General features: G+C 69.6%; 38 protein-coding genes (1 of these 38 only partly in view). 22 read left to right on the forward strand and 16 right to left on the reverse strand.

Translation table 11 applies throughout. The features are described 5' to 3' along the window. The 3 genes from ABZ833_RS33240 to ABZ833_RS33250 form a co-directional block, all read left to right on the forward strand. Positions 1 to 803, forward strand: the 3' portion of a protein-coding gene (locus tag ABZ833_RS33240) for an XdhC/CoxI family protein (RefSeq protein WP_361054514.1). It extends 355 nt beyond the left edge of the window; 803 of the gene's 1158 nt are visible here — the last part of the coding sequence; the start codon falls outside the window, past its left edge; the stop codon is at positions 801 to 803. A 108-nt stretch (positions 804 to 911) separates the two neighbouring features. Continuing rightward, entirely contained in the window at positions 912 to 2126 is a 1215-nt protein-coding gene (locus ABZ833_RS33245) for an FAD-dependent monooxygenase (protein ID WP_361054641.1), read from the forward strand. 100 nt (positions 2127 to 2226) lie between these two features. Then, entirely contained in the window at positions 2227 to 3456 is a 1230-nt protein-coding gene (locus tag ABZ833_RS33250; protein ID WP_361054517.1) for a cytochrome P450, read from the forward strand. Between the two features lie 52 nt (positions 3457 to 3508). Here ABZ833_RS33250 and ABZ833_RS33255 read toward each other — a convergent pair whose 3' ends face one another. The 3 genes from ABZ833_RS33255 to kdgD are packed head-to-tail and all read right to left on the reverse strand — an operon-like array spanning position 3509 to position 7288. Next, the gene (locus tag ABZ833_RS33255; RefSeq protein WP_361054520.1) at positions 3509 to 4690 is read right to left on the reverse strand and encodes a mandelate racemase/muconate lactonizing enzyme family protein; all 1182 of its coding nucleotides are present in this window, start codon (positions 4688 to 4690) and stop codon (positions 3509 to 3511) included. A gap of 53 nt (positions 4691 to 4743) precedes the next feature. Then, positions 4744 to 6372, reverse strand: a complete 1629-nt coding sequence (locus ABZ833_RS33260) for an aldehyde dehydrogenase (NADP(+)) (RefSeq protein ID WP_361054523.1) — start codon at positions 6370 to 6372, stop codon at positions 4744 to 4746. Between the two features lies 1 nt (position 6373). Beyond that, the gene (gene kdgD / locus ABZ833_RS33265) at positions 6374 to 7288 is read right to left on the reverse strand and encodes a 5-dehydro-4-deoxyglucarate dehydratase (RefSeq protein WP_361054526.1); all 915 of its coding nucleotides are present in this window, start codon (positions 7286 to 7288) and stop codon (positions 6374 to 6376) included. 160 nt (positions 7289 to 7448) lie between these two features. Between kdgD and ABZ833_RS33270 the strand changes: the two genes are divergently transcribed. Both ABZ833_RS33270 and ABZ833_RS33275 read left to right on the forward strand, forming a co-directional pair. Further along, positions 7449 to 8324, forward strand: coding sequence for a LysR substrate-binding domain-containing protein (locus ABZ833_RS33270; RefSeq protein WP_361054529.1), 876 nt, complete (start codon positions 7449 to 7451; stop codon positions 8322 to 8324). A gap of 199 nt (positions 8325 to 8523) precedes the next feature. Then, positions 8524 to 9942: an MFS transporter gene (locus ABZ833_RS33275; RefSeq protein WP_361054532.1), complete on the forward strand. Its 1419-nt coding sequence runs from the start codon at positions 8524 to 8526 to the stop codon at positions 9940 to 9942. A 39-nt stretch (positions 9943 to 9981) separates the two neighbouring features. On the opposite strand, the gene ABZ833_RS33280 is transcribed toward ABZ833_RS33275, so the two are convergent. The 3 genes from ABZ833_RS33280 to ABZ833_RS33290 all read right to left on the reverse strand — a co-directional run bounded on the left by ABZ833_RS33280 (position 9982) and on the right by ABZ833_RS33290 (position 12879). Continuing rightward, positions 9982 to 10437: an SRPBCC family protein gene (locus ABZ833_RS33280; protein WP_361054535.1), complete on the reverse strand. Its 456-nt coding sequence runs from the start codon at positions 10435 to 10437 to the stop codon at positions 9982 to 9984. A 43-nt stretch (positions 10438 to 10480) separates the two neighbouring features. Further along, positions 10481 to 11263: a polysaccharide deacetylase family protein gene (locus ABZ833_RS33285; RefSeq protein WP_361054644.1), complete on the reverse strand. Its 783-nt coding sequence runs from the start codon at positions 11261 to 11263 to the stop codon at positions 10481 to 10483. A 131-nt stretch (positions 11264 to 11394) separates the two neighbouring features. Further along, positions 11395 to 12879, reverse strand: a complete 1485-nt coding sequence (locus ABZ833_RS33290; RefSeq protein WP_361054538.1) for an aminopeptidase P family protein — start codon at positions 12877 to 12879, stop codon at positions 11395 to 11397. 111 nt (positions 12880 to 12990) lie between these two features. Between ABZ833_RS33290 and ABZ833_RS33295 the strand changes: the two genes are divergently transcribed. The 6 genes from ABZ833_RS33295 to ABZ833_RS33320 all read left to right on the forward strand — a co-directional run bounded on the left by ABZ833_RS33295 (position 12991) and on the right by ABZ833_RS33320 (position 18793). Continuing rightward, entirely contained in the window at positions 12991 to 14169 is a 1179-nt protein-coding gene (locus tag ABZ833_RS33295; protein WP_361054541.1) for an FAD-binding oxidoreductase, read from the forward strand. After that, complete coding sequence (locus tag ABZ833_RS33300) at positions 14166 to 14513, forward strand: (2Fe-2S)-binding protein (RefSeq protein ID WP_361054545.1); 348 nt, start codon at positions 14166 to 14168, stop codon at positions 14511 to 14513. Before ABZ833_RS33295 ends, ABZ833_RS33300 begins: the two co-directional genes overlap by 4 nt. Then, a complete protein-coding gene (locus ABZ833_RS33305; RefSeq protein WP_361054548.1) occupies positions 14510 to 16024 on the forward strand; it encodes an FAD-dependent oxidoreductase in 1515 nt (504 codons plus the stop codon). The genes ABZ833_RS33300 and ABZ833_RS33305 overlap by 4 nt, the downstream gene beginning before the upstream one ends. Positions 16025 to 16085: 61 nt before the next feature. Beyond that, complete coding sequence (locus tag ABZ833_RS33310; RefSeq protein WP_361054551.1) at positions 16086 to 16988, forward strand: dihydrodipicolinate synthase family protein; 903 nt, start codon at positions 16086 to 16088, stop codon at positions 16986 to 16988. 38 nt (positions 16989 to 17026) lie between these two features. Next, the gene (locus tag ABZ833_RS33315; protein ID WP_361054554.1) at positions 17027 to 18028 is read left to right on the forward strand and encodes a proline racemase family protein; all 1002 of its coding nucleotides are present in this window, start codon (positions 17027 to 17029) and stop codon (positions 18026 to 18028) included. A gap of 72 nt (positions 18029 to 18100) precedes the next feature. Then, positions 18101 to 18793 (forward strand): GntR family transcriptional regulator, encoded by a 693-nt coding sequence (locus tag ABZ833_RS33320; protein WP_361054557.1) that lies wholly within the window; start codon positions 18101 to 18103, stop codon positions 18791 to 18793. A 1-nt stretch (position 18794) separates the two neighbouring features. On the opposite strand, the gene ABZ833_RS33325 is transcribed toward ABZ833_RS33320, so the two are convergent. The 9 genes from ABZ833_RS33325 to ABZ833_RS33365 form a co-directional block, all read right to left on the reverse strand. Beyond that, complete coding sequence (locus ABZ833_RS33325; RefSeq protein WP_361054560.1) at positions 18795 to 19712, reverse strand: hypothetical protein; 918 nt, start codon at positions 19710 to 19712, stop codon at positions 18795 to 18797. Then, on the reverse strand, positions 19709 to 21451 hold the full coding sequence (locus ABZ833_RS33330; protein WP_361054563.1) for a CotH kinase family protein: 1743 nt from the start codon (positions 21449 to 21451) through the stop codon (positions 19709 to 19711). The genes ABZ833_RS33325 and ABZ833_RS33330 overlap by 4 nt, the downstream gene beginning before the upstream one ends. A gap of 105 nt (positions 21452 to 21556) precedes the next feature. Continuing rightward, on the reverse strand, positions 21557 to 22123 hold the full coding sequence (locus ABZ833_RS33335) for a hypothetical protein (RefSeq protein ID WP_249586962.1): 567 nt from the start codon (positions 22121 to 22123) through the stop codon (positions 21557 to 21559). A 34-nt stretch (positions 22124 to 22157) separates the two neighbouring features. Beyond that, the gene (locus tag ABZ833_RS33340) at positions 22158 to 22586 is read right to left on the reverse strand and encodes a hypothetical protein (RefSeq protein WP_361054566.1); all 429 of its coding nucleotides are present in this window, start codon (positions 22584 to 22586) and stop codon (positions 22158 to 22160) included. Positions 22587 to 22619: 33 nt separating this feature from the next. Beyond that, a complete protein-coding gene (locus tag ABZ833_RS33345) occupies positions 22620 to 23435 on the reverse strand; it encodes a hypothetical protein (RefSeq protein ID WP_361054569.1) in 816 nt (271 codons plus the stop codon). Positions 23436 to 23492: 57 nt separating this feature from the next. After that, the gene (locus tag ABZ833_RS33350; RefSeq protein WP_361054572.1) at positions 23493 to 24080 is read right to left on the reverse strand and encodes a hypothetical protein; all 588 of its coding nucleotides are present in this window, start codon (positions 24078 to 24080) and stop codon (positions 23493 to 23495) included. 31 nt (positions 24081 to 24111) lie between these two features. After that, a complete protein-coding gene (locus ABZ833_RS33355; protein WP_361054575.1) occupies positions 24112 to 25488 on the reverse strand; it encodes a hypothetical protein in 1377 nt (458 codons plus the stop codon). Positions 25489 to 25698: 210 nt separating this feature from the next. Then, entirely contained in the window at positions 25699 to 27225 is a 1527-nt protein-coding gene (locus tag ABZ833_RS33360) for a pyridoxal-dependent decarboxylase (protein WP_361054578.1), read from the reverse strand. 780 nt (positions 27226 to 28005) lie between these two features. Then, on the reverse strand, positions 28006 to 29325 hold the full coding sequence (locus tag ABZ833_RS33365; protein ID WP_361054647.1) for a phytase: 1320 nt from the start codon (positions 29323 to 29325) through the stop codon (positions 28006 to 28008). Between the two features lie 219 nt (positions 29326 to 29544). Here ABZ833_RS33365 and ABZ833_RS33370 point away from each other — a divergent pair, with 219 nt between their 5' ends. The 11 genes from ABZ833_RS33370 (at position 29545) to ABZ833_RS33420 (ending at position 43342) form a co-directional block, all read left to right on the forward strand. After that, positions 29545 to 30645, forward strand: coding sequence for a substrate-binding domain-containing protein (locus ABZ833_RS33370; protein WP_361054581.1), 1101 nt, complete (start codon positions 29545 to 29547; stop codon positions 30643 to 30645). Between the two features lie 121 nt (positions 30646 to 30766). After that, complete coding sequence (locus tag ABZ833_RS33375) at positions 30767 to 32074, forward strand: extracellular solute-binding protein (RefSeq protein ID WP_361054585.1); 1308 nt, start codon at positions 30767 to 30769, stop codon at positions 32072 to 32074. A 45-nt stretch (positions 32075 to 32119) separates the two neighbouring features. After that, a complete protein-coding gene (locus ABZ833_RS33380) occupies positions 32120 to 33016 on the forward strand; it encodes a sugar ABC transporter permease (RefSeq protein ID WP_361054589.1) in 897 nt (298 codons plus the stop codon). Between the two features lie 44 nt (positions 33017 to 33060). Further along, positions 33061 to 33870, forward strand: coding sequence for a carbohydrate ABC transporter permease (locus ABZ833_RS33385; protein WP_361054650.1), 810 nt, complete (start codon positions 33061 to 33063; stop codon positions 33868 to 33870). Positions 33871 to 33947: 77 nt separating this feature from the next. Beyond that, positions 33948 to 34919 carry a hydroxyacid dehydrogenase gene (locus ABZ833_RS33390; protein WP_361054653.1) on the forward strand — a complete coding sequence of 324 codons (972 nt, stop codon included), beginning with the start codon at positions 33948 to 33950 and terminating at the stop codon, positions 34917 to 34919. 125 nt (positions 34920 to 35044) lie between these two features. After that, positions 35045 to 37066, forward strand: coding sequence for a PQQ-binding-like beta-propeller repeat protein (locus tag ABZ833_RS33395; RefSeq protein WP_361054592.1), 2022 nt, complete (start codon positions 35045 to 35047; stop codon positions 37064 to 37066). A gap of 2 nt (positions 37067 to 37068) precedes the next feature. Beyond that, a complete protein-coding gene (locus ABZ833_RS33400) occupies positions 37069 to 37947 on the forward strand; it encodes a heparin lyase I family protein (protein WP_361054595.1) in 879 nt (292 codons plus the stop codon). 202 nt (positions 37948 to 38149) lie between these two features. Continuing rightward, positions 38150 to 39187 (forward strand): mechanosensitive ion channel family protein, encoded by a 1038-nt coding sequence (locus tag ABZ833_RS33405; protein ID WP_361054598.1) that lies wholly within the window; start codon positions 38150 to 38152, stop codon positions 39185 to 39187. Between the two features lie 467 nt (positions 39188 to 39654). Further along, entirely contained in the window at positions 39655 to 39981 is a 327-nt protein-coding gene (locus ABZ833_RS33410) for a hypothetical protein (protein ID WP_361054601.1), read from the forward strand. Continuing rightward, a complete protein-coding gene (locus ABZ833_RS33415; RefSeq protein WP_361054604.1) occupies positions 39978 to 42143 on the forward strand; it encodes a bifunctional polysaccharide deacetylase/glycosyltransferase family 2 protein in 2166 nt (721 codons plus the stop codon). Before ABZ833_RS33410 ends, ABZ833_RS33415 begins: the two co-directional genes overlap by 4 nt. Next, entirely contained in the window at positions 42140 to 43342 is a 1203-nt protein-coding gene (locus ABZ833_RS33420) for an LCP family protein (RefSeq protein WP_361054607.1), read from the forward strand. Before ABZ833_RS33415 ends, ABZ833_RS33420 begins: the two co-directional genes overlap by 4 nt. Before the next feature lie 22 nt (positions 43343 to 43364). Here ABZ833_RS33420 and ABZ833_RS33425 read toward each other — a convergent pair whose 3' ends face one another. Then, positions 43365 to 43940, reverse strand: a complete 576-nt coding sequence (locus ABZ833_RS33425) for a CGNR zinc finger domain-containing protein (RefSeq protein WP_361054609.1) — start codon at positions 43938 to 43940, stop codon at positions 43365 to 43367. Positions 43941 to 44110: the final 170 nt, after the last annotated feature.

Below are 44110 nucleotides of genomic sequence, written 5' to 3' on the forward strand. Positions count from 1 at the left end.
CCGCTTCGGGCGAGGCCGCGGCCGTCGCCCGCATCACCGCCGGACCCGCGGAACTCGTGGGCCGTGCTCTTCTCGTACGTTCCGACGCCGACGCCGCTCATGAGGGCGGGCTCGGCGGACATCCCGAGCTCGACCGCACCGTGGCGGGCGAGGCGCGCGCCATGCTGGACGCGGGCCGCACGGGCATGGTGGAGATCGGCGAGGACGGCTCGCGCTGCGGGCAGCCGCTCACGATCCTCGTCGAGTCGAGCGTCCCGCCGCCCCGCATGATCGTGTTCGGCGCGATCGACTTCGCGTCGGCGCTCGTCAAGGTCGGCACGTTCCTCGGCTACCGCGTGACCGTCTGCGACGCGCGGCCCGTGTTCGCGACGGCGGCGCGCTTCCCCGACGCCGACGAGATCGTCGTCGAGTGGCCGCACAAGTATCTGGAGCGGACGGAGGTCGACGGGCGCACCGTGCTCTGCGTGCTCACCCACGACGCCAAGTTCGACGTGCCGCTGCTCGAACTGGCCCTGCGTCTGCCGGTCGCCTACGTGGGTGCGATGGGATCGCGCCGCACGCATCTGGAGCGCAACGAACGGCTCCGTGAAGTCGGCGTCAGCGAGCTGGAGTTGACCCGCCTCCGGTCGCCCATCGGCCTGGACCTGGGTGCGCGCACTCCGGAGGAGACGGCCCTCTCGATCGCCGCGGAGATCGTCGCGAACCGCCGGGGCGGCAGCGGCGTATCGCTGACCGGCGCGCACACGCCGATCCACCACGACGGCTCGCGGCGCCCGGCGGGGCGTATCGGGTCCGTGGCCTGATGTCCCTCCGCGTCTCCGGGGTCCGCCGCCCGAGGTCCACGGGCTCGCCCCTCATTCCTGCTACGTTGCGTCACAAAATGACCACTTTTTGACGCAATGGGAGCACGTGTGAAGGTCGCCTGCGTCGGTGGCGGTCCCGCCGCCCTGTATCTCTCGATCCTGCTCAAGCGGCAGGACCCGTCCCACGACATCACCGTCCACGAGCGGAACCCGGCCGGGTCGACGTACGGCTGGGGGGTCACCTACTGGGGCGGCCTGCTGGACAAGCTCCGCGCCGGCGACCCCGAGTCCGCGCGCGTCATCAGCGAGCACTCGGTCCGCTGGAGCGACGGCGTCGCGTACGTCGGTGACCGCACGACGGTCAACCACGGAGACGAGGGCCACGGCATCGGGCGCCACCGGCTGCTCGACATCCTCGCCACGCGGGCCCGTTCCCTGGGCGTACGCGTCGAGTTCGAGAGCGAGATCACGGACGCGGCCCAGCTGCCCGACGCCGATCTGATCGTCGCGGGCGACGGTGTCAGGAGCGTGCTGCGCGAGCGCCACGCGGACCACTACGGCGCGGAGGTGGCGCTCGGCCGGAACAAGTACATCTGGCTCGGCACCACCAAGGTCTTCGACTCCTTCACCTTCGCCTTCGTGGAGAGTGCGCACGGCTGGATCTGGTGCTACGGCTACCGCTTCAGCGACGAGCAGAGCACCTGCGTCTTCGAGTGCTCGCCGGAGACCTGGACGGGCCTCGGCCTGCACGAGGCGAGCGAGGCCGACGGCCTCGCCCTCCTGGAGCGGCTCTTCGCGGGACCGCTCGACGGGCACCGCCTGATCGGCCGCGCGCAGTCCGACGGCAGCGCGCAGTGGCTCAACTTCCGGACGCTGACCAACCGGACCTGGCACCGGGGCAACGTCGTCCTGCTCGGCGACGCCGCGCACACCACGCACTACTCCATCGGCGCGGGCACGACGCTCGCCCTGGAGGACGCGATGGCCCTGGCGGGCGCGCTGCGGGGCAACCCGGAGCTGGCCCCCGCCCTCGCGAGCTACGAGCGGGAGCGGCGGTCCGCCCTCCTGTCCGTCCAGAGCGCGGCCCGCTACAGCGCCCAGTGGTACGAGAACCTGCCGCGCTACATCGGCCTCGACCCGGCCCAGATGTTCGCGCTCCTCGGCCAGCGCCACTCGCCGCTGCTTCCGCACATCCCGCCGCAGCTGTACTACCGAATCGACCGCGCGGCCGAGCAGTTGGAGCCGCTGCGGAGGATGAAGCGGTGGCTGGGGCCGCGGGTCGCGCGGACGCTGCACGGGCGGGCGCAGGCTTCGCGGGACTGAGCCGCAGGCTCCGTGGCGGGCTGGGACGGGGAGGGGCCGGCCCCTAGGATGATCTTGATCTACGACGTCCGTCCCCTCCCCCCATGGCAGGTGCCCCACCATGTCGCAGTCATCCGTGCCGCAGCAGGCCATAGCCATCGACCCCGCAGGCCGCGATCTCCACGGGGAGGCGGACCGGCTGCGGCAGCACGGCTGCGCCGCCCTGGTCGAACTCCCCGACGGCATAAGGGCCTGGGCCCCGACGCAGTACGACGTACTGAAGCAACTCCTCGCCGACGAGCGGGTGTCGAAGGACCCGAACCAGCACTGGCCCGCCTGGATCGACGGCCGGTTCCGCGAGACCTGGGTCAACTCCTGGGTGGGCGTGACGAACATGTTCACCGCGTACGGCTCGAACCACCGGCGGCTGCGGAAACTCGTGTCGCCCGCGTTCACCAAACGTCGTACGGACGCGCTGCGTCCGCGTATCGAGGAGCTGACGGCGGGGCTGCTCGACACGATGGAGAAATCCGCGGACGGAGTGGTGGACCTGCGGGCCGCCTACGCCCATCCGCTGCCGATGCAGGTCATCTGTGAGCTGTTCGGCCTTCCGGAGGACCGGCAGGCGGACACGGCGCGCCTCGTCGAGTCGATCATGGACACCACCGCAACTCCCGAGCAGGCAGCGGCCACTTGGCAGGAAGTGCATCTGCTGCTCGCCGGTCTGGTGGCCCACAAGCGGGCCGAGCCCGGGGACGACATGACGAGCGTCCTGATCGCGACCCGGGACGAGGAGGGCTCGGCGCTCACCGAGACCGAGCTGATCGACACACTGCTCCTGGTCATCGGGGCGGGGCACGAGACGACGGTCAACCTCATCGGCAACGCGGTGCACGCGCTCCTGAGCCACCCCGAGCAGCTGGCGCGGGTGCGCGGCGGTGAGGTGCCGTGGAGCGATGTCATCGAGGAGACGCTGCGCTACGCGCCGTCGATCGCCAACCTGCCGCTGCGGTACGCCGTTTCGGACATCGAGCTGCCCGACGGGACCGTCATCGCGCAGGGTGACGCGATCCTCGCGGCGTACGGGGCCGCGGGCCGCGACCCGCTGCGGCACGGCGCCACCGCGGGGCAGTTCGACATCGGCCGCGTCGACAAGGAGCACCTCGCCTTCGGCCACGGGGTGCACTACTGCGTGGGGGCGCCGCTGGCCCGCCTGGAGGCGGGGGTGGCGCTGCCCGCGTTGTTCGAGCGGTTCCCGGAGCTGCGCCTGGACGCCGAGTCGGGGAGCGCGTCGCCGGTGGGCTCGTTCATCGGAGACGGCTTCGCCTCGATTCCCGTGCGCCTGAGGTGAGTTGGCCGCGGCTCCACCCTGCCGGGTGGGCGGGGCGGAGCCGCATCGAGTGTCAGCGGGGGGCGCCGACCTCGTAGGTCTCCGTGGTCCAGGCGCGGGCCTGTTCGGTGAGGGAGATGCCGAGGCCGGGGCGCGACGAGACGTGCATGCGGCCGCCGCTCGTGTCCAGGCGCTCGTTGAAGAGGGGCTCGAGCCAGTCGAAGTGCTCCACCCACGGCTCAAGGGGGTAGGCCGCGGCGAGGTGGAGGTGGATCTCCATCGCGAAGTGCGGCGCGAGCTGGAGGTGGTGGTGCTCGGCGAGCGCGGCCAGCTTCAGGAACTGGGTGATGCCGCCGATGCGCGGGGCGTCGGGCTGGATGACGTCGGCCGCCTTGTGCCGGATGAGTTCGTAGTGCTCGGCGACGCTGGCGAGCATCTCGCCCGTGGCGATCGGCGTGTCCAGGGACGCGGCGAGCGTGGCGTGGCCCTCGGCGTCGTAGGCATCGAGGGGCTCCTCGATCCAGACGAGGTCGAACTCCTCGAAGGCGCGCCCCATGCGCTGGGCGGTGGGGCGGTCCCACTGCTGGTTGGCGTCGACCATGAGGGGGACGTCGTCGCCCAGGTGCTCGCGCACCGCGGTGAGGCGGCGCAGGTCCTCGCGGCGGTCGGGGCTGCCCACCTTGATCTTGATGCCGCCGATGCCGCTGGCCAGGGTGGCCGTCGCGTTGTCCAGGACCTGCTCGGTGGGCGTGTGGAGGAAGCCGCCGGACGTGTTGTAGCAACGCACCGAGTCGCGGTGGGCGCCCAGGAGCTTGGCCAGCGGCAGTGAGGCGCGCTTGGCCTTGAGGTCCCACAGGGCGATGTCGAAGGCGGCGATGGCCTGCGTGGCGAGCCCGGAGCGCCCGACGGAGGCGCCGGCCCAGCACAGCTTCGTCCAGAGCTTGCCGATGTCGCTGGGGTCCTCGCCGATCAGGACGGGGGCTATCTCCTTGGCGTGGGCGAACTGGCCGGGTCCGCCGGCGCGCTTGGAGTAGCTGAACCCGATGCCGGTGTGCCCGTCCTCGGTGCCGATCTCGGCGAAGAGGAAGGCGACTTCGGTCATCGGACGCTGGCGGCCCGTGAGGACCTTCGCGTCGCTGACCGGGGTGGCGAGCGGGAGGCGTACGGAGGAGAGCTTGATCCAGGAGATCTTGTCGAGGGTTGCCTCGCCGACCTGGAACGCGGCGCGCGCCGCTGCGTGTGTGGTTGTCGTCATCGTGGTCACCACTCTGGCCTGACTGTGAGATGGACGGATACGGCGGGTGGGCTTCAGCCCCGGGTGGGGGTGCCGTCGACGCGGCGCCACAGGTGGAGCGGGTTGTCGTCGCCCAGCTCGGGCGGAAGCAGCTCGGCGGGCACGTTCTGGTAGCTGACCGGGCGCAGGAAGCGGGCGATGGCGCCGGTGCCGACCGAGGTGGTGGCGGGCGCGGTCGTCGAGGGGTAAGGGCCGCCGTGGATCACGGCGTGGCCCACTTCGACGCCGGTGGGCCAGCCGTTGAAGAGCACCCGGCCCGCCTTGAGTTCCAGGATGTCCAGGAGATTGGCGGCCTGTTCCCGGTCGGCGTCGACCGCGTGGACGGTGGCCGTGAGCTGGCCGTCCAGAGCGCGGGCGACGGTCTCCAGACCGGGACCGGCGGGGACGCGCACGACGAGGGCGGCCGGTCCGAAGACCTCGTCCCGGAGCTCGGGGTGGTCGAGGAACGTGGCGGCGTCGGTGACCAGGACGGCGGCCCGGCCCGCGGTGGTCACCGCCGGGTCGTCCGTGCCGCGCCCGCGGACGACGACACCGTCGACCGCCTCGGCCCGTGCAAGGCCCCGCTCGTAGCCGTCCCGGATGCCCGTGGAGAGCATCGGCGCGGCGGTGTGCCCCGAGACGGCCGCGCTCGCCGCCTCGACGAACGCCTCCAGGTCCGCACCCTCGGCGGCGAAGACGAGGCCGGGGCTCGTGCACAGCTGGCCGGTCGCGTTGGTCATGGAGGCGATGAAGGCCCGGCCCAACTCCCCGGCGTCCTGCCGCAGGGCGTGCGGCAGGAGGAAGACGGGGTTGGTGCTCGACATCTCGGCGAAGACCGGGATCGGCTCGGGGCGGGCAGCGGCGGCCGCGGCCAGGGCGAGGCCGCCCCCGCGGGACCCGGTGAAGCCGACGGCCTTGATGCGGGGGTCGGTGACCAGGGCGCGGCCGAGTTCCTCGGACGGGCCGTGCAGGAGGGAGAACACACCCTCCGGCAGACCGTGCTCGCGCGCGGCGGCCTGGACCGCGCGGCCCACCAGTTCACTGGTGCCCGGGTGGGAGGGGTGCGCCTTGACGACGACCGGGGCGCCCGCGGCCAGGGCGGACGCGGTGTCGCCGCCGGCGACGGAGAACGCCAGGGGGAAGTTGCTCGCGGCGAACACGGCGACCGGGCCGAGGGGGATCTGGCGGCGGCGCAGATCGGGGCGGGGCAGCGGGGTGCGGTCGGGCCGCGGGGTGTCGATGTGCACGTCGCGCCAGCCGCCCTCGCGGACGTGGTCGGCGAAGAGGCGCAACTGGCCGGTGGTGCGGGCGGTCTCGCTCTCCACGCGGGGCGCGGGCAGCCCGCTCTCGGCGATCACCCGCTCCCGCAGCTGGGGGCCCAGGCCTTCGATGCGGGCGGCGATGCTGTCCAGGAACGCCGCCCGTACCTCCGGAGTGGTGTGCCGGTAGGTGTCGAAGGCCTGGGCGGCGAGGGAGGCCGCACGCTCGACCTGCGCCGACGACGCGGCGGTGAACGGCGGTTCCAGGGGCAGGCCGGTGCGCGGGTCGACGGCGTGGAAGGAGGCGTCGTCGCCGGGGGTGCTTTCGCCGCCGATGAGCTGATGGCCGATGAGCTGATGGCCGGTGAGCTGGTGGCCGGTGAGACGCGAGACGGGCGCGGTCATCTCACACCACCTTCTTGATCAGGTCGGCGAGCTCGGCAAGCTCGGGTTCGGTGAGGTCGGTCAAGGGGGTGCGCACGGGTCCTGCCGGGCGGCCGATGACCTTCATGCCCGCCTTGACGATGCTGACCGCGTAGCCGGCCGTGCGGCGCCGGATCGCGCAGTAGGGCAGGACGAAGTCGTTGAGGCGCCGGAAGACCTGCTCGCTGTCGTGGGCGCGTACGGCGTCGTAGAAGTCGAGGGCGAAGCGCGGGGCGAAGTTGAAGATCGCGGAGGAGTAGGTGCTGACGCCCATCTCCAGGTACGGCAGGGCGAACATCTCCGCGGTGGGCAGGCCCCCGATGTAGAGGAGCCGGTCGCCGAGGCGGGCGTAGATGCGCGTCATCAGCTCCAGGTCGCCGACGCCGTCCTTGAAGCCGATCAAGTTCGGGCAGGCCTCGGCGAGTTCCGCGACGGTCGTCGCGTCGTAGACCGCGTTCGCCCGGCTGTAGATGATCACGCCGAGGGTGGTGGCCCGGCACACCGCCTTGACGTGGGCGGCCAGACCTTCCTGCGAGGCCTCGGTGAGGTAGGGCGGGAGCAGCAGGACCGCGTCGGCGCCCGCCTGCTCGGCCCGCTGCGCCAGGGCGATGGCGTCGAACGTGCCGCCGCCCGCCGGGGCGATCACGGGAAGCCCCTCGGGAGCCTCCTGCACCGTCGCCGTGACGACCCGGCCGATCTCCTCGTGGGTGAGGGAGAAGAACTCACCGGTGCCGCCTGCCGCGAACAGGCCCGCCGGGGAGAATTCACCGACCCAGCCGATGTTTTCCCGGTAGGCGGGCTCGTCGAATGAGAAGTCGTCGTGGAAATGCGTGACGGGGAAGGAGAGCAGCCCCGACCCCATCTTCCGTGCGACCTCTGCGGGTGAAAACTGCGGCATGATCCTCGGAACTCCTCGGCGTGATGACATCTGCGCGTGGAGACAGGGCCGTGTGACCTTCAGCTCTCCACCGCTTGGATGCGGCTACAGCGAGGTTAGGATCGCCGAACGATTCACGTCCAACACCAAAAACGCATCCATTGATACCTGGAGAGCATCGTTGTTCACTCTCGCGCAACTGTCCAACTTCGTGGCCGTTGCAGAGGAGCTCCACTTCGGTCGCGCGGCCGAGCGTCTCCGCATGACGCAGCCGCCGCTGAGCCGTCAAATCCAGCTCCTGGAAAGCGAATTGCGGGTCCAGCTGTTCGACCGCACCAACCGCTCGGTGCGCCTGACCCACGCGGGACGCACGTTCCTCAACGAAGCCCGCAGGGTCCTTCGTCAGTCCGAGCAGGCGACGCTTGCCGTGCGGCAGGTCTCCAGCGGCCTCGCGGGCAGCCTCGCGGTGGGCTTCACCGCGGCCAGCGCCTACACGATGCTCGACACGCTGCTCGCGCGGGCCCGCACCGTCATGCCGGGCGTGGAGATCGTCCTGCGGGAGATGGTCACGCGCGACCAGTTGGAGGCGCTCGCCGAGTCCAGCCTCGACCTGGGCCTGGTCAGGCCCCCTGTCACCACCCCTGACCTGGAGTCCCGCATCGTCGCCCGGGAGAAGATCTTCGCCGCGCTGCCCGCCGGGCACCCGCTGGCCGTCCGCGCCGGGGACCTCCACATCGCCGAGTTCGACGGCCTGGACGTCCTGATGTACTCGCCCATCGAGGCCCGTTACTTCCACGAACTGCTGATCTCGGTGTTCCGGGCCGCGGGCATCGCCCCGGTCTTCACCCAGTACCTCAGCCAGGTCCACAGCATCCTCGCCCTCGTCAACGGCGGGCGCGGCGTCGCGCTCGTCCCCGAGGCCGCGACCCAGCTGCGGTACGCCGGAGTCATCTTCAGGCCGGTCACCCTGGCGGCTCCCGCGGCCGTCGAACTCTCCCTGGCCTGGCGGGGAAACAATGACAATCCCGCGCTGCACCGCCTTCTCGAACACCTCTGAAAGGAGGCGGAGTTATGCCCGGAGTTATGCCCGATACCGACGCGGCGATCCAAGAAAGGTATCGGAACATACAACATTCGATATAGACGGGAATCAAACGGCGGCCCTACGGTCAGTTGCCAGCAACCCGCCTGTGTGGCCTGGGCCACAGGGGAAGAGGTGCGGACCCCTCCCTCAAAGTCGAGGAGACTGACGACCCATGACACTTATCGACCGGCGGGACGAGCCGGTTCGTACCCGTACCGGGCAGGGCCGCCTGCGGTACTGGATTCTGGCCATGCTTTTCGTGGTCACCACCGTCAACTACGCCGACAGGGCCACGCTTTCGATAGCCGGCGACTCCATGCAGAAGGATCTGGGGATCAGCTCCGGCGAGCTCGGAATTCTCTTCTCGGCCTTCTCCTGGTCCTACCTCATCGCCCAGATACCCGGCGGCTGGCTCCTTGACCGCTACGGCTCGAAGAAGGTCTACGGCGGCGCCATTTTCCTGTGGTCCGTCTTCACGATGGCGCAGGGCGCGATCGGCTTCTTCTCCGGGGCGGCCGTCGCCCTCCTCTTCCTCCTGCGCTTCCTGGTCGGCCTCGCCGAGGCGCCGTCCTTCCCCGGCAACTCGCGCATCGTCGCCGCCTGGTTCCCGACCAAGGAACGCGGCTTCGCCGCCGCCCTGTTCAACTCCGCCCAGTACTTCGCCACGGTGGCCTTCGCCCCGCTCATGGGCTGGCTCGTGGTGGCCCTGGGCTGGGAGCACGTCTTCACGATCATCGGCGGCATCGGGGTGATCCTCGCCCTGGTGTGGACCCGGGTCATCCACCCGCCCCGCAGTCATCCCCGTATGACCCAGGGCGAACTGGACCACATCGGCGCCGGAGGCGCGCTGATCGACATGGACCAGCACACCGTCAAGGACGAGACCGGGCACACGGCGGACTCCGGGCAGAGCACCGGCGCGCGGCAGAACCTCGTCTACCTGAAGAAGCTCCTGACCAACCGCACCATGCTGGGCGTCTTCGTCGGTCAGTACTTCATCAACACCATCACCTGGTTCTTCCTGACCTGGTTCCCGGTCTACCTCGTCCAGGAACGCGGCATGTCGATCCTCGAAGCAGGACTGGTCGCCTCGCTGCCCGCCCTGTGCGGATTCACCGGCGGTGTGCTCGGCGGCTTCCTCTCCGACCGGCTCGTCGCCCGCGGCATGTCCCTCACCGCCGCCCGCAAGGCGCCCATCGTGGTCGGGCTCCTGCTGTCCACGTCGATCCTGATCTGCAACTACGTCGACGCGTCCTGGCTCGTCGTCACGATCATGGCCGTCTCCTTCTTCGGCAAGGGACTGGGCGCCCTGGGGTGGGCCGTCATGGCCGACATCTCCCCGAAGCAGATCGCGGGCCTCGCCGGAGGAGTCTTCAACACCTTCGGGGCCGTCGCGGGCATCGTCACGCCGATCGTCATCGGCTACATCATCGACGTGACCGGCTCGTTCGACCTCGCCCTCGTCTTCGTCGGGGCCTCCGCGGCCATGGCCGTCGTCAGCTACCTCTTCATCGTCCGCGACATCAAGCGCCTCGAACTCGACGACCTCGAGGACACCGCGGGCGAGGCCGACCTGTCCCGCACCGTCTGACCGCGGGCCGGGGCGTGAGCCCCCGCTCGTCAGCCCCCGTCACGCGAAGGGGCGGGGCGGGGGAGAGGAGAGCAGCCCGTCCACCGCCCGCCCGAACATCCACCGGGCGGCAGCCACGAGCACCCCGTCGAAGACCCGCGGCAGCCACCGCACGCGCAGGTCCTCCCGCCAGGCGACCGTAGAACCGGCCTCCGCCCGGGGCGACACCTCGATCTCCGCCCACCCGGTGACGAACGACCCCCGCTTCTCGAGTCGGCACAGGCCCCCGCCGCCGGCGGCCGGGCGCCACGTCACGACCTCCATCACGTCGTCGAAGCCGACGGGGCCGAGCGCGCTGCGGGCGACGAACACCGTCCCCTCGCCGCTGGGCGGCGGCGTCCGGACGGTCACCCGCGTCAGCGGGACCACGTCGGCGTGCCGCTCCCACGCGGTGAGCCGGCGCCAGACCTCGCCGGCGGGCAGGGACGATTCCCGGTCGATACGGAAGAGAGCCACACGGCGATCCTGCCAGGCCCCGGCGTGGAAGCCCGCAGGCCGGCTACGGCCGGTAGATCTTCCCGGGCTCGGCCTTGCCCGGCGCGAGCAGCTGGGGCACCGTCACGAAGACGTAGCCGCGCTTCTTCAGCTCGTCGATGATGCCCGGCACCGCGGGCACCGTCCCCTTGTAGATGTCGTGCAGCAGGATGATGCCGTCCCGCTGGGTCTGATCGATGACGCGCTTTTTGATCAGGGCGGAATCGTTGGTCGTGTAGTCCTTGGCGGTCACGCTCCACAGGACCTCCGAGAGGCCCTCCTTCCGCGAGATCTCGTTCACGTCGGGGTTGGTGCGTCCCTGCGGCGGGCGCATCAGCGTCGGCTTGTGGCCGATCAGCTTCTCTATCGCCTCGTTGGGCTTGCGCAGTTCCTCGCGGGCCTCGTCCGGCGTGATGTCGGTGAGGATCTTGTGCGACCAGGTGTGGCTCGCCACCTCATGGCCCTCGGCCGCCATGCGCTTCACGAGCTCGGGGTGCTTGGCTATGTGGTTCTTGCCGAGCAGGAAGAAGGTGGCGGGCACCTTCTCCTCCTTGAGGATGTCGAGCAGCCGCGGCGAGTTCTCGCTCGGCCCCGCGTCGAACGTCAGAGCCACGCACTTCGCCTTGCGGCAGTCGACCGTGCCGAGCCGCGCCTGGCTCTTGAGGCTCACGGCCGCCGCGTCCTTGCGGGCGGAACTGGGCGACGTGGTGTCCACCTTGGTGCATCCCGTCAGAGCGACGGCCATGACCGCGGAGGTCATGACCGTCATCACAGAGGCGTGACGGAACCCTTGGGCGGATCGCTTCATCTTGCTTTTCACAGCGAGCATGTTGTTTTTCGCAGCAGGCATGCCCGCACTATACATAGCGTGTATACGCGGTGTGTATAGAGGGGTCTCCTGGACGCGCCCCGGGCCCGTGGCCAGCAGGTACGCGCCCTCTAGCGGTCGCCCGCCAGGTCGCCCGCCAGGCCGCTCATCCAGGCCTCGACCGCCGCGGCGCCGCGCGGCAGACCTGCCGAGAGGTTCTCGTTGCCGTCGGCCGTGACGAGGATGTCGTCCTCGATGCGGACCCCGATGCCCCGGTACTCCTCGGGCACGGTGAGGTCGTCCGGCTGGAAGTACAGGCCGGGCTCGACGGTGAGCACCATGCCCTCCTCGAGTACGCCGCCGACGTACTCCTCGGTGCGGGCCTGGGCGCAGTCGTGGACGTCGAGGCCGAGCATGTGGCCCGTGCCCGCCATGGTGAAGCGCCGCTGCAGGGCGAGCTCGAAGACCCGCTCCGGGTCGCCTTCGAGGAGGCCCCACTCGACGAGCTTGTGCGCGAGGTACCGCTGCGCGGCGTCGTGGAAGTCGCGGTACGCGGCGCCCGGCTTCACCGCGGCGATGCCCGCCTCCTGCGCCTCGAACACCGCGTCGTAGATCTTGCGCTGGAGCGGGGTGAAGGTGCCGTCGATGGGGAGGGTGCGGGTGACGTCGGCGGTGTAGAGGGTGTGGGTCTCCACGCCCGCGTCCAGGAGGAGGAGTTCGCCGGGGCGCACGGGCCCGTCGTTCTGCTCCCAGTGCATGATCGTGGCGTGCTCGCCCGCCGCGCAGATCGAGCCGTAGCCGATGTGGTTGCCCTCCAGGCGGGCGCGGCGGAAGAAGGTGCCCTCGATCCAGCGCTCCGACGTGGCGATGGCGGTGGCCAACTCCCTTACGACATCGGTGAATCCGCGGACCGTGGAGTCGACCGCCTTGCGCAGCTCGCCGATCTCCCAGTCGTCCTTGACCAGGCGCAGGCCCGAGAGCGCTTCCTCCAGTTCGGCGTCGCGCTCCTCGTCGGTCGACACCGCCGCTTCGAGCGCCGCGTCGTGGCCGCGCACGATGCGGGTCGGCACGTCGGGCGAGGCGGCGAGCTCGGCAGGCGCGTCGCGGACGTCACGGCAGGGCAGGCCGAGGAGCAGCTCGGACTCGGCGAGGCTGCGCCTGCGGCCCATCCACAGCTCGGCCGTCATGCCGATCCAGAACTCGTTGCTGTCCCGGCTGTCGCGGGGGAGTTGGTAGAGGTGCGCGTCGTGGCCGCCGGCCTCCCCGGTGCGCGGTTCGAGGACCAGGGCGCAGTCCCTCGCCTGGTCACCGGTCATGTGGACGTACGCGGAGTACGGGCGGAAGGGGTAATGGCTGTCGTTCGAGCGGGTCTTGAGCTTCCCCGAGGGGATCACCAGGCGCTCGCCCGGGAACAGTGCGGACAGGGCGGCGCGGCGGCGCGCCGCGTGCGGGGCCTGCTCGGCCGGGCGCAGGTCGCGCTGCTCGGTGTCGGCCCAGCCGGTCCTCATCAGGGCGGAGAGCTCGTCGGAGATCTCGGAGTAGAGGCCGTTCTTGCGCGGGTTGGGCCTGCTGGGCGTCTGCTTCTCGGATCCCTCGGGCTTCTCGGACTTGGTCATGGGGTTCACCCTTTCGTCCCCGTTCCGGGGCTCGTGGCGGAGTAACTCAATGGCGGTTCCGCCAGCGTAGAGACCCTTGGCCCGTAAGGGAACATGTGACATAGTACTGGCGTGACAAAGCGGCTGACCTGCGATGTTGTGGTAGTCGGCGCCGGGATGGTGGGCGCCGCCTGCGCCCTGTACGCGGCGCGGGCCGGGCTGTCCGTCGTCCTGGTGGACCGCGGTCCCGTGGCCGGCGGCACGACCGGATCCGGCGAGGGAAACATCCTCGTCTCCGACAAGGAACCGGGCCCCGAGCTCGAACTGGCGCTGCTCTCCGCCCGGTTGTGGACGGAGCTGGCCGCCGATGAAGACGTGGGCGCGAGCGTCGAGTTCGAGGCCAAGGGCGGCGTCGTCGTCGCGTCGTCCGGTGAAGGGCTCGCGGCGCTGGGGGAGTTCGCCTCCGGGCAGCGCGAAGCCGGGGTCGACGCGCGGGCCGTCGGGGCGGACGAACTGTACGAACTGGAGCCGCACCTCGCCCCCGGCACGGCGGGCGGCGTCCACTACCCGCAGGACTGCCAGGTGATGCCGTCCCTGGCCGCTGCCCAACTCGTGCGCATGGCAAGGTCATTGGGGGCAGGCCTCCGTACGCGCTGTACCGTCACGGCCGTGCTGCGGACCGCGGGCGGCGAGGTGCGCGGGGTCCGCACGGACCAGGGCGAGATCCACGCCCCGTACGTCGTGAACGCCGCGGGCACCTGGGGCGGCGACCTCGCCGCCCTCGCCGGAGCCGACCTGCCCGTGCTGCCGAGGCGCGGCTTCGTCCTCGTCACGGAACCGCTGCCGCGCATGGTCCGGCACAAGGTGTACGCCGCCGACTACGTGGCCGACGTGGCCAGCGGATCCGCCGCGCTCCAGACGTCGCCGGTGGTCGAGGGCACGGCCGCGGGGCCGATCCTGATCGGCGCGAGCCGCGAACGGGTCGGCTTCGACCGCTCCTTCTCGCTGCCGGTCATGCGGGCCCTCGCGGCGGGGGCGACCCGGCTCTTCCCGTTCCTGGAGGGCGTCCGCGCGATGCGCGCGTACGTGGGCTTCCGCCCCTACATGCCGGACCATCTCCCCGCCGTCGGCCCTGACGCCCGGGTGCCGGGGCTCATCCACGCCTGCGGGCACGAAGGGGCGGGGATCGGTCTTGCCGCGGGGACGGGCCACTTGATCGCCCAGGTGATGAGCGGTGCGACCCCGGACCTCGACCTCACCCCATTCCGCCCCGACCGCTTCGCTGACCGCCCGCCCGAGGAGGCGTCATGAGCAAACGCACCCCCCTGAACCTGGTCCGCGCCCACCCGCGTCCACCGCACACCGTCACGTTCGACGGCCGCGAGATCCCGGCCCTGCCGGGCCAGACGGTGGCCGCCGCGCTCTGGTCGTCGGGCATCACCGCCTGGCGCACCACGCGACGCGAGGGCGAGCCGAGGGGAGTCTTCTGCGGGATCGGGGTCTGCTTCGACTGCCTGGTGGAGGTCAACGGGCGGCCGAACCAACGGGCTTGCCTGCTCCCGGCCACGCCCGGCGACGAGATCCGGACGCAGCACGGAAGCGGTCACGGCAGTGGCGGCAGCGGTCACGGCGGGGAGGCGGGGGAGTGGCGATGAGTGCTTCTCCGGTGCTCGCCGTGATCGGCGCGGGCCCCGCGGGCCTCGCGGCGGCGCTTGCCGCGGCTCGGCGTGGTGTGCGGGTGACGGTGCTCGACTCGGCCGCGCAGGCGGGCGGCCAGTTCTACCGTCAGCCCGCCGGGGCGCTCGGGGCGCGGCGCCCGAAGGCGTTGCATCACCAGTGGCGGACGTGGGAACGGCTGCGGGACGGGCTGGCGGAAGAGATCGCGGCGGGCCGCATCACGTACTTGACGGAGCGTCATGTCTGGTTCGTGGAGCGCCGTACGTCCGAGGGGCAGTCGCCGGTAGCGGTGCCCGGTCAGGCCGGGGTCGCGGCCCCCGCCCCGGATGCGTACGCCGTGCCCGGCCCCGCTGGGCCTCGCTTCACCGTGCATGCCCTGCTCGGGCCCGGCCAGGAGCGGTCCGAGGCCGTGCGCGCCGATGCCGTGCTGCTCGCCACCGGGGGGTACGAGAAGGTTCTGCCCTTCCCCGGCTGGACCCTGCCCGGTGTGGTCACCGCCGGGGGTGCGCAGGCCATGCTCAAGGGAGGTCTCGTACTTCCGGGGCGCGTAGCCGTCGTGGCCGGGACCGGGCCGCTGCTCATGCCCGTCGCCACCGGGCTCGCGGCTGCCGGGGCCGAAGTGGCCGCCCTGGTCGAGTCCGCCGACCCGAAGGCCTTCGCGCGGCACGCGGCCACCCTCGCCGCCCACCCGGACAAGCTTGTGGAGGGGGCGCGGTATGCCGGTCAACTGCTGCGCCACCGTGTCCCGTTGGTCTCGCGGTACGCCGTCGTCGAAGCGCACGGCAAGGGCGCGCTCGAAGCGGTGACCATCGCCGCGCTCGACTCGGCGGGGCGCGTCAGGCCCGGCACCGAGCGGCACATCCCCTGCGACACCCTCGCCGTCGGGCACGGCATGCTGCCGCACACCGATCTCGCCGAGGGGCTCGGCTGCCGCGTCGAGGGCCTGAACGTCGCCGTCGACGCCGAACAGCGCACCGACGTCCCCGGCGTCTGGGCCGCGGGCGAGACCACCGGCATCGGCGGATCCGCACTCTCGCTCGCCGAGGGACACATCGCCGGACGCTCGGCCGCCGCCCGGCTCCGGGGCCGCACGCCCGACCCGCGCGCCTGGGCCGCCGCCGCCAAGTCCCGTACGAAGATGCGGGAGTTCGGGGCCGCGCTCGCCGCCGTGTACGTGCCGCCCGCGCACTGGGCCGAGCAGCTTCGCGACGACACCCTGGTCTGCCGCTGCGAGGAGGTCCCGGCGTCGGCGGTCCGCGAGGCCGTCGCCGAGCTCGGGGCCACGGACGCGCGGTCCGTGAAACTCCTGACCCGGGCCGGCATGGGCTGGTGCCAGGGCCGGATGTGCTCGGCCGCCGTCGCCGGGCTCTCCGGTTGCCAGGAGGGTTCCGCGCGGCGGCCCTTCGCCCGGCCGGTCCCCCTCGGCGTGCTCGCACGGACCACTGACGATGACGCCCAAGCCGACGCCGACGCCGAGGACCCCTCCTAGCCACACCTCCGTACCGCAACGTGCACCGCACCGCACCGCACCGCAACGAAGGGACCCGCCCATGACCACCCCCGCCGACCGCCCCCGCCCCTGGCACGGCGTCCTCGTCGCCACCGCGCTCCCGCTGAACGACGATCTCTCCGTCAACCACGGCAAGTTCGCCGAGCACTGCGCCTGGCTCGTCGAGAACGGCTGCGACGGCGTCGTGCCCAACGGATCACTCGGTGAGTATCAGGTGCTGACCCCCGAGGAGCGCGCCAAGGTCGTGGAGACCGCCGTCTCGGCCGTCGGCGGGCAGCGCGTCATGCCCGGCGTCGCCGCGTACGGCTCCGCCGAGGCCCGCCGCTGGGCCGAGCAGGCCAAGGACGCGGGCTGCGCCTCCGTCATGCTCCTTCCGCCGAACGCCTACCGCGCCGACGAGCGTTCCGTCCTCGCGCACTACGAGGAAGTGGCCAAGGCGGGCGTCCCCGTCGTGGCGTACAACAACCCCATCGACACCAAGGTCGACCTGGTGCCCGAACTCCTCGCCAAGCTGCACGCCGAGGGGTACGTGCACGCCGTCAAGGAGTTCTCCGGAGACGTGCGACGCGCCTACCGCATCGCCGAACTCGCCCCGGAACTCGACCTGTTGATCGGCGCCGACGACGTCCTGCTCGAACTCGCCGTCGCGGGCGCCAAGGGCTGGATCGCCGGCTACCCGAACATGCTGCCCGTCGCGTCCGTCGCGCTCTACCGCGCCGCCGTGGCAGGCGACCTGGGCACGGCGGGCCAGCTCTACCGCCAGCTCCACCCGCTGCTCCGCTGGGACTCCAAGCCCGAGTTCGTCCAGGCCATCAAGCTGTCGATGGACATCGCCGGGCGGCATGGCGGCCCCTGCCGTCCGCCCCGTGTGCCGCTGCTCCCCGAGCAGGAGAAGGCGGTGCGCACCGCCACCGAACGCGCCATCGCCGCCGGGCTCGCCTGAACCTCCCCCGCGTAGGACTCGTACGAAAGGCACCGCACATGCGCAGCAAGCTCGTCCTGCACGCGGTCGACTCGCACACCGAAGGCATGCCGACGCGCGTCGTCACCGGCGGCATCGGCACCGTCCCCGGCGCGACGATGAACGAGCGCAGGCTCCACTTCCGTGAGCACCGCGACGACATCAAGCAGCTCCTGATGAACGAACCGCGAGGCCACGCGGCGATGAGCGGCGCGATCCTCCAGCCGCCCACCCGGCCCGACTGCGACTACGGCGTGATCTACATCGAGGTCTCCGGCTATCTGCCGATGTGCGGGCACGGCACGATCGGCGTCGCCACCGTCCTCGTGGAGATCGGCATGGTCGAGGTCGTCGAGCCGGTCACCACGATCCGCCTCGACACCCCGGCAGGCCTCGTCGTCGCCGAGGTCGCCGTCGAGGACGGCGCGGCGAAGTCCGTCACGCTGAAGAACGTGCCGTCCTTCGCCGTCGCCCTGGACCGCAAGATCACCCTGCCCGACGGCCGTTCGGTGACCTACGACCTGGCCTACGGCGGCAACTTCTACGCGATCCTGCCCCTGGACGAGTTCGGCCTGCCCTTCGAGCGCGGGCGCAAGGACGACATCCTCGCGGCCGGTCTCTCGCTCATGGAGGCGATCAACGCCGAGGACGAGCCCGTGCACCCCGAGGACCCGTCCATCCGCGGCTGCCACCACGTCCACCTCTACGCGCCCGGCGCCACCGCCCGCTACTCCCGGCACGCGATGGCCATCCACCCCGGCTGGTTCGATCGCTCGCCGTGCGGCACCGGGACGAGTGCGCGCATGGCCCAGCTGCACGCGCGCGGCGAGCTGCCGCTGGACACCGAGTTCGTCAACGAGTCCTTCATCGGCACACAGTTCAGCGGGCGGCTCCTGGCCACCACCGAGGTCGCGGGCACCCCCGCCGTGCTGCCCAGTTTTACCGGGCGCGCCTGGGTGACCGGCACCGCGCAGTACCTCCTCGACCCGGACGACCCTTTCCCCGCGGGGTTCGTCCTGTAGGGGCCGCAGACAGCCCCCGCCGGGCTGGGATACTCATGGCACGTGACATTGCACCCAGGAGGAACCGCCCCCATGGCCGCCAAGGGCAACCGCGCTCCGTCCGCAGCCCCCGCCGCGCTGCCCAGCCTCGGCGGGACGCGCAGCAGCTACCGCGAGCGGGTCGCGGACGCGCTCCGTGCCGCGCTCATCGCGGGCGAGCTGCGCGCGGGCGAGGTCTACTCGGCGCCCACCCTCGCCGTGCGCTTCGGCGTCTCCGCCACCCCGGTGCGCGAGGCCATGCTCGACCTCGCCAAGGAAGGGCTCGTCGACACGGTCCCGAACAAGGGATTCCGGGTCACCGCGGTCTCCGAGAAGCAGCTCGACGAGTACAAGCACATCCGCGCGCTGATCGAGATCCCGACCACGGCGGAGCTCGCCACGTCGGCGGACCCCGCCGCACTCGAAGCGCTGCGGCCCGCCGCACAGGCGATCGTCACCGCGGCGGCGGACGGCGACCTCATCGCGTACGTGGAGGCCGACATCCGCTTCCACCTCGGTCTGCTCGCGCTCTGCGGCAACGACCACCTGGTCGAGGTGGTCGGCGACCTGCGCAAGCGCTCTCGGCTCTACGGGCTCCAGGCACTGGTCGACGCGGGCCGTCTGGAGGCGTCGGCCGAGGAGCACCTGGAGATCCTCGACGCACTGATCGCCCGCGACGAGGAGGCGGTACGCGCGGTGATGACCCGCCACCTCGGTCACGTGCGCGGCCTGTGGGCCGCCGAGTAGGTCAGTGGTTGTTGCCCGGGATCAGGAACAGGTGGATCGACTGGTCCTTCCCGCGGAACCGCTCGTTCTCCGCGCCCTTCTTCGCCCGGTCGGACACGATCACCACGTAGTCGGCCGAGACCCAGGACACGCCCTCGGGGTTGCCGTAGAGCGTGCGGCCCTTGTTGTCGGTGGGGAGGCGGTAGACCGTGCCCTCGTCGACCTCCCACTTCTTGGTGGAGATGCGGCCCACCCAGAGCGCGGACGAGGCCTGCGAAAGGACGGCGATCCGTCCGTCGCGCACGGAGACGCTCGCGTAGTCCTCGAAGGGCAGTGACTTGGGCAGCCGGATCGTGGCCGTGTTGATCCAGCGCTTGCCGCCGCGCCGGAAGACCTGGATGCGGCCGCCGCCCGGTGTCCTGCCCTTCTTGCCGCCCTCGCACCGGTTTCCCTCGCACAGGGCGAGGAGGTGGCCCGTGCCCGAGCGCTCGACCCACTCCAGGCCCTCCATGCCCTTGTTGGCGTCCGCCAGATCGAACTCCAGCTGCGCCGATCCGACCGGGCGCAGCTTCCCGTCGTACTCCTGGACGCGGGCGCGGAAGCCCTTGGACTTGACCGGCTCGGCCTCGCTCAGCGTGTAGTAGTGGTCGCGCCGCTCGTCGTGGGCGAGATCCTCGTACCCCTCGTTCGCCTTCGCGCCGCCGGTCTTCTTGCCCTTGGCACGGGTCAGGACGCCGTTCTCCGGAGCCTTGGGCGACAGCTCGCTGCTGACCCGGATGAGGGAGGGCAGGTTGTCGCAGACGATCAGGAAGGCGCCGTCGCGGTAGATGACGCCGCTCGCCTCGAGGCGGGTGCCCGCGCCGTCGCCGATCAGGTCCTGGATCTTCGCTTCCTTGACCAGGCGGAGCTCGCGCGCCGCCGACTTCTTCGTCGATGTCATGAGGGCAGTACCTCCATCGCGCCCGGGAACGTCGCCCCACTGGCTCCGTTCGGGTAGGTCTTGCGCAGCTCGGCGAGCTGCTGACGTGCGTGGTCGTAGCGCATGCGCGTGTAGTGGAAGATCCCGTACGTGAACTGCGAGCCCCGGCTCATCTCCCACTGCCGGTACGCGGCGCGGTACACCTCGTCGTTGGTGAACTGCCGTCCGGTGAACGGCTGTCCGTGCGGGCTCGTGGACTCGCCGTACGCGGCGGACGAGATGAGCTGCCACAGGCCGTCGGTCCGCCCCGAGCCCTCCGCGCCGAGCAGTGCGGCGACCCGCTCCGGGCCGAACTCCGTGTCCAGGAGGAACTCGAGGTGATCGAGGTAGTACTGGCAGAAGTCGTGGTGCCGCAGCAGGTTGGTGAACAGCGGCAGGCGTGACACCTCGTGCGGCGCGTGCGTGATCCGGCAGTAGTTGCGGCTCATCGCGGGCCAGTCGAGCAGGTCCGTGTACTGCCACTGCGTCGAGAAGAAGTCGATGCCCGAGCTGTTGTCGTAGTCCCACGGGATGAACGTGAAGTACGGGCGCGCCATGAAGCCCGTCGGGTCGGCAAGCCGCCCCGAGTTGTAGAGGTAGTAGTTCGACGGCGTCGCGAAGTAGTTGTCCCAGCTGCCCAGGAGGACGTTGGCGCCCGCCCAGCGCAGGAAGGCCGGGACGTTCAGGACCTGCTCGACCGCGTCGCGGAAGGCGTCGCTCGCGAACCGGCCCTCGCCGCCCGGCAGTTGGACTCCGTTGACGGTCCTCACGAGCGTGGCGAGGTCGTCGTAGGTGTTGGCGGACGGGTTGTCCTCGTTGGTCTTCAGGCGGTACGTGCGGTCGTCCTCCAGGCTGCCCGCCGTGAAGTACTGCCGGCCGCTGTCGGCGCCGTCCGTGCCGGTGCGGTGCTCCAGGGTCGCGCAGCCGACGTCGCCGCAGTAGGCCTTGTAGAGGTTGCCCTCGGAGTTCTTGCCGAAGTGGTCCTTCAGGAACTTCTTGTCGACCTGCTCGATGACCGAGAAGAGGCCCATGTAGCGGTCGTTGACCGAGAACGTCGCGTACGTGTGCTGCGCCGCCGGGATGCCCGCGCGCTCCAGGAGCCGCCAGGCGACGGCCTCCCGCATCTGCGACGGGTCGTTGTACATCGCCTTGAGGTTGATCCGCTCCATGCCGTAGAGCCGGTCCTCGCTCTCGCCGACCTCGAAGTCGACCTTCCAGGAGCGCTTGGGCGCGTGGGCCGTCATGTTGCCGCTGTTGACCATCGAGAACGACGGTGTCGCGAGCATCGTGTCGTCCGGGGTGCTGCTCCTGGCCAGGGTCAGCCGGGCGCCCTGCGGGGCCTCCATGACCTCGTCGGCCGTCAGGACGCCGGGCGGCCAGCCGGTGACCTTGACCTGATACATGTCCTGAGCGAAGAACTCCGCTTTGTTCTCCGCCGAGTTGAGGAAGTCGTCGACGATCCGGCCGATCGCGGTGAGCTGTCCGTCCGCGTCGAGAAGGACCAGGCCGGCGTCCGCCGATGTGCCCCCCTGCTCGGCGAGCAGCAGGTCGTACAACGTGCTGAACTCGGCCTTCGTCCGCAGCGCGGCATCGGCCGGACCCGCTGTCGCGTTGGCCCGCTCGGCGAGCCGCCGTCCCGTGCCCGGCGCCAGCGCGGAGAGTGCGATGACCTGGTTCTTGAACGCGTCCCGGAACGTTCCCTTGCCGATGGTCCTGTCCACTGGGCCTCCCTGGGCGTGCCTGGGGTGCTGGGGTGAACCTTCCTCTCTACGCCCGACGCCGCATGACCGCCAGACCGAGAACCGGCCTGGCGGTCACGTGGTCCGTCAGACCCCGAGGATCCTGATCGAGGGGTGAATCGCCGTGTTCAGATACAGCTTTTCCTTCTTGTGCTCCTGCTCCAGCTCCATCACGAGCCGGTACCTGTGCACGCCCGGCTTGGCGGTGCTCAGGACCGTGCCGGCCCAGTAGTAGTAGACCGGCGTGAACTTGTCCCGCATGCGGTCCGGCATCCCGTAGATCTTCAGCTCGGTGAAGATCTTCCGCTCGGCCACGTCCTCCTCGTCACCCAGTTCGGTGTCGAGGAAGGTGATGTTGTTGATCTTCGGCATGGGGGGCCAGGTGCCGTCCCTGCGCTTCTCCATGTCGAGCGGGCGCACGATCCAGTTCAGGACCTGGCCCTGCTTGCAGACCGTCTCCAGGGACGACGTGCCCTGTCCCTTGCCGCCGATGCTGTTGTCCATCATGTAGATCGAGTCGCTCAGGGAGCCCGTCTCCACCGCTCGCTCCATGTTGATGAGCGTCACGATGTTCAGCTGGACCGAGTTCAGCTGTCCGGGATTCTGCTTGTGGTGCGCGCCGCTTGCCGACTTCTCCTGCACGCTGCTGCTCAACGCTCCTCCTTCGCGTACGCCGTCATGCCCGGACCTAGCCGATGAGGGACGACGACAGGGTGGTGGCGATCGGTTCGTCCCTCGTGCCCAGCTTGAACTTGATCTGGTACGTGACGTTGGGCGCGTCCTTCTTCACCGTGCCGATCCAGTAGGCGACGTCGGTGCCCGGATAGACCTTCCGCTCCGGTACGCAGATGGAGCTGTCGATCACGATGCCGTCGATGGCGACATACGCCTCGCACTCCAACGCCAGTGCGTTCCACAGGAGTTGGTCGCCCTTCCGGGCGCGCGTCTGCAACTCCTCGGTGCCGAAGCCGGTGGATCCCGCGGACTTGTTCGTGTCGTACATGTACAGGTGGCCCTGCATGTTGCCGGCTGCCAGGGCACCCACACAGTCCACTACGGCGGTGATGGAGATGGGCCGCTTCGCGGCGCCGTCCCGCCGCCTCGGCGTGGTGGTCATCTGCTCCTCCTTCTGGCTGAAGTCCTTGCGGGATCAGTGGCTGCCGGGACGCGTTCCCGCGTCCGGGGGGATGGGCAGCATGCCCATGCCTGCCTTGGTGAAGGCGTTGCGCCGGGGCTCCGAGGTGATCTTGAGCGTCGAGGGACAGATCAGGTTGACCGCCTCCCACCGCAGTTCGCCGTTGAGGCCCACCAGCTTGTGCAGCTGGATCCGCATCACGTACGAGTAGGTGCCCGGCCGCGAGGTGTCGACGGTCGCCGACCAGTACCAGCCGTCGGTGACCAGGTCCGGGGAGCCGTACTCCGCCGGGTACATGATCTTCGAGTCGACGGCCTCGCCGTAGATGTCGGTGATCACCGGGGCGGGGTAGGTGTACGCCGCCGTGTTGTCCTCGGTGACCACCTTGCCGGTCACGTCCAGGATCTTCTGCCCGGACATGCGGCCGCGCGTGCGCCGCGTGGTCTTGACCCGGGCACCGACGGTCTTGCGGATCTGGCTCAGCTGCTCGGCCTGGTCGACGCCGGCGACCGAGGACTTGGTCGCGAGGTCCTGGAGGTCTTCGAGCGCCTTCTCGTCGCTCCGCCGCGCCCGCTCGAACTCATAGCCGCGGGGCACGGTCGGCGGGATGGAACCCAGGCTGTACGGAAGCCAGTTGAGGACCTGCTCGCTGGCCTGGGACCCGTCACTCCAGTAGGAGCCGTTGATCGCGGTCACGAGGTCGCCGGTTCCCTGGTTCGTGGAACCCTGCAGCTTCATGTTGTCGAACAGGTAGGTGTTGCCTTCGAGTGACTCGGACTCCAGCGCACTGCCGACGTCCACGAGCACGATGATCGCCAATTGTTGGGGCATGATTCCGCCTTTGTCGCCGCTACTTGATTCCCGGCCCTTGCCGCCCTGCTCCGGCTGCTACTCGCACATCAACGCGGGGGTGTCGATGTGCATGACGCTGTTCTCGCCCTCGTACATCTGGAGTTCCAGGCGGTACTGGTAGGCGACCCCGGGCGTCAGCCAGTTGGGCACCACGCCCGTCCAGACGTCGAGGTCGAGCTTGTCGCCCTCGGAGTGGTTGCCGCCCTGGGCACCCTGCGCGTGGCTCTGGGACTGTCCGTGGGACTGTCCGTATGGCTGACCTTGGGACTGGCCGTAGGGCTGGCCCGGCATCTGGCCCTGCGCCTGCCCCTGCGCCTGCCCCTGCGCCTGACCTTGAGTCTGGCCTTGCGCCTGGCCCGATGTCTGCCCCGACGTGTGGCCGTTCTGGTCCGCGGGCACGAACGAGATGTTCTTGATCTCGACCGGCGTCTGCAGGTCCACGGCCAGGGCGGACCACGAGACGACCTGGCCGGGCTTGACCACGGTGCACAGGTTCGGCGTCCCCTGGTGGGCACTGTTGTGACCGCCGTCGTCCATCATGCAGAGGTTGCCGTCGAGCAGCGTGCTGCCCGACAGCGCTCCGATGACGTCGACGACAGCGATGATGTTGACTTGGTGCTTCATCCTCACTCCTCCTGTAGGCGCTCTGTCGGCGCTAGCCCCGGTCCCGCACCAGCGGGACCTTGCCGACGGCCGTCCGCTCGATCTCGGCCGAGAGCCGGGGCACGAACTTGAGCTGGAAGCTGTAGCCGGTCTTCTCGATCGACGCGGGGTTCGCTTCCCCGTGGTTGAACAGCGAGAGGGAACGCGGCAGGGCGTTCACGAACACCTGCTGGACCCCGTAGGGGCCGAGGGTCGTGTCCGTCCGGTACGTCATGCCGAGCACGTCGTCCACCGAGACGAGCAGGGTGATGGTCCTGCCCTCGCGGTGGTTCACGAACTGGACGTCGTGCGCCACCGCGTCCAGGTCCACCGCCTCGGCGGCCTTCAGCTCGTCGCGCAGCGCGGTGTAGGCGCGGGCGGCGGAGTACTGGCTGTCGTTGATGTGGAGCACGTCGCCGGTGCGGCCCGCGAACTCGAACTGCTGGGTCTTCAGGCCCGGTCCTTCGGTCCGTGGCCGCCGGATCATCCGGTCGCCCAGCTTGAGCCGCAGGAGCGGCGTCTCGTGGGCGTGCAGACGGGTGACGACGAGTTCGCCCTCCTCGCCCTCGGGAACCCACTGCCCGTTCTCGTCGACGATCTCGATGAGGTGCAGGCCGGGCACCGCCGACAGGTTGGGCGACGCCGGGTCCAGCTGAAGGCCGATGGTCTCCGCCTGGGTGGCGGCGAAGTAGCTGAGGATCGCCAGGTTCGGGTACAGCGCCTGAAGCTCCACCCGCTTGCGCTGCGAGAGCACCCCGCTGCCGTACAGGGCGACGCGGAAGCTCTCCCTCGACTCCTTGCGCATGCCCACGCCGAGCTCGCTGAGGATCCCGATGCCCGCGGAGATCCCCATCAGGGCCTTGGGGCCCTTGTACGAGAACATGTGCTCCAGGACGGGGGCCGTGACGGGGCCCGCGCCGACGTAGTTGACGCCGGGCACGTGCTGGAGCACGCCGCCCACCATCGTGCCGCTGCTCCACATCTGGTAGTCGGCCAGCGTGGTGAACAGCCACTTGGGGTCGGCGCCCGCGAGGTGGCTCGCGAGCTGATAGGCGCCCATGAAGCGGCCCGCGATCTCGTACGTGTCCTTCAACTCCCGCAAGGAGTACACGACTTCGAGCGGGCGGCCGCCGCTGGTGCCGCCGCTGGCCACGATCTCGAACTCGCCGCGGGTGAGGGGCACCACCATGCCGGGCCGCGAATCCATGAAGAAGTCGCGCTGGATGTCCTTGTCCGACAGCGGAATCCGCTGCCAGGCCTCGTAGGTCTCGGGGGCCTGCGCGGCCCCCGCGTTGCGCAGGCGGTCGCGCCACAGGGGATTGAGCATCGCCGTGTTCACCATTTGCTGGAGGCGACGCAGTACGACGGCTTCCTGAACGTCGTGCGACACCTCGCTGTACGGCGTCTGACAGACCCGTTCGCATTCACGTAACTTCTCGGCGAACGAAGGAAGTGCGGTTACGGCTTCAACTGATTCCGGCAGCAACTCACCGTCCGGGATGAGCCAGTCGGCCAGTTCACGGGCGCCGCCAGGCGTCAGTGCGGTCGGCGGAACGTGGGTGGCCTGTGGAACATGAGATGTACTCAACATCCGTCCCCTCTAAGCTGTTTCTGTACCCGCTTCGCTGCTGAGCAGGTCTTGACCTGTCCTTCTGATCTCGGAGATCAGCATCCGGAAGTGTTCGCCGGTGATCTGGTGGTTCATCATGACCACGCGCAGTGCGGCCACACCGTCGACGTTCACTTTCGAGATGAAGAAATTTCCCCGGAGTTTCACGCTGTTGCGGATGGCGATCTGGAGGCGATGGACATTCTCTTTCCTGATCCCGGCCGGGCGATATCGGAAGCACAGGATGTTCGCCTCGGGACGGTGCAGTGCCTCGAAGTCGGGCTCGGCCCGTACGATGCCGTGGGCCTCCTCCGTCAATTGGCAGAGATACTCGATCTTCTCCGCGAACAAGGCGGGACCGTACATGGCCCAGAGTGACCACAGGGTCATGATCATGGGCCGTTTCGTGCACTCGAAGTTCTTGCCCCCGCTGTCGTACGCGGTGTATATGTCCGGCTCCTCGTCGAACACATAACTGGCCTTCTGCCGGAAGGCGTTGAGGCTCGACTCCTTGTCCCGGTAGAAGAGCATCGTGCACGGCGCGGGCACGAACATCATTTTGTGCGCGTCCCAGGTCAGGGAATCCGCCTTGTCGATTCCGCGCAGCTTCTCGCGGAGCGTGTCCGACACCAGGAGACTGGCTCCGTGGGCGCCGTCGACGTGCAGCCAGAGATCCCTTTCCCGTGCCAGGTCGGCCAGTTCGTCGATGGGGTCGAAGGCGCCCACCGATGTGCTGCCGGCCGAGGCGACGAGGCAGAACACCTTCAGGTTCTGCCGCTCGGCCGCCTCCAGGGCGGGTCGTGCGTCCGCCACGGAGATCTGCCCCCGGCCGTTCAGCGGGAGGCGCACGAGCTGTGCGTCGCCGATGCCCATCACACCGGCCGCCCGCGCGACGCTGTAGTGCACGTCCGAGCCCACCGCGATGGCGGGCCGCGGCTGGCCCCGCAAGGAGGATCCGCCCTCCGACCAGTAGCCCGGCAGCTTCTGGTTGCGGGCGGCCAGGAGCGCGGTGAGGTTGGCCAGGGACCCGCCTGACGTGGTCACCATGGTGAACCGCGCCGGATCCCAGCCGATGAAGCGGTTCAGCTCATCGGCCATGATCCGTTCGACCGCGTTGGGCAGCTGGGCCGCCTCGTAGAACGAGGCCGGCTGGTTGACCACCGAGCTGACGAAGTCGATGACGCCGGCGAGCGGTACGACGCCCGAGAACTGGCGGCCCATGTAGCCGGGCGAGTGCACCTGGATGCCGGTCCTGATGTACAGGTCGATGATCCCTGCCAGCTTCTCCTCGTCGAACGTCGCCACCCTCTCGCGCTCCGTCGTCATCAGGGCTTTCGCCGCATCCGACAACGTCGCGGGATCGATCAGCTCGAGACCCCTGATGGAGAGATCGGAAAGGTGCTTCTCCAGCTTCGCAAGAGCGGTTTCGGAAGTTTCCCGGAACAGTTGAGCATCGAACGCCTCGAGCAGTAATCCGCTCCCGTCGGAAGTGGGATTGTGCGGCCGAGATTCCGTCACGGGGGTCTCCTTCGGAAAGTCCCTGTGTTGCCCGACATGTAGGTGTGGGGCGGACGCGGACTGCGCAGAGTCCAGCGTTTTGAGCATGCCGATGGGCAGAAGGACTTCGAATACCGATTCGATTCCGATGGGGCGGCCCAGCTGGTCAAGCCGGACAGCACCATCTGCTCCGGCGGCACCCGGTCGGTGGCAGCCGCACAGAGCCCCCTGGAAAGAACAGCCTTTGGTGTTACAGGGCGGCGCGGACCCCCCCGGTTCTCGCGCCACACCCACACGATCGGCGTTTCCCCCCTCGTGCCCCTCGTGTTTCCCCCCACGTGGAGCAACCGTAGAGCCATATGTTTCGAAGAGGTGGTTATTTCAATGGTCTGTCCAAAAAGCAGTGCGGGCTGCCTGACGGGCCGTCAATGTCTTCTGGCCTCATCCGTATTCACAGGTACCTCAGCCGTCGGACGGCGTCCTCGACTTTCGGACAGCGGCCGGTCGTTCCCGCTCCAGGTGGCGTAAGGAGTCAAGGGGGGATTCATCGACGAAATCAGGTCACGGGTAAAAATGGCTTGCCGTTGTCATGTGCCCGACGAGTCTGTCGTGTTTCCTGGGAAGGGAGCGTCTCATTTTGGGCGGATGAAATTCTGGCCATGGTCGGCAGCGGCGACTGATCGCCATTTCGCTTGAATACGAAAAGAAAGAGGGTGGCGGCCCGTGGGACCGCCACCCGATGTGGTGTCAGTGGTGTCAGAAGTGCGAGTAGTGCGAGTGGTGCGAGTAGTGCCAGTGGTGTCAGTCGTCGACGGCGTCGAGCACGTCGCCCAGGTCCACGAACTTGAAGTTGGTGGAGGGTCGTTCGGGATCGCCCGGTGCGTCGTGACCGTCCTGCACGACGAGCAGACCGTGCGGATACCGGGCGCCGAGCGGCTTGTTGAGGACCGCGGCACCGTCACATTCCTCGGAGCCGTCGAGCGAGGAGGAGGCCGCGGTGACGCGGAAGCCGCCCTCGTACTCGTTGTGGTCGGACGGCTCGCGGTCGTAGGCGGCGAAGGTGTTGTCACCCTGGCTGGAGGCCAGCAGCTGGCCGTCGCCGCTGCCGTCGCCGTCGTCCAGCAGCGTCAGGCCCTCGACGTCGGCCTTGAGGTGCTTGCCGCCGAAGCCGGGGTCGGCGCCCGCCTCACACTCCTCGGTCGAAGGGTCGTACGTCCCGGGGATACCGAACTCACGCACTTTATCGATGAGTTGAGGCTTGCCCGTCAGGTCGGCACGGAGGCGCCAGATGCCGACGTCCTCCTGTCCGGCGTAGAGCGTGCCGTTGGCCGGATCCACGACCATGCCCTCCACCTGGGGCAGTTCGCCCGGCTCGCCGCACGGCGCCCACGAAGTGCCGTTCGGCAGGCGGAAGTCGGCGGGCAGGTCGAGTGTGCGGACCTTGCGGTAGCCGACCGTGCCGTCGCTCTTCGGGGTCAGTTCGAGGAGCGCGACGCGGGTCCGCTCCCGCCGGCTGACCAGGGCGTAGGACCGGCCCGTCGACGGGTCCGTCCAGGTCGCGAGGCCGTACGCGGTGCGCTGCTCGTTGATCTCCTCCTGCGAGGACGAGAAGACGGGCGCCGCGGCCGGGTCGGTGACGTCGGTGAGCGGGCCGCCCGCGCGGTCGCGGTCGATGCGGTAGAACCGCAGCCGGTCGCTGCCGCGGTCGCTCGTCACGGCCAGGTCGGTGCGGCCCGAGGGCAGGCGAAGGCCGTGCACCAGGTCGACGTTGTTGAAGCGGCCGGGTGCGTCGTCCGGTCCGGGCGCGGCGGGCGCCGGAACCGACTGCACCTCGCGCGCGGCGAGGTCGTACACGCGAAGACCGCCCTGCTTGGCGGTGGCGACGACCAGGCTGCGGTCCGGGTCGGCGGTGTTGCGCCAGATCGCCGGGTCGTCGGCGTCGGCGTCGCCGCCCGCTTCGTCGTCGTGCAGGGCGGGGGTCTCGGCGCGCGGCTCGACGGCGGGCAGTGCCGTGGCCGCGAGCGCGCCGGAGTTCAGGGGCACGGCGGCGGCGACCGCCGCGAGGGCCGTGACGAGGGCCAGTCGGCCGTAAGTGGTCCGGTGTCTGCGGGAGTTGGCCATGGAGGAGATCCTCTCTGTCATGGGCATTCCATGACAGAGAGCACTCTGTGATCTTGCCGTGAAGCCTGTCCGGCAGATACGGCGTCGGGCGGAGGGCCACGGGGTGAACGGACGGTGCCGCCTTCGGTCGCCCATTGATACCTTTCGCTTGTCGAGTGAAAGCAAACGATTTCACTCGCGACGAGCAGCAGGCAGCGAGCAGCGAGCAGCGAGAGGGGCATGCGGGTGCTGACGGAAGAGCGGCGTGAAGCGATCCTGCGCATGGTGGAGCGCCGGGGGACCATCAAGGTCAAGGAGGCAGCCGCCGAGATGGGTGTCTCCGCCGTCACCTTGCGCCAGGACGTGCGGGACCTGGCCGGCCGTGGGCTCGTCGTCCGCGTGCACGGTGGCGCGATGTCCCCGGCCGCGGCCCAGCAGGCCACTTCCTCCGGCCCCGCGGTGCCCAGGCCCGCGGTGCGTCAGGGGCACGTACTGGGCCTCGTCGTGCCCCCGGGGAGCTACTACTACCCCGAGATCATCCGAGGGGTGCAGGACGCGGCGCGCACGCACGGCGTCCGCGTCGTGCTCACGGTCTCCGGCGAGACGCTCGCGGACAACAAGGAGCAGGTGCGGCGGCTCGTCGCGTCGGGCGCCGACGGTCTGCTGCTGATGCCGCGCGCGGGCCTCGAACCCGCCGGGGAGGCCGAGGAGTGGCTGAGCGGCCTCGACGTGCCGGTCGTCCTCGTGGACCGGCGGGCCGGGGCGCAGGCCGGACGGCTTGAGCAGGTCGCGTCCGACCACGCATTCGGCGCGGGTCTCGCGGTGCGGCATCTCGCCGCTCTGGGGCACGAGCGGATCGCGCTGGTGGCCAGGGTCGAGAGCCCGAACACGCCCCTGATCCGCGAGGGTTACGCCGCGGCGTGCGCTGCCCTGGGGCTGCCGACGGGCCCGGAGCACCACATCGGTTCCGCCGACGAGCCCGCCCCGTTCGAGGAGCAGCTGGCGGAGCTCGTACGGGCCGTCGAGGCGGGCGAGGTCCGGGCGGCGCTGGTCCACAACGACCTCGACGCCGTCACCCTCGTCGGTCTCCTGCAGGCGCGCGGCCTCGGCGTCCCGGATGACCTGGCCATCGTCACCTACGACGACGAGGTCGCCGAGCTGAGCGACGTCCCGCTCACCGCCGTGGCGCCGCCCAAGCGGGCGGTGGGGGAGTGGGCGGTCGACCTGATGATGCGCAGGCTCGCCGACGCGACACCCCCGCTCGCCGAGCTGCTGCTCCGCCCGGAGCTGCGGGTCCGGGCGTCCAGTGGGGCGCCCCTGGAGGCCGCCGAGCGCAAGTAGGGCGTGCCCCGCACGCATCGTTTGCTTTCGTTTGGCGTTGAATGAAACCAAAAGCATTGACGAAGCCTTGGTGCTGGCTAATGATTTCGTTCGACATCCCAGCGAACGATCGGCGAACATCATGCTTCGCAGAACCACGGCCGCCCTGGCCGGCCCTGTCGCGGCCCTCGCCCTGCTTGCCACGGCGTGCGGAGGGGCAGGCCAGGGGTCCGCCCCCGCGGCCAAGAAGACCGGAAAGGTCACCTTCTGGTCCTTCGTCAAGGGCTCCGACGAGGTGGCCGCGGCTTTCAACCGAAGCCACCCGGACATCAAGGTGACCTTCGAGACGGTCCCGTCGGGGCAGGAGTACTACTCCAAGCTCACCAACGCGGTGAAGGCCGGTACCGCCCCGGACGTCGCGGTCGTCGAGTACCCGAACCTGCCGGAGTTCGCGGCCCAGGGGAAGATCGAGGACCTGAGCGAAACGCTCGGCCCCGTGGTCAAGGACCAATTCCCCCAAGCCGTACGCCAGTTGGTCGACCTCGGCGGCAGGACCTGGGCGGTCCCCCGTGACGCGGCGCCCCTGATGATGATGTACCGCAAGGACTTCTTCGCCCGGCACAAGATCGGCGTACCCAAGACATGGGACGCCTACCGGACCATGACCGAGAAGGTGAAGAAGGCCGATCCCGACGCCCGCGGCGGGGTCCTCTACACCGACAACCCCGGTCTCCTGAGCGCGCTCACCTGGCAGGCGGGCGGCAAGTGGTTCACCGCCGAGAAGGACTCCTGGAAGGTGACGGTCGACGACGGCCCCTCCAAGAAGACCGCGGGCTACTGGGGCGACCTCGCCCGCAAGGACCTCGTCCGCTCGCTGAGTTCACTGGATCCGTTCTGGACGAGCGTCCAGAAGAACCAGACCGTCGCCTACGTCTGCGCCAGCTGGTGCGCCGGGGCGCACCAGGCGACCGTCCCCGACCAGAAGGGCAAATGGGCCGTGGCCCCCGTGCCCACCTGGGACGGCAAGCCCGCCTCGGGCATGTACGGAGGCTCGTCCTTCGTGATCCCGAAGGGGGCCGACAACAGCGGTGCCGCCGCCGAGTTCATCAAGTGGATCACCACGGACCCCGAGGGCATGAAGGCCTGGGTGTCCTCCGGCACCAGCAGCATGTTCCCCGCCGACCCGAAGCTCGTGCCGGTCACCAAGAAGGCGTTCGGCACGGAGTACTTCGGCGGACAGGACGTCTATTCCATCGGCGCGTCGTCGTACCGGGCGATCCGGCGCGGCTGGACCTGGGGTCCCGCCATGGGCACCACCAACACCGCGATCGTGGACGAACTCCCCAAGGTCGCCGAGGGCAAGGCAGACCTGCCCGAGGTGCTCTCGGACGCCGAGAAGACCACCGTCAAGCACATGAGGCAGCGCGGCATGAAAGTCACCGCTCCGTAAGCGTGCCGGTCAACCGCTCGACCCGTCCCACCGAGAAAGGCCGGCATGGCATCCCCATCCACCCGTGGACAGCGCCGAACCGCCACCCTGCTCCTGTCCCCGTTCTTCGCCCTGTTCACGGTCGTCACGCTTGCCCCGCTGGCGTACGCGGCCTGGCTGAGCCTGTTCACCACGCGCACATCCGGCCTCGGGTTCGGCGGTACGGAGAACGTCTTCTCCGGTCTGGACAACTACGCGGAGGCGCTGACCGACCCGCAGTTCCTGGACGGCTTCCTCGTCATCGCCGCGTACTGCGCCCTCTACATTCCGGTGATGATCGGCGGCGCGCTGGTACTCGCCCTGCTGCTCGACAGCGGCCTGGCCAAGGCCCGGTCCTTCTTCCAGCTGGCGCTGTTCCTGCCGCACGCGGTGCCGGGTCTCATCGCCGCGCTGATCTGGGTGTACCTCTACACGCCGGGCCTGAGCCCGGTGATCGACTTCCTGAAGTCCGGCGGCATCGACATCAGCTTCCTGTCGGCCGACGTCGCGGTGTTCTCCGCGGCCAACATCGCCGTGTGGGAGTGGATGGGCTACAACATGGTCATCTTCTACGCCGCCCTGCAGGCCGTGCCCCGCGAGACGCTGGACGCGGCGAAGGTTGACGGCGCGGGTGCCATCCGCACGGCGCTGGCCATCAAGGTCCCGATGATCCGCCCGTCGATCGCGCTGGCCGTCCTGTTCACCGTCATCGGATCGATCCAGCTCTTCACCGAGCCGAAGGTCATCTACAGCGCCTCCAGCGCGATCGGCAGCACCTGGACACCCAATATGTACGTCCAGACGGCCGCCTTCCAGAACAACGACTTCGGCCTCGCGGCAGCCGCTTCGCTGCTGATCGCCGTGTTCGCCGCCGTGCTTTCGTTCATCGTCACCCGTATCTCACGCCGCGGGAGCAAGCCGTGACCAAGCCACCGTCCGTCCTGCTGTCCAAGGCAGGGGTCACCGCGATGTTGGGCCTCGCCACCCTCTACACCCTGCTGCCGCTCACCTGGCTGCTGCTGTCCTCCACCAAGAGCCGCGAGGACCTGTTCGGAACGAACGGCTTCTCCCTGGGCAACGAGATCCACCTCGCCGAGAACCTGGAGCAGCTGTTCGCCGCCGACGACGGCGTCTACCTGCGCTGGGTGCTCAACACCGTGGGGTACGCCGGTGTCGGCGCCCTGCTGGCATCGCTGTTCAGCGTCGCGGCCGGGTACGCCTTCGACAAGCTCGTGTTCCCCGGCAAGGAGCGGCTGTTCTCGCTGGTCCTGCTCGGCGTGATGGTGCCCGGCACGGCGATGGCGATCCCGCTCTACCTGCTCGCCGCCGAAGCCGGCGTGGTGAACACGTTCTGGAGCGTGTTCGTGCCCGGCCTCGTCTTCCCGTTCGGCGTGTATCTGGCCCGCGTCTTCAGCGCCGCCTATGTGCCGGACGAGGTCCTTGAAGCGGCGCGGATGGACGGGGCGGGGGAGTTCAGGTCCTTCTGCCGCGTCGCCTTCCCGATGATGGCACCCGGCTTCGTGACCATCTTCCTCTTCCAGTTCACGCAGATCTGGAACAGCTTCTTCCTGCCCCTGGTGATGCTCTCCGACCAGGACCTCTACCCGGTCAACCTCGGTCTCTACGTGTGGTATTCCTCCGCGCTCTCCCAAGGGCACCCCGAGGACTACCTGCTGGCCGTCGTCGGCTCGCTGGTGTCCGTCGTACCGCTGATCGTCGTCTTCCTGATGCTCCAGCGGTTCTGGAAGTCCGGCATGACCGCCGGCGCCGTCAAGTAGGCCACGAGCAAGCCACCACCGTGAGGAATCCCCGTATGCACCCGACCGTGGCCTCCCGGCCCCGCGCCCTGTTCGCCATGGGCCGCCGGCACCGGGACACGATGTTCCCGCCTGCCGAGAGGCAGCGTCTGACGGCGTACGTCGACATCGATCCGGACCATGTGGCCGAGGACTTCGACGACGAACCGGCCCTGAGAGACGTGGAAATCCTGATCACCTCCTGGGGCTGCCCGGTCCTCGACGAGGACCTGCTGGCCCGCGCACCGGCCCTGAAGGCGATCGTGCACGCGGCAGGGAGCGTCAAGCACCATGTGACGCAGGCCTGTTGGGACCGCGGGATCGCGGTCTCCTCGGCCGCTGCGGCCAACGCCGTACCCGTCGCCGAGTACACCGTCGCCGCGGTCCTCTTCGCCAACAAGCGGGTCCTGGAGATCGGCGGCATCTACCGCGAGCACCGTGCGGTGTCCGACTGGTCGCAGCGCTTCCCGGGGTTCGGCAACTACCGCAGGACCGTGGGTGTGGTCGGTGCCTCGCTCATCGGCCGCAAGGTGCTCGAACTGCTGCGGCCCTACGAACTGGATCTCCTGCTCGCCGACCCGTACGCCGACGCGGAACAGGCGGCGGCACTCGGCGCCCGGCACGTCGGCCTCGACGAACTCGTCGCGGACTCGGACGTCGTCTCGCTGCACGCCCCCGCCCTGCCGGAGACCCACCACATCCTGGACGCCCGCAGGCTGGCGTCGATGCGGGACGGCGCCACTCTCATCAACACGGCCCGCGGCTCCCTCGTCGACACCGCCGCGCTCACCGCCGAAGCCGCGAGCGGGCGCATCCACGCGGTCATCGACGTCACCGAGCCGGAGGTGCTGCCCGCGGCATCACCGCTCTACTCCCTGCCCAACGTCCTGCTCACCCCGCACATCGCGGGCTCGCTCGGCGGCGAGCTCCGGCGCATCACCAGCAGTGCCATCGACGAAGTCGTGCGCTACTGCTCACACAGACCGTTCGCCCACGCCGTCCACCGGGCGGCCTTGGCGACGTCGGCCTGACGGGCGGGGGTGGCGTCCCCCACGCACCGCCCTCACCACAGGCCACCAGCGCTCTCCCGTGAGCTCCGCTCACCCACTTGTGCGCTGTCCCCCCCCACATGTCCCGCACTGACAAAGGAGTTCACGTGCGACACCACACATCGATGAGCAGGCGCAGACTGCTCCGGGCGGGCGGAGGCATCGGGCTCGCCGCCGCAGCGGCACCGCTGCTCGACGCGACGGCCCAGGCCGCGCCGGAAGGATTCCGTACCAGGGTCACCGATCTCGGCCCCGGCATCGTCCAGTTCGCGCTGATGAGCGGGATCCAGGTCGGCGACACCGTCTACATCGGATCACGCAATCTCACTCCCACCCGGGTGATCGGGTTCCATCTGCCGACCCGCAAGGTGGTGTCGCAGACCGAACTCGGCCACGGGCACTCGATCCAGGCGCTCGCCGCCGACAAGGACGGCACGTACCTGTACGCCGGCATCCTGACCAAGGGTGACGAGGGCAGGCCCAACCTCTTCCGGTGGGACCTGAGCACCCCGGACAAGCCCGCCGAGGGCGTCGGCCGGACCGAGGACCGCGACATCCGCGAGCTGGCCGTCGCCCCGGACGGCACCGTGTACGCCGTGGGCGGCATACCCGGCAAGGCCCCCGCGCTGTGGATGTACGACCCGGCCGACGACAAGATGACCAACCTCGGCATCCCCGACCCGAAGGCCACTCTGGCCAGGGCCGTCGCGGCCACGGACAAGACCGTCTTCTTCGGAGCGGGCAGCGTCCTGTCCGGTGGCGGCGAGGCCAGCAAGGCGTCGCTGTACGCGTACGACCGGGCGAAGGGCACGTTCAGCAACGTCACACCGCCGGAGCTGGAGAAGGACCCCAGCCTGCGTGAGCTCGCCGTCGTCGGCGACCGCCTCGTCGTCGGCACATCGGGGTCGACCCAGCCCGCCAAGCTGGCCGTCCTTGACCTGGCCGACCTCTCCTCGTACAAGGTGAGGACCACCGAGGGCAAGGTGGTCAAGAACCTGACCGCCAAGGGCGACGTGATCTACTTCGCCTCCGACGCCGGTCTGTACTCCTACTCGGCGGCGACCCAAGAGCTCGCCGCCGTCACGTTCGACGGTCCCGACCTCGGTGAGATCTGGGGCCTCGACCACGCCGACGGCAAACTGACCGTCGTCTCGGGTTACGGCTTCGTCGGCGAGATCGACACGACCGCCGGTACGTCCGTCATCACTGAACTCGGCAAGGCGGGCGCACCCCTCAGCCCGCAGACCGCGATGGGCATCGCCGCCGACGACCAGTACGTCTTCGTCGGTGGCAACAACGTTATCGCACGCCATGAGGTGGGCACCGACAAAGTGGTCAACCTCCGGGCGCCCGGCGAGGCGAAGGACGCCGAGCTGCTTGCCGGCGTGCTCTACACCGGCCAGTACAGCTCGCAGGGCATATGGGCGTACGACCCGTCGGACGACAAGCAGCCCCACCAGATCGCCTCGTTCCCGAGCGAGCAGAACCGGCCGCTCGACATCTGCCACGACCCGGTCAACCGGCTGATGCTCGTCGGTGCGCAGTCCGACACCGAGGGCGGCGGCTCGCTGTGGACCTACTCGCCGAAGACGGGCAAGAAGCGCGCCTTCATCAACCCGGTCGACGCCATCCAGCTGGTGCGCGCGGTCGCCACCCGGGAGGGCGTCGCGTACCTCGGCGGTGACAACCCCACCACGAAGGGGCCGCGCGGCACGGTCGTCGCCTTCGACCCGGTCGTCGGGAAGGAGCTGTGGCGCGTCGACCTCCCTGATTCCCTGACCACGGGAGTGGCCGCACTGGCGGTTCAGGGCGGCAACCTGTACGGACTCACCAGGAAGGGCGGCTTCTTCGTCATCGGCCTGCGGTCCCGCAAGGTGGTCCACACCGCCGACCACGGTGACCTCTGTCCCGGATTCGCGGCCATGGTCACCAGCCGGGGAAGGGTCTACGGCGTCTCCGACACGACCCTCTTCCGCTTCGACCCGAAGACCTTCGCCGTCAGCGAGGTCGTACCCGGGATCAACGGTGCGTGGTACAGCGGTCCCCACGTCAACGCCGACAGCGACGGCAGGCTCTACACGATGCGAGGCCACGCCCTCGTCCGGATCGACGACAAGAAGGCGAGCTGAGCATGGTGAACGAGCAGCGCAGGACGACGCACCGGTCGACGCGGAAGGCAAGGACGAGGGTGCGCACCGCTGCCGCCGCAGGGCTGGCAGGGACGCTGACGATCGTTGGCCTGGCCACCGCCCAGGCGGGCCAGGAGGAGAAGCCCCGGCCTGCGAAGAGCGAGGCCAAGGGCGCATCGCCCCTGCTGGACGTCGACTACAAGGACGGCAGTCTGAACTCCGGCATCCCCGGCCTGACGACGACCCACGCCAAGGCGAAGGACGCGTCGTACACCGTCAAGTCCGGGGACGACCACGCCATCGCGCACAAGGTGACGCTCGGCGACCCCGACTACGTCTCCGACGGAGCCCCGCGCAGCGAGAGCGCCACGAACGATGTTCCCGAGGGGAAGATCGAGGTGGGCGACAAGCACCGGTACGAGTTCGACGTCCTGCTGAAGGACTGGAAGACGTACGAATCGGGTGACTCGGATACCGGCGACATCTTCTTCCAGGGGAAGCACGCCGGTGGAAACAAGCCGTCCTTCTACCTGATGACGAAGCGGAACAGCATCGCTTTCCGGTCGCCGCTCCTCAACCTGCAGGCCACGGTGGTCGACGACTTCACGTCGCACGTCAACAAGTGGATGTCCTTCCGGGTGGATGTGAGCTGGACGAAGGACAAGACCGGCTACTACAAGATCTCCACCAAGATGCCGGGCGAATCGGGCTTCACGCTGCGTAAGACGTACGAGAACGTGCAGACCTTCCACCCCGAGAACCCGACCGACTTCGGCTACATCAAGTGGGGTCTCTACCGCCCCGACGAGTCGATCGAGAACGGAGACGTTCCGACGCGGGTCATCTATCACGACAACATCCGCATCGAGGACCTCTCATGACATAGGGCCCACTCGGGGCCGCGATGTCCCGGGCCCCCGCACCAGTCGCTGCTGCGGGGGCCCGGGAGCAGCCTGCCTCTGCACTCCCGTTCCGCACCGTCATCACCTCATCCACACACCGCCCCGTGTTGAGTCCGTGCTGCCGGGAAAGGCGCATGGGGTCCTTCGTGATCCCAGACCGATGAATCGGAGTGCTCGACCCTTGGCAACCATCGACCCCACGACGTCCCAGGTCCTCGGCGTCGGCCGTCCGCCGGCGCTCGCGGCCCCGGAGTTCCTGACCGACCACCTCGGCACCGTGATCGGCATTCCGCTGCGCATCGCGATCATCGTCATCGGGGCAATGATCTTCCGGGCCGTCGCCAAGAAGGCCATCACCCGTGTCGTGCAGCGCATCCTGGAGCCGGCCGAGTCGGCTGAGTCGGCCGGATCATCCAGATCGTCCGGATCGGCAGGGGAAGCGGACGAGCCGCGCCGCAGCAACCGCGGCCCCGCCGTGCTGCACCGTGACCGCGCGCGGGCGAACGAACGGCGTCAGCAGCGAGCCCGCACCATCGGTTCGGTGCTCAGCAGCATCGTCACCATCGTGATCGCCGTCGTCACCACGGCCATGATCCTCGATCAGGTCGGCATAGCACTCGGCCCGCTGCTCGCCAGTGCGGGCGTGGTCGGCCTCGCCATCGGCTTCGGCGCCCAGAGCCTCGTGGCCGACTACCTGGCCGGAATGCTGATCATGCTCGAGGACCAGTACGGCGTCGGCGACTCCGTCGACCTCGGAGAGGCCGTCGGCGAGGTCGAGCACGTCGGCCTGCGGCTCACCCAGATCCGCGACCTCAACGGCGGTCTGTGGCACATCCGCAACGGAGAGATCCTGCGCGTCCGCAACGACAGCCAGGAATGGGCGCGCGCCGTCCTGGACATCTCCGTCGCGTACGAGTCCAACCTCGACACCGTGTACGAAGTCCTGGAGCGGACCGGTCACGACATGCGCCAGGACCCGCAGTTCAAGGGGGTCTTCCTCGAAGACCCGTCGGTCTGGGGAGTGCAGTCCCTCGACGCGGACGGAGTGGTCGTCCGCATGGCCGTCAAGACCGTCCCCCTCCAGCAGTGGAGCGTGACCCGCGAACTGCGCCGCCGCGCCAAGGAGGCGCTCGACGCCGCGGGCATCGACATCCCCTACCCGCAGCGCACCGTGTGGCTCCGCACCGAGGGCGACGCGACGGCTCCCGCACCGCGCTGACCGGGAGTCCGAGCTCACCCCTGTCCGGGGGTGCCCGACACCGTCCTCCCTAGTAGGGTCGGGGGCCGCGTGATGCCAGACGGCCGCCCCTGGCCTCCCGGCCCTCGAGAGGGCCGTGCGTACGTGGCCTTCCCGGCCCCACCCGGGAAGGGCGCACCGCACGCGTGCGTACGGGAACCTCCGTGCGCGCCGGGTACCGGGATGCGGCTCCTGACATCGCGCGGGCAGTGCAGCGGACCCCCGGGTCCGTACCCCCACACAAAGAGTCGCGCGTGCGCGGCCGCAGATCAGGAGCACCAGTGCAGGGCATCCCCCACATAGCCAGCACACCCCATGACGGGCGATGGTCGCCCGTACCCCCTGCCCACAGGGCGCAGCAGTACACGGCGCCGCACATGGCGCAGTACACGCGACGGGACATGCCGCAGCGCATGCCCCACCGCATGCCGCAAGGTATGCCTCAGGGCATGCCGCACCGCGCGGCGGAGCCTCGCGTGCCCCCGGTGGCGCGGCTTCCCCAGGCCGCCGACCCCCAACCCCCCATCTTCATCGACCAGTCGGGCTGGCGCAGGCGGACGCTGCAAGGCCTGGCGCTGGTCGTGGGCTGCGTCTGCCTCGGGTATCTGGCGTTCGTCGGCACGGTGGTCAGCGACCTCTGGCAGCCCGTCGGCACGCAGCCCCCGAGCACGAACGGACCGGTCTCCACCCGCGGGGACGCGGACGCGGGCCGTGAGGACCGCCGTCCCCCTGCGGCCGACAGAGCCGCCCCGCCGGCCGGAGGCCTCAAGCAGTGACCCGGCGTACCGCTGTCCGGCGCCCGCCGCGCGGACACTGGTTCGTCCTCCTGCTCGTCCTCCTGGTGGTCGCCGTCGCCCTCCTCTTCGAGGGCTGGACGACCCACCAGGTCGACGCCGCGCGCACCAAGCCGCCGTGCACGCGGCCGATCCCGCGCGAGGCGGACGACGGGAAGCCGCTGCTGCGGTTCGGCCCGAAGGGGGTCACCACCGCGGCCATGCCGCCGGGGACCGTCGCGCTCACGTTCGACGGCGGGCCCGACCCGGAGTGGACGCCGCGCCTGCTCGACCTGCTGCGCAGACACCACGCGCACGCGACGTTCTTCGTCTACGGGAAGGACGCGGCCCGGCATCCGGAGCTGATGCGGCGGATGCTGCGTGAGGGCCACGAGATCGGCTCGTACACCTACAGCGGCGGCGACCTCGGTGTCGCATCTCCGCTGCGCGCGCGCCTCGAACTGTCCCTCACCCAGAGCGCTCTCGCGGGTGCGTCCGGCATCAACACCACCCTGCTGCGGCTGCCGCACACCACGGCCGCGGACACGCTCTGCGGACCGCAGTGGCCGGCCGCGCGGCGCGCGGCGGGGCAGGGGTATCTGGTGGTCGCCTCGGACCACAAGGACCGCAAGCCGTGGCGCGGCGTCGTGACGCAGCACAGCCAGACCGACCTCGGCTACCGCGAGGCCGAGGAGCTGCTGAAGGACCGCCGCGTGAACTCGTTCACCACCGTCAGCGGCGGCCTCGGACGCCCCTCCTTCGTCGAAAAGGTCCCGGTCGCCCAGGAGATCAAGGGCGAGGGCCTGCTCTGGTCGCAGCGGCTCGGGCACGCGTTCCTCACCCTGATGGTGTGGACGCTGACCCTCACGGGCGTGCTCGGCGTCCTGCGGATGCTCCTGTTCATGGTGTTCGCCCGGCTCCACGTGCGCAGGCTGCACCGGTACCAGCCGGGTGCGCCACGGCTGCGCGAGGTGCGGGACCCGGTGACGGTCCTGGTGCCCGCGTACAACGAAGAGGCGGGCATCGCCTCCACCGTGTACTCGCTGCTCGCCTCCACCCACCCGCATCTGCAGATCATCGTCATCGACGACGGCTCGACCGACGCCACGGCCGACATCGCCGAGGACATCGACGACCCACGGGTGACGGTGATCCGCCAGCCCAACGGCGGCAAGCCGAGCGCCCTCAACACCGGTCTGGCGCATGCCCGTCACGACATCGTCGTGATGGTCGACGCGGACACCATCTTCGAGCCCGAGGCCCTCGCCCGGCTGATCCAGCCGCTCGCCCACCCGGCGGTCGGCGCGGTCAGCGGCAACACCAAGGTCGGCAACAGGCGCCGCCTGCTCGGCAAATGGCAGCACCTGGAGTACGTACTCGGCTTCAACCTCGACCGGCGGATGTTCGAGGTCCTCGAGTGCATGCCGACGGTGCCGGGGGCGATCGGCGCCTTCCGCAGGGACGCGCTGATGGGCGTCGGCGGCGTGAGCGACGAGACGCTGGCCGAGGACACCGATCTCACGATGGCGCTCTGGCGGGCCGGATGGCGCGTCGTGTACGAGGAGTCCGCGGTCGCCTGGACCGAAGTGCCCAGTTCGGTACGGCAGTTGTGGCGCCAGCGCTACCGCTGGTGCTACGGCACCCTCCAGTCGATGTGGAAGCACCGTCAGGCGGTGGTGGGGGTCGGCCCCGCCGGACGCTTCGGGCGTCGCGTGCTGCTCTACGTCACGCTGTTCCAGATCGTGCTGCCGCTGTGCGCACCGGTCGTGGACATGTTCGCCCTGTTCGGGGCCCTGTTCCGCGACCCGGTGGAGGCCGCCCTCGTCTGGTTCGGCTTCCTCGCCATCCAGCTGGTCACCGCCGCGTACGCGCTGCGGCTCGACCGCGAACGGCTGCGCGTGCTGTGGGTGCTTCCGCTCCAGCAGTTCGTCTACCGGCAGTTGATGTACTTGGTGGTCATCCACTCGGTGATCACGGCGCTGCTCGGCACCCGCCTGAAGTGGCACAGCATGAAGCGCACCGGAACCGCCGACCCGTACCTGCTCGAAGCGCCGACAGGAGAGACGCCTGTCGGGACTCCCGGAGGGACTTCGGGAGATCCGCTCGACGAGCCGCCGCGCCCGCGCGAGCTGGACCCGGCACATGACCAAGGGAGCCGACCATGACAGACCCGGTGCGGGTGACGGGCGAGCTGTGGCGCCCGGAGCCGGACGCGGTCCAGGGCGCGTACGCCGACCAGGGCCTGGAACCGGACGCCGGCCAGGGCGCGTACGTGGCGACCCCGGAAGGCTCGGGCTCCACCACCCGTGAGCGGTTCGCCGAACGCCCCAGCTCCCGCTACGGGCCCCGGCGCGCCCACGCCCGGCAGTCGAAGAAGCGCAGGAGGCTGCGGCGGGTGGTGCTCGTCCTGCTGGGCGCCGTGATCGTCGCGGCGGGCGGCACGTACGGGTACGCCGAGACGCGGCTCCAGCGGGAGGTCGACCTCGGCGCGTACGGGGACCGCCCGCCGCCCGGCGAGGGCACCAACTACCTGATCGTGGGCTCGGACAGCCGCGACGGACTCTCCGAGGGCGACGTGAAGGACCTGCGGGCCGGCGGGGGCGGCGGGCGGCGCACCGACTCGATGATGCTGCTGCACACCGGGGCCAACGGAACCAGCATGGTCAGCCTGCCGCGCGACTCCTGGATCACGGTGCCCGGCCGCCTGGACACACTGACGGGCAAGACCAAGCGCCCCGAGGGGGACAAACTCAACGCCGCCTTCGCCTACGGCGGCCCCGAACTGCTCGTGCACACCGTCGAGAAGAACACCGGACTGCGCATCGACCACTATGCGGAGATCGGCTTCGCGGGGTTCGTGAACATCGTCGACGCCATCGGCGGCGTACGGATGTGCCTCGACCGGGACATCAAGGACGAGAAGTCGGGCGCGGACCTGCGCAAGGGCTGTCACACCCTGAACGGCAAGCAGGCGCTCGCCTTCGTCCGCCAGCGGCACCAGGAGAGGGAGGGCGACCTGGGCCGCTCCAAGAACCAGCAGAAGTTCCTGTCGACCCTCGCCCACCAGGCCGCACGCCCCGACACGCTCTTCGACCCACGGGAGATAGGCCCGGCCATGCAGGCCGGGCTCGACACGCTCATCGTCGACAAGGGCATGAGCCTGCGCGACCTCAGCGCGATGTTCCGCGCGGTACAGAGCGTCGCGGGCGGCCAGGGCAAGCAGATCAACGTGCCCGTGTCCGGCATAGGCGTGCCCACATCCAAGGGCAACGTACTGAAGTGGGACGCCAAGAGGTCGGCCCGCCTCTTCGACGACTTGCGGCACGATCGGCGGGTGACGGAGACGGGGGAGACGGGCCGGTAGCGCGGCCGCTCTCAGGTAACGATCACTTCGCTGATCCGGGGTTCTTGCGCTGGTTGGCGTTGAAGCGTGCCTTCTTCTCCCGATTCCCGCACGTGTTCATGTCGCACCATCTGCGGGTGCGGCTTCGGCTGGTGTCGAAGAGGGCGGCTTGGCACGTCGGTGATGCGCACAAGGCCAGTTTTCCGTCTCGCTCGCCCGCGATGACGCTGATCGCGTCGGCGGCGATCACGCCGAGAGCATCTTCCACGCCGGAAGCCGAGCCGAGCTGCCATCGCCGCTCGCCCTCGGGCGTCAGGATGGCCGCGGCCCGTCCCTGAGCGCTGCGGTCATTGATGACTTGGACCGCGGAAGCGGGGAGGGCGTCCTGGGTCGCGGCCGCTGTCGCGGCGGCGTGGATCGCCTCCCTCAGTTCCCAGGCGAGGTCGAGCTGGGCAGCGGTGCAGGAGTCCACGGTGAGGCCGTTCACCGCCAGCCAGTCGACGAGGCGCTGCGGCACAGGAATGCGCTCCACGGCGTCGCCATGGCGCTCCGACAGAGTCCCCGTGAAGCTCGTCGCCAGCACGCTGCCGAGGCGGAAGTCAGGGAACCCAGTACGCATGGAACCACCTTAGCTGGTTGCACGGTGGCATGAAGGCATAGTAGAACCGTCTTAGCCGGTTCTTGAAAGGTCACGGCCGGTTCCGCGATGGCCAGGAGGTCTCATGCCCCGTCCAACCAGCGACGTCCAAGCATTCGAAGCCCGCGCAACCGACGCCGAGCTCGACGATC

This window comes from Streptomyces sp. NPDC047525, from assembly GCF_040643025.1.
GTDB lineage: Bacteria > Actinomycetota > Actinomycetes > Streptomycetales > Streptomycetaceae > Streptomyces > Streptomyces durmitorensis.

Excerpts from the sequence above, each read along its gene's own strand:
- ABZ833_RS33420 (WP_361054607.1), top strand. The coding sequence starts at position 42,140 with ATGACAGACCCGGTGCGGGTGACGGGCGAGCTGTGGCGCCCGGAGCCG.
- ABZ833_RS33260 (WP_361054523.1), bottom strand. The coding sequence starts at position 6,372 with ATGACCGCGCCCGTCTCGCGTCTCACCGGCCACCAGCTCACCGGCCAT.
- kdgD (WP_361054526.1), bottom strand. The coding sequence starts at position 7,288 with ATGCCGCAGTTTTCACCCGCAGAGGTCGCACGGAAGATGGGGTCGGGG.
- ABZ833_RS33385 (WP_361054650.1), top strand. The coding sequence starts at position 33,061 with ATGTTGGGCCTCGCCACCCTCTACACCCTGCTGCCGCTCACCTGGCTG.
- ABZ833_RS33410 (WP_361054601.1), top strand. The coding sequence starts at position 39,655 with ATGCCGCACCGCGCGGCGGAGCCTCGCGTGCCCCCGGTGGCGCGGCTT.
- ABZ833_RS33325 (WP_361054560.1), bottom strand. The coding sequence starts at position 19,712 with ATGACATCGACGAAGAAGTCGGCGGCGCGCGAGCTCCGCCTGGTCAAG.
- ABZ833_RS33400 (WP_361054595.1), top strand. The coding sequence starts at position 37,069 with ATGGTGAACGAGCAGCGCAGGACGACGCACCGGTCGACGCGGAAGGCA.
- ABZ833_RS33305 (WP_361054548.1), top strand. The coding sequence starts at position 14,510 with ATGAGTGCTTCTCCGGTGCTCGCCGTGATCGGCGCGGGCCCCGCGGGC.
- ABZ833_RS33345 (WP_361054569.1), bottom strand. The coding sequence starts at position 23,435 with ATGCCCCAACAATTGGCGATCATCGTGCTCGTGGACGTCGGCAGTGCG.
- ABZ833_RS33340 (WP_361054566.1), bottom strand. The coding sequence starts at position 22,586 with ATGACCACCACGCCGAGGCGGCGGGACGGCGCCGCGAAGCGGCCCATC.
- ABZ833_RS33375 (WP_361054585.1), top strand. The coding sequence starts at position 30,767 with ATGCTTCGCAGAACCACGGCCGCCCTGGCCGGCCCTGTCGCGGCCCTC.
- ABZ833_RS33255 (WP_361054520.1), bottom strand. The coding sequence starts at position 4,690 with ATGACGACAACCACACACGCAGCGGCGCGCGCCGCGTTCCAGGTCGGC.
- ABZ833_RS33290 (WP_361054538.1), bottom strand. The coding sequence starts at position 12,879 with ATGACCAAGTCCGAGAAGCCCGAGGGATCCGAGAAGCAGACGCCCAGC.
- ABZ833_RS33370 (WP_361054581.1), top strand. The coding sequence starts at position 29,545 with ATGCGGGTGCTGACGGAAGAGCGGCGTGAAGCGATCCTGCGCATGGTG.
- ABZ833_RS33310 (WP_361054551.1), top strand. The coding sequence starts at position 16,086 with ATGACCACCCCCGCCGACCGCCCCCGCCCCTGGCACGGCGTCCTCGTC.
- ABZ833_RS33380 (WP_361054589.1), top strand. The coding sequence starts at position 32,120 with ATGGCATCCCCATCCACCCGTGGACAGCGCCGAACCGCCACCCTGCTC.
- ABZ833_RS33350 (WP_361054572.1), bottom strand. The coding sequence starts at position 24,080 with ATGAAGCACCAAGTCAACATCATCGCTGTCGTCGACGTCATCGGAGCG.
- ABZ833_RS33300 (WP_361054545.1), top strand. The coding sequence starts at position 14,166 with ATGAGCAAACGCACCCCCCTGAACCTGGTCCGCGCCCACCCGCGTCCA.
- ABZ833_RS33390 (WP_361054653.1), top strand. The coding sequence starts at position 33,948 with ATGGGCCGCCGGCACCGGGACACGATGTTCCCGCCTGCCGAGAGGCAG.
- ABZ833_RS33285 (WP_361054644.1), bottom strand. The coding sequence starts at position 11,263 with ATGAAGCGATCCGCCCAAGGGTTCCGTCACGCCTCTGTGATGACGGTC.
- ABZ833_RS33320 (WP_361054557.1), top strand. The coding sequence starts at position 18,101 with ATGGCCGCCAAGGGCAACCGCGCTCCGTCCGCAGCCCCCGCCGCGCTG.
- ABZ833_RS33315 (WP_361054554.1), top strand. The coding sequence starts at position 17,027 with ATGCGCAGCAAGCTCGTCCTGCACGCGGTCGACTCGCACACCGAAGGC.
- ABZ833_RS33250 (WP_361054517.1), top strand. The coding sequence starts at position 2,227 with ATGTCGCAGTCATCCGTGCCGCAGCAGGCCATAGCCATCGACCCCGCA.
- ABZ833_RS33275 (WP_361054532.1), top strand. The coding sequence starts at position 8,524 with ATGACACTTATCGACCGGCGGGACGAGCCGGTTCGTACCCGTACCGGG.
- ABZ833_RS33425 (WP_361054609.1), bottom strand. The coding sequence starts at position 43,940 with ATGCGTACTGGGTTCCCTGACTTCCGCCTCGGCAGCGTGCTGGCGACG.
- ABZ833_RS33365 (WP_361054647.1), bottom strand. The coding sequence starts at position 29,325 with ATGGCCAACTCCCGCAGACACCGGACCACTTACGGCCGACTGGCCCTC.